General features: G+C 73.9%; 53 protein-coding genes and 1 riboswitch (2 of these 54 cut by a window edge). Of the genes, 23 read left to right on the forward strand and 30 right to left on the reverse strand.

Annotated elements, in window-relative coordinates; translation table 11 throughout:
• The 4 genes from CD790_RS20385 to CD790_RS20400 all read left to right on the forward strand — a co-directional run.
• Positions 1–257 carry the end of a carbonic anhydrase gene (locus CD790_RS20385; protein ID WP_144384714.1) on the forward strand. The gene continues 337 nt to the left of window position 1, outside the view, so 257 of the gene's 594 nt are visible here — the last part of the coding sequence; its start codon lies beyond the left edge, outside the window; it ends in the stop codon at positions 255–257.
• Between the two features lie 196 nt (positions 258–453).
• Positions 454–1,590 (forward strand): MoxR family ATPase, encoded by a 1,137-nt coding sequence (locus CD790_RS20390; RefSeq protein ID WP_144384715.1) that lies wholly within the window; start codon positions 454–456, stop codon positions 1,588–1,590.
• On the forward strand, positions 1,590–2,942 hold the full coding sequence (locus CD790_RS20395) for a DUF58 domain-containing protein (RefSeq protein WP_144384716.1): 1,353 nt from the start codon (positions 1,590–1,592) through the stop codon (positions 2,940–2,942). Before CD790_RS20390 ends, CD790_RS20395 begins: the two co-directional genes overlap by 1 nt.
• A 64-nt stretch (positions 2,943–3,006) precedes the next feature.
• Positions 3,007–5,439, forward strand: a complete 2,433-nt coding sequence (locus CD790_RS20400) for a DUF3488 and transglutaminase-like domain-containing protein (protein ID WP_144384717.1) — start codon at positions 3,007–3,009, stop codon at positions 5,437–5,439.
• A gap of 603 nt (positions 5,440–6,042) precedes the next feature.
• Here CD790_RS20400 and CD790_RS20405 read toward each other — a convergent pair.
• The 3 genes from CD790_RS20405 to CD790_RS20415 all read right to left on the reverse strand — a co-directional run bounded on the left by CD790_RS20405 (position 6,043) and on the right by CD790_RS20415 (position 8,159).
• On the reverse strand, positions 6,043–6,450 hold the full coding sequence (locus tag CD790_RS20405) for a DUF3040 domain-containing protein (protein ID WP_144384718.1): 408 nt from the start codon (positions 6,448–6,450) through the stop codon (positions 6,043–6,045).
• Positions 6,451–6,673: 223 nt separating this feature from the next.
• Positions 6,674–7,438, reverse strand: coding sequence for a methyltransferase (locus tag CD790_RS20410; RefSeq protein ID WP_144384719.1), 765 nt, complete (start codon positions 7,436–7,438; stop codon positions 6,674–6,676).
• A gap of 211 nt (positions 7,439–7,649) precedes the next feature.
• A complete protein-coding gene (locus tag CD790_RS20415; RefSeq protein WP_144384720.1) occupies positions 7,650–8,159 on the reverse strand; it encodes an SAV_6107 family HEPN domain-containing protein in 510 nt (169 codons plus the stop codon).
• A gap of 375 nt (positions 8,160–8,534) precedes the next feature.
• On the opposite strand from CD790_RS20415, the gene CD790_RS20420 reads away from it, so the two are divergent.
• From CD790_RS20420 to CD790_RS20435, 4 genes are all read left to right on the forward strand, one after another.
• Entirely contained in the window at positions 8,535–9,347 is an 813-nt protein-coding gene (locus tag CD790_RS20420; protein WP_144384824.1) for an ATP-binding cassette domain-containing protein, read from the forward strand.
• Positions 9,319–11,631, forward strand: coding sequence for a YhgE/Pip domain-containing protein (locus tag CD790_RS20425; protein ID WP_144384721.1), 2,313 nt, complete (start codon positions 9,319–9,321; stop codon positions 11,629–11,631). Before CD790_RS20420 ends, CD790_RS20425 begins: the two co-directional genes overlap by 29 nt.
• Positions 11,632–11,684: 53 nt before the next feature.
• Positions 11,685–12,311, forward strand: coding sequence for a TetR/AcrR family transcriptional regulator (locus CD790_RS20430; RefSeq protein WP_144384722.1), 627 nt, complete (start codon positions 11,685–11,687; stop codon positions 12,309–12,311).
• 539 nt (positions 12,312–12,850) lie between these two features.
• A complete protein-coding gene (locus CD790_RS20435; protein ID WP_144384723.1) occupies positions 12,851–14,434 on the forward strand; it encodes an NAD(P)/FAD-dependent oxidoreductase in 1,584 nt (527 codons plus the stop codon).
• Positions 14,435–14,526: 92 nt separating this feature from the next.
• On the opposite strand, the gene CD790_RS20440 is transcribed toward CD790_RS20435, so the two are convergent.
• The 5 genes from CD790_RS20440 to CD790_RS20460 all read right to left on the reverse strand — a co-directional run bounded on the left by CD790_RS20440 (position 14,527) and on the right by CD790_RS20460 (position 18,786).
• A complete protein-coding gene (locus CD790_RS20440) occupies positions 14,527–15,348 on the reverse strand; it encodes a hypothetical protein (protein ID WP_144384724.1) in 822 nt (273 codons plus the stop codon).
• A 37-nt stretch (positions 15,349–15,385) separates the two neighbouring features.
• Positions 15,386–16,306, reverse strand: coding sequence for a methylenetetrahydrofolate reductase [NAD(P)H] (gene metF, locus CD790_RS20445; protein WP_144384725.1), 921 nt, complete (start codon positions 16,304–16,306; stop codon positions 15,386–15,388).
• 129 nt (positions 16,307–16,435) lie between these two features.
• The gene (thiE, locus tag CD790_RS20450; protein WP_144384726.1) at positions 16,436–17,092 is read right to left on the reverse strand and encodes a thiamine phosphate synthase; all 657 of its coding nucleotides are present in this window, start codon (positions 17,090–17,092) and stop codon (positions 16,436–16,438) included.
• A 68-nt stretch (positions 17,093–17,160) separates the two neighbouring features.
• Positions 17,161–17,526: an Rv2175c family DNA-binding protein gene (locus tag CD790_RS20455; protein WP_144384727.1), complete on the reverse strand. Its 366-nt coding sequence runs from the start codon at positions 17,524–17,526 to the stop codon at positions 17,161–17,163.
• An 81-nt stretch (positions 17,527–17,607) separates the two neighbouring features.
• Complete coding sequence (locus tag CD790_RS20460; RefSeq protein WP_260867736.1) at positions 17,608–18,786, reverse strand: NAD(P)/FAD-dependent oxidoreductase; 1,179 nt, start codon at positions 18,784–18,786, stop codon at positions 17,608–17,610.
• A 304-nt stretch (positions 18,787–19,090) separates the two neighbouring features.
• A riboswitch (TPP riboswitch) is annotated at positions 19,091–19,204 on the forward strand.
• Between CD790_RS20460 and thiO the strand changes: the two genes are divergently transcribed.
• The 5 genes from thiO to CD790_RS20485 all read left to right on the forward strand — a co-directional run bounded on the left by thiO (position 19,202) and on the right by CD790_RS20485 (position 24,963).
• Positions 19,202–20,491, forward strand: a complete 1,290-nt coding sequence (thiO, locus tag CD790_RS20465; RefSeq protein ID WP_144384728.1) for a glycine oxidase ThiO — start codon at positions 19,202–19,204, stop codon at positions 20,489–20,491. (Overlaps the previous riboswitch by 3 nt.)
• Positions 20,492–20,514: 23 nt before the next feature.
• Positions 20,515–20,715 (forward strand): sulfur carrier protein ThiS, encoded by a 201-nt coding sequence (gene thiS / locus CD790_RS20470; RefSeq protein WP_144384826.1) that lies wholly within the window; start codon positions 20,515–20,517, stop codon positions 20,713–20,715.
• Between the two features lie 2 nt (positions 20,716–20,717).
• Positions 20,718–21,518, forward strand: coding sequence for a thiazole synthase (locus CD790_RS20475; protein WP_144384729.1), 801 nt, complete (start codon positions 20,718–20,720; stop codon positions 21,516–21,518).
• Positions 21,519–21,779: 261 nt separating this feature from the next.
• Positions 21,780–23,750 carry a Stk1 family PASTA domain-containing Ser/Thr kinase gene (gene pknB / locus CD790_RS20480; RefSeq protein ID WP_144384730.1) on the forward strand — a complete coding sequence of 657 codons (1,971 nt, stop codon included), beginning with the start codon at positions 21,780–21,782 and terminating at the stop codon, positions 23,748–23,750.
• Between the two features lie 331 nt (positions 23,751–24,081).
• Positions 24,082–24,963 carry a deoxyribonuclease IV gene (locus CD790_RS20485; protein WP_144384731.1) on the forward strand — a complete coding sequence of 294 codons (882 nt, stop codon included), beginning with the start codon at positions 24,082–24,084 and terminating at the stop codon, positions 24,961–24,963.
• Here CD790_RS20485 and CD790_RS20490 read toward each other — a convergent pair.
• Positions 24,960–25,583, reverse strand: a complete 624-nt coding sequence (locus CD790_RS20490) for a sulfite oxidase-like oxidoreductase (protein ID WP_144384732.1) — start codon at positions 25,581–25,583, stop codon at positions 24,960–24,962. The genes CD790_RS20485 and CD790_RS20490 overlap by 4 nt on opposite strands.
• Positions 25,584–25,738: 155 nt before the next feature.
• Between CD790_RS20490 and bfr the strand changes: the two genes are divergently transcribed.
• Positions 25,739–26,218, forward strand: coding sequence for a bacterioferritin (gene bfr, locus CD790_RS20495; RefSeq protein WP_144384733.1), 480 nt, complete (start codon positions 25,739–25,741; stop codon positions 26,216–26,218).
• A gap of 27 nt (positions 26,219–26,245) precedes the next feature.
• On the opposite strand, the gene CD790_RS20500 is transcribed toward bfr, so the two are convergent.
• Positions 26,246–26,476 (reverse strand): bacterioferritin-associated ferredoxin, encoded by a 231-nt coding sequence (locus CD790_RS20500; protein WP_186319141.1) that lies wholly within the window; start codon positions 26,474–26,476, stop codon positions 26,246–26,248.
• A gap of 182 nt (positions 26,477–26,658) precedes the next feature.
• Positions 26,659–28,008, reverse strand: coding sequence for a class II 3-deoxy-7-phosphoheptulonate synthase (locus tag CD790_RS20505; protein ID WP_144384735.1), 1,350 nt, complete (start codon positions 28,006–28,008; stop codon positions 26,659–26,661).
• Positions 28,009–28,148: 140 nt separating this feature from the next.
• Between CD790_RS20505 and CD790_RS35980 the strand changes: the two genes are divergently transcribed.
• The 3 genes from CD790_RS35980 to CD790_RS20515 all read left to right on the forward strand — a co-directional run bounded on the left by CD790_RS35980 (position 28,149) and on the right by CD790_RS20515 (position 30,559).
• Complete coding sequence (locus tag CD790_RS35980) at positions 28,149–28,316, forward strand: hypothetical protein (RefSeq protein ID WP_260867727.1); 168 nt, start codon at positions 28,149–28,151, stop codon at positions 28,314–28,316.
• Between the two features lie 37 nt (positions 28,317–28,353).
• Positions 28,354–28,416 carry a trp operon leader peptide gene (locus CD790_RS36915; protein WP_399217941.1) on the forward strand — a complete coding sequence of 21 codons (63 nt, stop codon included), beginning with the start codon at positions 28,354–28,356 and terminating at the stop codon, positions 28,414–28,416.
• A 103-nt stretch (positions 28,417–28,519) separates the two neighbouring features.
• Positions 28,520–30,559, forward strand: coding sequence for an anthranilate synthase family protein (locus CD790_RS20515; protein WP_144384737.1), 2,040 nt, complete (start codon positions 28,520–28,522; stop codon positions 30,557–30,559).
• Between the two features lie 258 nt (positions 30,560–30,817).
• On the opposite strand, the gene CD790_RS20520 is transcribed toward CD790_RS20515, so the two are convergent.
• From CD790_RS20520 to CD790_RS20535, 4 genes are all read right to left on the reverse strand, one after another.
• Positions 30,818–31,846, reverse strand: coding sequence for a 6-phosphofructokinase (locus CD790_RS20520; RefSeq protein ID WP_144384738.1), 1,029 nt, complete (start codon positions 31,844–31,846; stop codon positions 30,818–30,820).
• A 200-nt stretch (positions 31,847–32,046) separates the two neighbouring features.
• On the reverse strand, positions 32,047–32,760 hold the full coding sequence (locus CD790_RS20525) for a response regulator transcription factor (protein WP_144384827.1): 714 nt from the start codon (positions 32,758–32,760) through the stop codon (positions 32,047–32,049).
• Positions 32,761–32,762: 2 nt separating this feature from the next.
• Positions 32,763–34,064, reverse strand: a complete 1,302-nt coding sequence (gene macS, locus CD790_RS20530; RefSeq protein WP_399217908.1) for a MacS family sensor histidine kinase — start codon at positions 34,062–34,064, stop codon at positions 32,763–32,765.
• A gap of 24 nt (positions 34,065–34,088) precedes the next feature.
• Positions 34,089–34,832: a 1-acyl-sn-glycerol-3-phosphate acyltransferase gene (locus CD790_RS20535; protein ID WP_144384739.1), complete on the reverse strand. Its 744-nt coding sequence runs from the start codon at positions 34,830–34,832 to the stop codon at positions 34,089–34,091.
• Between the two features lie 127 nt (positions 34,833–34,959).
• On the opposite strand from CD790_RS20535, the gene CD790_RS20540 reads away from it, so the two are divergent.
• A complete protein-coding gene (locus CD790_RS20540; RefSeq protein WP_144384740.1) occupies positions 34,960–35,853 on the forward strand; it encodes a carboxylesterase in 894 nt (297 codons plus the stop codon).
• Positions 35,840–36,397, forward strand: a complete 558-nt coding sequence (locus CD790_RS20545; RefSeq protein WP_144384741.1) for a hypothetical protein — start codon at positions 35,840–35,842, stop codon at positions 36,395–36,397. The genes CD790_RS20540 and CD790_RS20545 overlap by 14 nt, the downstream gene beginning before the upstream one ends.
• A gap of 186 nt (positions 36,398–36,583) precedes the next feature.
• Here the strand turns inward: CD790_RS20545 and CD790_RS20550 are convergent, their stop codons facing one another.
• The 6 genes from CD790_RS20550 to CD790_RS20575 all read right to left on the reverse strand — a co-directional run bounded on the left by CD790_RS20550 (position 36,584) and on the right by CD790_RS20575 (position 42,089).
• On the reverse strand, positions 36,584–37,399 hold the full coding sequence (locus CD790_RS20550) for an endonuclease/exonuclease/phosphatase family protein (protein WP_144384742.1): 816 nt from the start codon (positions 37,397–37,399) through the stop codon (positions 36,584–36,586).
• Between the two features lie 101 nt (positions 37,400–37,500).
• A complete protein-coding gene (locus CD790_RS20555; RefSeq protein WP_144384743.1) occupies positions 37,501–38,442 on the reverse strand; it encodes an ROK family glucokinase in 942 nt (313 codons plus the stop codon).
• 56 nt (positions 38,443–38,498) lie between these two features.
• Positions 38,499–38,936: a DUF5304 family protein gene (locus CD790_RS20560; protein WP_399217944.1), complete on the reverse strand. Its 438-nt coding sequence runs from the start codon at positions 38,934–38,936 to the stop codon at positions 38,499–38,501.
• A gap of 232 nt (positions 38,937–39,168) precedes the next feature.
• Entirely contained in the window at positions 39,169–40,518 is a 1,350-nt protein-coding gene (locus CD790_RS20565; protein ID WP_144384744.1) for an ArsA family ATPase, read from the reverse strand.
• Between the two features lie 298 nt (positions 40,519–40,816).
• On the reverse strand, positions 40,817–41,257 hold the full coding sequence (locus CD790_RS20570; RefSeq protein WP_144384745.1) for an SRPBCC family protein: 441 nt from the start codon (positions 41,255–41,257) through the stop codon (positions 40,817–40,819).
• Positions 41,258–41,321: 64 nt separating this feature from the next.
• Positions 41,322–42,089 carry a metallophosphoesterase gene (locus CD790_RS20575; protein WP_186319150.1) on the reverse strand — a complete coding sequence of 256 codons (768 nt, stop codon included), beginning with the start codon at positions 42,087–42,089 and terminating at the stop codon, positions 41,322–41,324.
• Positions 42,090–42,363: 274 nt separating this feature from the next.
• On the opposite strand from CD790_RS20575, the gene CD790_RS20580 reads away from it, so the two are divergent.
• The gene (locus tag CD790_RS20580) at positions 42,364–44,160 is read left to right on the forward strand and encodes a long-chain fatty acid--CoA ligase (RefSeq protein ID WP_144384747.1); all 1,797 of its coding nucleotides are present in this window, start codon (positions 42,364–42,366) and stop codon (positions 44,158–44,160) included.
• A gap of 179 nt (positions 44,161–44,339) precedes the next feature.
• Here the strand turns inward: CD790_RS20580 and CD790_RS20585 are convergent, their stop codons facing one another.
• Positions 44,340–45,482 carry a glycosyltransferase family 4 protein gene (locus CD790_RS20585; RefSeq protein WP_144384748.1) on the reverse strand — a complete coding sequence of 381 codons (1,143 nt, stop codon included), beginning with the start codon at positions 45,480–45,482 and terminating at the stop codon, positions 44,340–44,342.
• A gap of 89 nt (positions 45,483–45,571) precedes the next feature.
• Complete coding sequence (locus tag CD790_RS20590) at positions 45,572–46,984, reverse strand: MATE family efflux transporter (RefSeq protein WP_144384749.1); 1,413 nt, start codon at positions 46,982–46,984, stop codon at positions 45,572–45,574.
• A 107-nt stretch (positions 46,985–47,091) separates the two neighbouring features.
• Between CD790_RS20590 and CD790_RS20595 the strand changes: the two genes are divergently transcribed.
• Complete coding sequence (locus CD790_RS20595; protein ID WP_144384750.1) at positions 47,092–47,640, forward strand: PadR family transcriptional regulator; 549 nt, start codon at positions 47,092–47,094, stop codon at positions 47,638–47,640.
• A gap of 206 nt (positions 47,641–47,846) precedes the next feature.
• Here CD790_RS20595 and CD790_RS20600 read toward each other — a convergent pair whose 3' ends face one another.
• From CD790_RS20600 to CD790_RS20625, 6 genes are all read right to left on the reverse strand, one after another.
• A complete protein-coding gene (locus CD790_RS20600; RefSeq protein ID WP_144384751.1) occupies positions 47,847–48,467 on the reverse strand; it encodes a GPP34 family phosphoprotein in 621 nt (206 codons plus the stop codon).
• 234 nt (positions 48,468–48,701) lie between these two features.
• Positions 48,702–49,988, reverse strand: coding sequence for a hypothetical protein (locus CD790_RS20605; protein ID WP_144384752.1), 1,287 nt, complete (start codon positions 49,986–49,988; stop codon positions 48,702–48,704).
• A gap of 92 nt (positions 49,989–50,080) precedes the next feature.
• Positions 50,081–51,121, reverse strand: a complete 1,041-nt coding sequence (locus CD790_RS20610) for a C40 family peptidase (protein WP_144384753.1) — start codon at positions 51,119–51,121, stop codon at positions 50,081–50,083.
• 395 nt (positions 51,122–51,516) lie between these two features.
• Entirely contained in the window at positions 51,517–52,569 is a 1,053-nt protein-coding gene (locus CD790_RS20615; RefSeq protein ID WP_144384754.1) for a C40 family peptidase, read from the reverse strand.
• Positions 52,570–52,858: 289 nt separating this feature from the next.
• Positions 52,859–54,220, reverse strand: a complete 1,362-nt coding sequence (locus CD790_RS20620; RefSeq protein ID WP_144384755.1) for an NYN domain-containing protein — start codon at positions 54,218–54,220, stop codon at positions 52,859–52,861.
• A 17-nt stretch (positions 54,221–54,237) separates the two neighbouring features.
• Positions 54,238–54,489 (reverse strand): hypothetical protein, encoded by a 252-nt coding sequence (locus tag CD790_RS20625; RefSeq protein WP_144384756.1) that lies wholly within the window; start codon positions 54,487–54,489, stop codon positions 54,238–54,240.
• A 215-nt stretch (positions 54,490–54,704) separates the two neighbouring features.
• Between CD790_RS20625 and CD790_RS20630 the strand changes: the two genes are divergently transcribed.
• Both CD790_RS20630 and CD790_RS20635 read left to right on the forward strand, forming a co-directional pair.
• Complete coding sequence (locus CD790_RS20630; protein ID WP_144384757.1) at positions 54,705–55,421, forward strand: rhomboid family intramembrane serine protease; 717 nt, start codon at positions 54,705–54,707, stop codon at positions 55,419–55,421.
• Between the two features lie 42 nt (positions 55,422–55,463).
• Positions 55,464–55,745 (forward strand): Lrp/AsnC family transcriptional regulator, encoded by a 282-nt coding sequence (locus CD790_RS20635; RefSeq protein WP_144384758.1) that lies wholly within the window; start codon positions 55,464–55,466, stop codon positions 55,743–55,745.
• Positions 55,746–55,829: 84 nt separating this feature from the next.
• Here CD790_RS20635 and CD790_RS20640 read toward each other — a convergent pair whose 3' ends face one another.
• Positions 55,830–56,853, reverse strand: partial view of an aminotransferase class V-fold PLP-dependent enzyme gene (locus tag CD790_RS20640; RefSeq protein ID WP_144384759.1) — the 3' portion only. It continues 419 nt past the right edge of the window; 1,024 of the gene's 1,443 nt are visible here — the last part of the coding sequence; its start codon lies beyond the right edge, outside the window — the gene reads right to left on this strand; it ends in the stop codon at positions 55,830–55,832.

The following is a 56,853-nucleotide window of genomic DNA, read 5'->3' on the forward strand; positions in this document are numbered from 1 at the left end:
TCCACCACACCGGATGCGGTCTGCTGAACCTGACCGAGGACTTCCGGCACGAGCTGGAGGCGGAGGTCGGCCAGCGTCCGTCCTGGGCGGTCGAGGCGTTCAAGGACCTCGACCGGGACGTCCGCCAGTCCATGCAGCGGGTGCGGACCTCCCCCTTCCTGCTGCACAAGGATGATGTGCGAGGCTTCGTCTTCGATGTGACGACGGGCCTGCTGCGCGAGATCGACCCCGCCGGGCCGACCGACGCGCAGGAGTGACGGAGTAGGAGCTGACCGGACCGCGGCGCTCTCGGCATTCCCTGGGTTATCCACAGGCGAGTGACGAGATGCCGCGGTGACGGCCAGAATGCGTAGAGACATCGCCCCCGCGACCGCGGGGGCGCGTGTCGGCGTTTCGGGGTGGGCCGGGTCGGTACAGGCAGACGGCCCTGATGAACGGGCCGAGGAGGGCCGGGTGACGACCTATGACGAGCGAGCGAGCCTCAGCGATCTGACCACCACAGCGGAGCGGGTCCGCCGGTCGGTGGAGGGTGTGATCGAGGGCAAGCCCGAGGTCGTGCGGCTCTCGCTGACGGTGCTGCTCGCGGAGGGGCATCTGCTGATCGAGGATGTCCCGGGCGTGGGGAAGACCATGCTCGCCAAGGCGCTCGCCCGGTCGATCGACTGCTCGGTGCGTCGCATCCAGTTCACGCCCGACCTGCTGCCCTCGGACATCACCGGCGTGAGCATCTACGACCAGCAGCGCAAGGAGTTCGAGTTCAAGCCGGGCGCGATCTTCGCCCAGGTCGTGATCGGCGACGAGATCAACCGCGCCTCGCCCAAGACCCAGTCGGCGCTGCTGGAGTCGATGGAGGAGCGCCAGGTCACCATCGACGGCCACACCTATGAGCTGCCGGACCCCTTCATGGTGGTCGCCACGCAGAACCCGGTGGAGATGGAGGGGACCTACCCGCTGCCCGAGGCACAGCGGGACCGCTTCATGGCGCGCGTGTCGATGGGCTACCCCAGCCCCGAGGCCGAGCTCCAGATGCTGGATGTGCACGGCGGCCTGTCGCCGCTGGACGACCTGAAGCCGGTCGCGCACGCCGATGACATCGTCAAGCTCGTGGACGCGGTGCGCCATGTCCATGTGGCCGACTCGGTCCGGCGGTATGTGGTGGACCTGGTCGCCGCCACCCGGAACCACCCCGAGCTGCGGCTGGGCGCCTCGCCGCGGGCGACGCTGCACCTGCTGCGCGCCGCGAAGGCCGCCGCCGCCCTCGCCGGGCGCGAGTACGCGCTGCCGGACGACGTGCAGGGGCTGGCCGTCCCGGTGCTGGCACACCGACTGCTGCCGACCGCCCAGGCCCAGCTGAACCGGCGCACCTCCGAGCAGGTCGTCGCGGAGATCCTGCACCGCACGCCGGTGCCCAGCTCCGCTTCCCGCGTGGCGCAGCACCAGCAGCCGCCGATGGCCGCGCCGCCGATGGCCGGTGCGCACCTGACCGCGCCGCCCCTCGGCGCCCCGGCGATGCCCGCCGCCCCGGCCGGTCCGCCGCCCGCCGGGCCGGTGGAGTACGGCACACAGCCGCCGGGCGCGCGGAGGCTGTGATGTCGGTGGGGGGGACGCCGCCGGAGGGCGGTGACGACAGGGGGGCGGTGCGAGCCGCCCTCTCGGGACTGACCACGCGCGGCCGCTCGTTTCTGGCCGCGGGCATCGCGGCCGCGATGTGCAGCTATGTGCTGGGCCAGGGGGACCTGCTGCGGGTCGGGCTGCTGCTGGCGGCGCTGCCGCTGGTGTGCGTGGCGGTGGTCTACCGCACCCGGTGCCGCGTGGCGGGCAGCCGGCGGCTCAGCCCCGCGCGGGTGCCGGCGGGCTCCGAGGCACGGGTGCAGTTGCGCGTCGACAACATCTCCCGGCTCCCCACCGGGCTGCTGATGCTCCAGGACCGGGTGCCCTATGTGCTCGGTCCGCGCCCCCGCTTCGTCCTGGACCGGGTGGAGCCCGGCGGCCGGCGCGAGGTGTCCTACCGGGTCCGCTCCGACCTGCGCGGCCGCTATCCGCTGGGCCCGCTGCAGCTGCGGCTGACCGACCCGTTCGGCATGTGCGAGCTGACCCGCGGCTTCAGCTCGTACGACCTGTTGACGGTGGTGCCGCGGGTGGAGCCGCTCCCCGCGGTGCGCCTCGCCGGCGAGGCCGCGGGCTACGGGGACGGGCGCAACCGCTCGCTGGCGCTGGCCGGCGAGGACGACGTGATCCCGCGCGGCTACCGCCACGGCGACGACCTGCGTCGAGTGCACTGGCGGTCCACCGCGCGCTACGGCGAGCTGATGGTCCGCCGGGAGGAGCAGCCACAGCGCGCCCGCTGCACGGTGCTGCTGGACACCCGGGAGACGGCGCACTTCGGCTCGGGGCCGGACTCGGGCTTCGAGTGGGCCGTCTCCGGGGCCGCCTCGGTCGCCGTCCACCTCCTCCAGCGCGGATACGCCGTGCGTCTGCTCACGGACACCGGGGCCTCGGTGCCCGGCACCGACGGCGGCAGCGGCTTCTCCGGCCCCGTCCTGGAGTCGGCGGACACCGCCGGCCTGCTGCTGGACGCCCTCGCGGTCATGGACCACTCGGCGGAGCCGGGGCTGTCGCCGGCCTATGACCTGCTGCGCGGAGGCGCTGAGGGGCTGCTGGTAGCGTTCCTCGGCGATCTTGATGAGGAGCAGGCCGCCGTGGTCGCCCGGATGCGTCAGCGCAGCGGTGGCGCGGTGGCCTTCCTTCTGGACAACGCCGCCTGGGCGGGTGGCGCCGGGACGGCCTCCGACCCCCTTCAGCGGCGTCTTCAGCTGCTGCGCGAGGCGGGTTGGACGGCGCTGCGGGTCGGCCCCGGCACCCCGCTGGCGGCGCTGTGGCGGCAGGCCGAGGCCGGGGCCGGAGCGCCCACGGTGAGCGGCATGACGGGGGGCTGGCAGTGAGCGACGCGGGTGCGGACGGCGATGCGATGACCATGGCACAGAGGCCGGTGGAACGGGGCGCGGCATGAGCGGAAGCGTGCGGCTGACGATCTGCGCAGCCCTGGCGACGCTGGCGGCGTCGTCCGCGATGCTGCCGCTGGTCGACGCGCGCGGCTGGATGGTGCAGGCGGTGATCCTGCTCGCGATCCAGAGCGCGGTGGGCGCCGTGGCGCGCCGCGTGCCGCTGGCACGGCCGCTGACCGTGGCGGCGCAGGCGCTGGTGGCGCTGTTGATGCTGACCGCCGTCTTCGCGCGCCGGGAGGCGTTCCTCGGCGTGCTCCCCGGTCCGGGGGTGTTCCGCGAGTTCGGCCAGCTGCTGGCCGACGGCGGCGACGACGTCGGGCTGTACGCCATCCCGGCGCCGCTGACCGAGGGCATCCGGTTGATGCTCGTCGGCGGGGTGCTGCTGATCGGCCTGGTGGTGGACGCGCTCGCGGTGACCTACCGCAGCGCGGCGCCCGCCGGACTTCCGCTGCTCGCCCTGTACTCGGTCGCGGCCGGGCTGGCCGACGGCGGCAGGGACTGGCTGTGGTTCCTGTTCGCCGCGGCCGGCTATCTGCTCCTGCTGCTGGCCGAGGGCCGGGACCGGCTCGCGCAGTGGGGCCGGGTCTTCGGCGGCGGCCAGGCGCCGGCCCGGTCGTACGGCGGTCTGGCGCCGGCAGCCGACGGCCCGGCCCTCGCCCCGGTGCGCACCGGTCGAAGGATCGGCGCGCTGGCGCTGGGCATCGCGCTCGCGGTGCCCGCGATGCTGCCCTCGCTGGGCGGCGGGCTGCTGGACCGCCAGGGTTCAGGCGGCGGGCAGGGCGACGGGGGCGGCACCATCTCCGCGGTGAACCCGCTGGTCTCGCTGCAGAACAGCCTCAACCAGCCGGAGAACCGCGAGGTGCTGCGCTACAACACCTCCTCGCTGGCTCCGCAGGACATGTATCTGCGGATAGTGGCGCTGGACAAGTTCGACGGCGCCTCCTGGAAGCCCTCGGAGCGGCGGGTCACGGAGGTGCCCCCGACGCTGCCGCAGCCGCCGGGGCTCGCCAGGGACGTGCTCGCGCCCGAGGTGACCACCTCCCTGTCCGCCGCCAAGAACTACGCGCAGACCTGGCTTCCGCTGCCGTATCCCGCCTCGCGGGTCGACATCCGGGGGCGCTGGCGGTTCGAACCCGAGGGCCGGACGCTGGTCGGTGACCGCGGCCAGACCACCAAGGGCGTGAGCTACCGCGTCACCAGCCTCCAGGTGCAGCCCACGGCCACGCAGCTGGCCAAGGCTCCGGCGCCGCCCGCCCAGCTGCTGCGGGAGTACACCGAGGTCCCGGACTCGCTGCCGCCCGTCGTCGCGGAGCGGGCGCGGGAGGTGACCGCCGGCGGCCGCACCGCCTACGAGAAGGCGGTCAAGCTCCAGGACTGGTTCGCCGTCAACGGCGGCTTCCGTTACGACACCGAGGTGGAGACGGGTAGCGGCCGCCAGGCGATCGCCACGTTCCTGGAGCAGAAGGAGGGCTTCTGCGTCCACTACTCGTTCTCGATGGCGGCGATGGCCCGCACGCTGGGCATCCCGGCCCGGGTCGCGGTCGGCTTCACCCCGGGAGTCCGGCAGGCGGACGGCTCGTACTCGGTCGGCGTCAGGGACGCGCACGCCTGGCCCGAGCTGTACTTCGAAGGGGCGGGCTGGACGCGCTTCGAGCCCACGCCGACCCGCGGCAACCAGCCGGACTACACCACCCGGCCGGTCCCCTCCGAGGATGACGAGCGACGGAAGGAGACGGCGAAGCCGACCTCTCCCGCGCAGGGCCCGGCGACGCCGACCCCCAAGGACAGTTGCTCGCCGCAGGCGAAGAAGCTGGGCGACTGCGGGGCCCCGGCGACGAAGGAGCCCGAGGAGGAGGCCGCCGGCGGCGGCTGGGAGGCCCACACCGTCATCGGGCTCGGCGCGCTGGTCCTCCTGGTCGTCGTGGTGCCCCTGTCGCCCATGGCCTGGCGGCTGCGGACGCGGTCCCGTCGGCTGGGGGGCTCCGGCGGGCGCACCCCCGAGGACGCCGCCGAGCGGACCCTCGCCGCCTGGCGTGAGCTCATCGACACGGCGTGGGACTACGGCATCGCGCCCGACGAGGCAGAGACCTCGCGGATGACCGTCATACGCGTCGTCCAGGTCGGGAGGCTCGACACGGCGGCGGCGGAGGCCGCACACCGGGTCGCCGAGGCGGTCGAGCAGGTGCTGTACGCGCCGCGACCGCGCCCGGTGACCGGGCTCGCCGACGATGTGCGACGGGTGGCGGCCGGCCTGCGGGCCACGGCGGGCCGGGGTGCCCGGCTGGGCGCCCTTCTGGCCCCGCGTTCGACCGTGCGAGTGGTCTGGGCGTGCTCGCTGCGCTGGCACGCGTTCCTGGCGCGCTGGGGCTGGGGCGCGCCGCGCTGGTCCCGACTGACCGCCCTCCTGCGGCGGCCGAGTCGTCAGCGAGGCTGAGAACGGGGCGCGTGTCCGGGCGAAATGCCTGGTCGCGCGCCCCCTCCTGGGTGGTCGAGGCTCGTGCGCGGCCGCCCGAGACCCCCGTTCGCACCCCTCAGATCACGGCTCGCAGGAGCGGCCAGGTCGGGCCGGACGGCCGCCCTGGCGGATCCGACGACCTCCCGACGCGCAACCCGGGGTGTCCCCCGCCGCCCGGTGTCCGCCCGTCGGTGACCGGAGGTGCACGCGTCTGGACGGGCGCGCGCTCGGTCGCGGGGCGTTCCCTGGGCGGCGCTCAGGCGGCGGCGCGGGCGGCCCGGGGCGGGGTGTGCCCGGGGCGGCAGGCGCGCGGGCGCGCACCGACACCGACTAGGGCACGGGCGCCGACGCGGGCGCGGACGTCGACGCAGGCGTAGGAGCCCGACCCGGGCGTAGGAGCCCGACCCGGGCACGGAAGCCCTGGAAGCGGAGCGCAACGTGGGACAGCGGAGCGCGAGATGCCCGCCGCGCGACCGACCGCGCGATCACCACATGCACGCGACGGGCAGGGACGCGGAGGCCGCGTATGCGTGTGGGGCGGGCGCCGGTCGGCGCCCGCCCCACAGGAAACGTCGTGTCGGGTCAGTGACCCTGTTCATCGCGGCGGCGCTGCCACCGCTCCTCGATCCGGTTCATCATCGAACGTCGCTGACGGCCCTGACGACGCCCCGGAACCGCACCGCCCCGCCCGCCGGCGGCGTGCTGCTGCTCACCGGGCTTGGGCGCCTTGCGCCAGCCGGTCACCGCGAGCACGGCACATCCGAGCATGACGAGGAAGCCCACCACGCTGACCCAGATCTGCTGGACAGCGACGCCGACCATGAGGAGCGCGATGCCCACCAGAAAACCCGCGACCGCCTGGTAGACCCGTCGCCGGGTGTACGTGCGCAGGCCGCTGCCCTCAAGCGCTGTGGCGAATTTGGGATCTTCGGCGTACAGCGCTCGCTCCATCTGCTCGAGCATGCGCTGCTCGTGCTCCGAGAGCGGCACGGAGTCCTCCTACTCGTCGGTCGCGGGGGGCGACCGGGGTGCGACCCTTTCAGGATAGGCAGGGAATCGCCCCCATGAAACCCGCCCCTCTGCGCCAATTCACCCACCGCTACCGCCATGGTGGATTCGGCGCTGAGACGTGCATTCCCCACCCGCCGATCCGCCATGCCGGACGGTGTCCCCCGATCATACGGGGCGAAGCCCCTGATCGGGTCGGTCGTCGTCAGTCGCGCTCGGCCAGAACGTGCAGCTGGGTCGCCACGGCGTGGAAGGCGGGGAGCTCGGCGGCGGCCGCCTCCAGCTGAAGCAGGGCCTCCACGGCGCCGGGCTCGGTGTCCACCAGGACACCGGGCACCAGATCGGCGAAGACGCGCACGCCGTGCACCGCGCCGACCTCGAGGCCGGCCTGGGTGACCAGTTCGGTCAGCTGGTCGGCGGTGAAGCGGCGGGGGACGGGGTCGCCGGCGCCCCAGCGCCCGGCCGGGTCGGTCAGGGCGTGCCGGGCCTCGGTGAAGTGCCCGGCGAGCGCGCGGGCGAGCACGGCGCCGCCGAGCCCGGCGGCCAGCAGGCTGAGGGTCCCCTGGGGGCGCAGCGCGGCGACGGCGTTGCCCAGACCCTCGGCCGCGTCGTCGACGTACTCCAGCACGCCGTGGCACAGCACGACGTCGTAGCCCGCGCGGTCGACCACGTCGAAGAGACCGTGGGCGTCGCCCTGAACGCCGCGCACCCGGTCGGCGACGCCGGCCTCGGCGGCGCGGCGCTCCAGCGCGAAGAGCGCGTTGGGGCTCGGGTCGACCACGGTGACCCGGTGTCCCAGGCGGGCGACCGGGACGGCGAAGTTGCCCGTGCCGCCGCCGGTGTCCAGCACGTCGAGGACTCCCCCGGCCGCCGGGTCGGCGGCCTTGACCCGGCGGTCCAGGGCGTCTTTGAGGACCTCCCACACCACGGCGGTACGGAGGGACGCGCGGGGGCGCAGCGGGTCTGACACGGCGGATGGCTCCTCGGCGGTGCCGCCACCGCATGCGGCGGTCGCGGCGATGACTGACGTGACGCCCCCAGCCTATTGCCTTGTCGGAGGGGCGCCGCCGCGCGGGGCGGCGTGCCTCGGCGCGGGCGGCCGCGCGGAGGACGCCCGCCCCGCCGGGGCACGGGCGCCTCACGGCCGATCAGGCGTCCGACGCCGCGCGGTGGGCGGCTGGTTACCGCGGCAGCGTGTGCTGCGGGACCGCGGGCTGCGGCAGCAGCATGCGCTCCACGATCCGCAGGAACAGGGCGACGTCGCGGGCCAGGTCGTCGGCGTCGCGGCAGCTCGCGGCCCCTGGGATGCCCGCTTCCGCGCGGGCGCGGCGCTCGGCTCCGGAGGCGAAGAGGGCACTCCACTCGGTCAGTTCGGGGGCGACTTCGGGCAGCACCTCCCAGGCGCTGCGGATGCGGGCGCGGCGCCGCGCGCTGGGCTCGGGACGGCCGCGCACGGCGAGCACGGCGGCGGCGGTGCGCAGCGCGGCCAGGTGGGCGGCGGCGAAGCGCTCGTTGGCGGTTTCCAGGGTGACGGCCTCCGCCAGCCCCTGATGGGCCTGGGTGAGCAGATCGAGCGCGGCGGTCGGGGCGGTGGCCCGGCGCAGCACGGGGTGGACATCGCTCGCGGGACCGGTCAACGAAGGGGTGGGGCCGGCGGCCCGGTGCCGGCGCGCAGCGGCGGTACCAGCCATGACGAACCTCCTGTCGTCGTGGGGCGGACCCACCGGCTGAGGGCGTGCCCGCCGTCTGCACCCATCGTCGGGCACCCCACTGACAATCCCCTCCGACCTGCACGGATACCGGATCGCACGGGCAACGCGAAGGTCGTCTTCCGAGGCGTGGAGGGGTGCTGCATAATCCTTTTGGACTGACCGGTCAGTGCAAAAACTTGACGCTTCAGCTTCTTCGGCTTCAAGGGAGGTTCTCGCCTCGTGGACAGCACCTCATCAGGCCCGCGGAACGACGCCGCCGAGCGGCGGACCGACAGAGCGCGTGCCGCGACCGCGGCCACCGCCACGGCCGAGCCCACGCCCCACACCCCGGCCGCCGCCCCACCCGCCGTCACCGTGGCCGACGCCGGCGGATCTCCCGGTCGCGCGGCGGGCGGCGCGGCGGTCCTCGCCGAGGGAGTCGGCGTCCGGGGCCCACGCGGGTGGGCCTTCCGCGACGTCCGGGTCGCCGCCGAGCCCGGCTCGTTGATCGCCGTCGCCGGGCCCTCCGGCTCCGGCCGCACCTGCCTGCTGCTCGCCCTCACCGGCCGCATGCGCATCACCGCCGGGCACGCCGAGGTGGCCGGAACGCGGCTGCCGAAGGGCATGTCGGCCGTGCGACGCCTCAGCGCCCTCGCCCACGTCCCCGGGGTCAGCGAGCTGGAACCGGCGTTGACGGTGGCCGAACACCTGCGTGAGCGCGCGCTGCTGGAGCGGCGGTTCACCGGCTCGCCGCTCGCCCTGCTGCGTCCCCGCGCGGAGCGCGCCGCCGAGACCCGGTCCCGGATCGACGCGGCCGTGGCCGCCGCCGGCCTCGACCCGGCCGCACTGCCCAAGGGGCCCCGCACGGCCGTACGGGACCTGGAGCGCTTAGAGGCGCTGCGGCTGTCGGTGGCCCTCGCCCTGATCGGACGCCCCCGGCTGCTGGCCGTCGACGACGTCGACCTCAAGCTCTCGGACGCCGAACGCGACGAGGCTTGGGCCCTGCTGCGCGGCCTCGCCGCCGACGGCACCACCGTGCTCGCCGTGTGCAGCGAGCCGCCCGGCGGGGCACTGGTCGTCCCCACCGGAACGCGCCAGGAGCCCGATCCGGCGCGCGAGTCCGAGTCCGACGGGGAAACGGACGGGGAAGGGGCGGGGGATGCGTTCTCCGAGGCTGGCCGCGCTTGAGCTGAAGCGCTTCGGCAGGGGACGGCTGCCCCGCGCGGCGCTCGTCGCGCTGCTCCTGCTCCCGCTGCTGTACGGCGCGCTCTACCTGTGGTCGTTCTGGGATCCGTACGGCCGGCTGGACAGGTTGCCGGTCGCCCTCGTCAACGCCGACCAGGGCGCCACGGTCAAGGGCGAGCGACTCAGGGCCGGCGACGACATCGCGAGGAAGCTGCTCGACAGCGACACCTTCGAGTGGCACGAGACGAGCGCCGCCGACGCCCGCGCGGGGGTCGAGAACGGCACGTACTACCTGTCGCTGACCATGCCCGCGGACTTCAGCGAGCGAATCGCCTCCAGTTCGGGCGACGACCCGCGGGCGGGCGCGCTCCAGGTGCGGACGAACGACGCCAACAACTACATCGTCGGATCGATCTCCCGGACGGTCTTCTCCGAGGTGCGCGCCGCCGCCTCCGCCAGGACCTCCCGCGGCTTCTACGACAAGATCTTCATCTCCTTCTCCGACATCCACGGCCAGACGGAGAAGGCCGCCAGAAGCGCGGACCGGCTCGGCGAGGGCATCGGCAAGGCCAAGGAGGGCGCGGAGGACCTCACTTCGGGGCTGGCCAAGGCCAAGGAGGGCAGCAGCTCCCTCACATCCGGCCTGACCAGGCTCGACAAGGGCGCCGACACCCTGCACACCGGCGCCAGCGGCGTCGCCCAGGGCACCCAGGCGCTGGCCGACAAGGTCAACGGGATGGCCGAGAAGGCCGGTCCGTTCCTGAAGGAGAACGGCAAGGAGATCGGCGAGATGTCCCGGCTCGTCGCCGACGCGTCCTCGACCGCGTCCCGGAACCTGGACAAGCTCCCGGAGGCCGCGGCGACGGCCGCGACCAAGGCCCGCGAGGCGTCCGACGCGCTGGCCGCCGACTACCGGGAGCGCTGCCCGGTGCGGCCGGCCCCACGGCACCCCGCTCCCACGGACTCGCCCACCCCCACGCCGTCCGAGGAGCCCGGTGCGCCCGAGGACCCTGGGAAGTCCGGTGCGCCCGAGGACCCTGGGAAGTCCGGTGCGCCCGAGGACCCTGGGAAGTCCGGTGCGCCCGAGGGGTCCGGTGAGCCCGGACAGGATGGGCCCGCCCCGTCCGCACCGACCACCGGAGCCCCGACGGGCGGAGCGGAACCGGGGGCCGGGCCCGACTGCGGCGCGCTGAGGAGGTCGGCCGAGGCCGCGGCCACCGCCGCCGACGTGGCCGAGGACCTCGACCGGTTCGTGGAGAACAACGCCGACGGCCTCAGCGCTCTCGGCGGGCACCTGGACGACCTGCACGACAAGGCGCTGCTGCTCGCGCGCAGCGCGCCCCGGCTGAGCTCCGACCTGGACACCGCGGTCGACAACGTCAACGCCCTCAACACCGCGGCCCACAAGGTCGCCCGGGGCGCCGACGGCGTCCACACCGGGGTGAGCACCGCCAAGGAGGGCGCCACCTCCGTCGACAGCGGCGTCGGCACACTGCACGACGGGGCCGACACGCTCGACGGCGGCATCTTCAAGCTCGTCGACGGCTCGGGAAAGCTCTCCGGAAAGCTGCACCAGGGCGCCGCGCGGATCCCCGACCACGACAAGCGGGACCGTCAGGCGCGCAGCGAGGTGATGGCCGATCCGGTGCGGCTCGCCGCCCAGTCGCTGCACAAGGCGCCCAACTACGGCACCGGTTTCGCGCCGTACTTCATCCCGCTCTCGCTGTGGGTCGGCGCGATGGTCGCCTACATGGTGGTCCAGCCGCTGAACCGGCGTGCGCTCGCCACCGGCGCCCCGGCCTGGCGGATCGCGCTCGCCGGCTGGCTGCCGGTCGCCGCGATCGGGGTGGCGCAGGCGGCCGCGCTGATGGCCGTGCTGCACTGGGGCCTGGGTCTACGGCTCGCCCGCGCGGCGGGCACGATCGGTTTCCTGGTGCTGGTCACCGCATGCTTCGCGGCGATCGTGCAGCTGCTCAACGCGCGCTTCGGGCCGGCCGGGCGGATCCTCGTCCTGGCGCTGCTGATGCTCCAGCTGACCTCGGCGGGCGGCACCTACCCGGTGCAAACCAGCCCCGGGTTCTTCACCGCCGTCCACCCCTTCCTACCGATGAGCCACGTGGTGACCGGGCTGCGGCGGCTGATCACGGGTGGCGGGCTCGGACCGGTCTGGCAGGGGTGCGCGGTGCTCCTCGCCTTCACCGTCGGGGCGTTGGTGCTCACGACGCTGTCGGCGCGGCGCGGGCAGGTGTGGTCGGTGGACCGGCTGCACCCCGAGCTGAGCCTGTGACGGGAGACGGGGGCCCGCGCGGGAGAGATCGTTCACCGGGCAGAATCAGCGCCATGGACAGCAGCAGCACGCGCCGTCAGGCCACTCGTCGGAAACTCTTCGACGCGGCGGTCACCCTCATCGCCGAGCAGGGCTTCTCCCGCACCACCGTGGACGAGATCGCCGAGCGGGCCGGGGTGGCCAAGGGCACGGTGTACTACAACTTCGCCAGCAAGACCGTGCTCTTCGAGGAGTTGCTGCGCCATGGGATAGAACTGCTCACGGACTCGCTCCAGCGCGCCGCCGACGAGACCGCCGAGCGAGGCGGCAGCAGGGTGGACGCTCTCGACGCGATGATCCGTGCCGGGCTGTACTTCGTCTCCCGCTACCACGCGCTCACCCAGCTCTACGCGGCCGAGTTGTGGCGCACCAACCGGGCCTGGCAGTCCACGCTGATGGTGGGGCGGCGCAACGCGCTCGCCGTGGTGGAGTCGGTGCTGCGGGAGGCGGTGGCCGAGGGCGAGCTGAGCGACGAGATCGACATCCCGCTGACCGCCTCCGCGCTCTTCGGGATGGTGCTGGTGGCCGCGCTGGACTGGCAGTCGTACCAGCCGCAGCGTTCCATCGACGATGTGCACGCCGCCCTCTCCCGGCTGTTGCAGGGCCGGGTGAGCGGACGTCCGCACCCGGAAGGGGTGTAGGCGCCCCTGTCGAGACATCGACATGGGCACAGGCGTCGACCCGCGCGGACGCGTCGATACGTGTAGCGCGTCGATACGCACAGAGGCGTCGAGGCGTACAGAGGCGTCGACGCACCGACCGCCTCGACGCGGCCGGGTGTCGTCGGGAGAGCGCGCTGTCCCGGTGCGGCTCGGTCCCCCGACCGGCCCGCGCCGGAACAGCGCTCCCCGTACCCCGTTTCCCCCTGTTCCCCCTGTTCCCCCGATATCCCCCGTGCCGTTCGTGAGAGCGTCCTTCGCTCCCGCGGGCGGCGGTCTTCCCCCGGTCGTCCGGGCACCGCGTCGCTCCGCCGCCCCGTGTCGGCGGTGCGGGCGCCGCGCCCTTCCGTGACCACCACTCTTCCGTTCACACGGGTCCCGGCCCATCCGTGCGGCTACTCATCTCGGGACCTAGGTACGGGTACTCAGGCCGCCGTACGCGTCCCCAGCCGCACCCCTCCCGGTCGACGCCGCGCCCCTGCCGGCCGGTGCTGTCGGGGGCGGCGGATAAAGTCGCGGACATGGCACGGATTGCGGTGATCGGCGCTGGGATGGGCGCCATGGCGGCGGCCGCCCGGTTGGCCGTCGCGGGCCACCAGGTGGCGGTGTACGAGCGTGGGAGCGGCCACGGCGGCGGTGTCGGGCGCTTCGCGCGGGACGGCTTCACCTTCGACACCGGGCCGGGGCTGCTGCACCTCCCAGCCGTCTATCGCGACCTGTTCCTCAAAACCGGCAAGGAGTCGCTGGAGAGCCGCGTGGAGCTCCGCCAGGTCGACCCGGCCGGCCGGCACCTGTTCGCCGACGGCACCGATCTGCGGCTGCCCAACGCGTCCCGCGCGGGCGTGGTGCGCGCTCTGGACGAGGCCGTCGGCGCGGGGGCGGGCGAGCGCTGGAGCGACCTGATCAACCGGGCCCGCGAGGCGTGGGACGCCACCCGCCGACCGCTGCTGGAGGAGCCGCTGGCCGCCGACTGGTCCGCGCTCGGCCGGGACCCGTATCCGGCGCCGCCGCGGCGCGGCTGGTTCCGGCGCGGCCGCCAGCGGCCCGGCACGCTCGCCGAGGTCGCCTCGCGCGAGCTGCGGGACGCGCGACTGACCGCGCTGCTGGAGAGCCACGCGCTGGCGTACAGCCTCGATCCGCGCACCGCGCCCGCCGGCGCCACGGTGCTGCCCTACCTGGAGCAGACCTTCGGCAGCTGGTACGTGGGCGGCGGGCTGCGGGCGCTGGCGGACGCGCTCTACGAGCGCTGCCGGGCACGGCGGGTCGAGTTCCACTTCGACGCCGACGTCACCTCGATCCTGGAGAAGGACGGGCGAGCGGCGGGCCTGACCCTGGCCGACGGCACGACCGTGGCGGCCGACTCGGTGGTCGCGGGAGTCTCCCCCATGGCGCTGCGGGCGCTGCTGGGCGACTCGTCGCCCTGGCGGGACGGCGACGTCCTGCCGCCCGCCGCCGGGACGGGCCGGGGCGCGGGCACGTCGTCCGCCGGCCGGCTCACCGTCTTCCTGGCACTGCGCGGCGGTCGGGACGCCGACGCCGCCCACCGGACCGTGGTGCACGCCGCCGACCGCGCGGCCGAACTGGCGTCGATCTTCGGCACCGGAGCGGGCGGGGACGGCACCGGGCGGCGGCCCGAGCCGTGCGTCGCACGGCCCACGGTGACGGTGCTGCGCCCCGACGACCCCGCCACTCGCCCCGACGACGACCACGAGGCCGTCACCCTCACCGCCACGGTGGCCCCGCACGGCGCGCGGGGGCCGGTCGACTGGTCGCGGCCCGGCGTGGCCTCGGCCGCCGCGGACCGGCTGGTCGCGGCCGCCGAGGCGGCGATCCCCGGGCTGCGGGAGCGGGTGCTGTGGCGCGAGGAGCGCACGCCGCGCGACACCGCGGCGGACACCGGGGTCCCGGACGGCTCGGTCCCGAGTCCCGCGCTGGCGGGCGGGGACGGCCGCTTCCTCCGGCCCGGCAACCTCACCCGGCTGCCGGGGCTCTACCTGGCCGGCGGCTGGGCCCACCCCGGGGGCGGGCTGGCACACGCCGGGATGTCCGGGGCGCTGGTCGCCGGGCTGCTGGTGGAAGGGGCGGACTGGCGGGGCTCCCAGTAGCGGTACCGGGCGCCGAGCACGTCACCGGGGCCTGGTCGTCGGGGTGCGCCGACGACCAGGCCCCGGTGTCTCGGTGACGCGGCCGCGCGCTCTCAGTAGCGGTACTGCTCGCCGTAGCCCGTGCCCTGTTCCGGCTGGTACGGGTAGGGCGGCTGGTTTCCGTCGCGCTGCTGGGGGACCCAGACGTCGTCCGGGTCGTAGCTCGCCTCGGCGGCGTAGTGGTCGTCGACGCCCGCGCCGTACTGCTGCTGGCCGTAGCCGGCGTAGGGCTGCTGCCCGTACGGCTCGTACGCCTGCTGGGCGGGCTGCTGCACGGGCTGCTGGGCGTTGCCGTACGGGTCGGGGTAGGCGTCCGCGTACCCCTCGGCGCCGTAGCCGTACTGGCCGGCGTCGTAGCCCTCCTGCTGCTGGTAGCCGCCGCCGTAGGGCTGGTACCCGCCGTAGGCGGCCCCCTCGTCCCCGTACGGGGCCTGGGCGGGCTCCTGCTGCTTGTACGCCGCGTAGCCGCCGGTGTCCTCGTCGGGCAGCGGCTCCGGGTGGTACATGGGAGGCGTCGGCTGCTCGGCCAGCGGCCCCGCCTGGAGGTCGGAGACCTCCAGGGTGGGCTCCGCGACCGGGGTCGCCTGGCGCCGCTTGCTGCCGCCACCGCCGGTGGAGCGTCGGCCGGCGACCGCCCAACCGGAGGCGAAGCCGCTCCGGAAGGAGAGCGTGACGTAGGTCTGGCCCACGGCGAAGGCGGCGGCGCCCACGCCGATCACCGGCACGGACGGGATGAGCACCCCGGCCACCACGCCCAGGAAGCCGAAGAAGGCGAGCAGCCGCCAGCGCAGCCGCGCCTTGTACTGCAGCAGCACCTCACCGAGCAGCCACAGCGCCACGACGCCGAACGCGATGTAGAGGACCGTCCAGCCCATCCACGCCCCTCTCGTACGGCCGCTCGTGTCGACCGCGTCACCCGGACCGCTGGTGCAGTCCGAGATTCTCGTAGATTTCCAGAGTCGCCGTGGAGTGGTTCAGGGTGATGAAGTGCAGCCCGGGGACCTCCTCGGCCATCAACCGCGCGCACAGCTTCGTGGCGTAGTCGATTCCGATTGAGCGTACAGCCGCGGGATCGTCCTGCACCGCGAGGATCCGCTCTGCCAGGTCCGGAGGGAAGGCGGCGTTGCTGAGCTGGGCGAATCGCTCGATCTGCCGGACGTTGGTGACGGGCATGATCTCGGGGATGATCGGGGTGTCGCAGCCGGCCGCCGCGACCCGGTCGCGCAGCCGCAGATAGTCCTCCGCGTAGAAGAACATCTGCGTGATCGCGAAGTCGGCGCCCGCGCGGCACTTGTCGACGAAGTGCCGGACGTCGGTCTCCCAGTCCGTGGAGCGCGGGTGCATCTCGGGGAAGGCCGCGACCCCGACGCAGAAGTCGCCCGACTCCTTGATCAGCTGAACGAGCTCCGCGGCGTAGCGCACCCCTTCCGGGTGGCGCACCCACTCGCCCATCGGGTCGCCGGGCGGGTCGCCCCGCACGGCCAGCATGTTCCTGATCCCCGCGTCGGCGTACTGGCCGATGATGTTGCGCAGTTCGGCGACGGAGTGGTTGACGGCCGTGAGGTGGGCGACCGGGGTGAGCGTGGTGTCGGTCGCGATGCGCTCGGTGGCGCGCACCGTGCCGTCGCGAGAGGAGCCGCCCGCTCCGTAGGTCACGGAGACGAAGGTGGGTGAGACCGCCTCGATCCGGCGAATGGCGTTCCAGAGGGTCCGCTCGCCCTTCTCGGTCTTCGGCGCGGCGAACTCGAACGAATAAGACTGCTCACCGGAGGCGAGCAGGTCGCGCACCGTCCGGGCGCGATCTGTCCTGGTCGAAGCTGTCCCAAGAGCCATACCGGCAGGTTAGCCAGCGGTATGGTGCAGGCCCAGCAGACGTGGGTGATATGTACCTTTTATCGGGCTCGTGTCCACACTTCGGACACACTGCCGTTACGAAGCCGATCAGAGCGCCGCGCGGGGCGGTCAGGCCGCGCGGATCCGCTTGGCCAGTTCGGCCGCGGCCGCTCCGGGGTCCTCCGCCTCGGTGACGGCCCGCACCACGACGACCCGGCGGGCACCCGCGGCGAGCACCTCGTCCAGGTTCGAGGCGTCGATGCCGCCGATGGCGAACCAGGGACGCTCGGGCGCCAGCGCGGCCGTGTGGCGCACCAGGGAGAGCCCGGGGGCCGGGCGGCCCGGCTTGGTGGGGGTGGGCCAGCAGGGGCCGGTGCAGAAGTAGTCCACGCCGGGCTCGGCGATGGCGGCGGCCACCTCGGCCTCGGCATGCGTGGAGCGCCCGACGAGGACGGATTCGCCGAGGATCGCGCGGGCCGCGGGGACCGGCAGATCGCCCTGGCCCAGGTGCAGCACGTCGGAGCCGATGGCGTGCGCCACGTCCGCGCGGTCGTTGACCGCGAGCAGCTTGCCGTGCCGGCGGCAGGCGTCCGCGAAGGCCGCGAGGTGGTCGAGCTCCTCGCCCGCCTCCATGCCCTTGTCGCGCAGCTGGATGATGTCGACCCCGCCGGCGAGCACCGCGTCCAGGAACTCCGGCAGGTCGCCCTGGCGGGTGCGGGCGTCGGTGCACAGGTACAGCCGGGCGTCCGCGAGCTGCCGGCGTGCGGTGGCGGCATCGATGGCCATGGGTGCTTCCCCCGAGGTCGGCGGCGTACGGGCCGTCCGCGGCCCGTACGCCGTTGCGGTTCACTGGATCAGACGGCGAGCGCCTGGGCGCGGCGCTTCACCTCCGTGCCGCGATTCTCGCGCAGCGCCTGCGCGGGGGTGCCGGGCAGGGTGTCATCGGCCGTGAACAGCCACTCGAGCATCTCCTCGTCGGTGAAGCCGTCGTCCCGCAGCAGCGTCAGGGTGCCCACCAGCCCCTTGACGACCTTCCCGTCGCCGATGAAGTCGGCGGGGACCATCAGCACTCGGTTCTCGCCGCGGCGCACGGCGATCAGCTGGCCCTCCTTGATCAGCTGGCGGACGCGGGTCACCTCGACCCCGAGCCGCTCCGCGATCTCGGGAACGTTGAGCCAGGCGGGCACGAGAGCATCGATCTTGGTGTCAATCTCGGTCACGGGAACAAGCCTGCCATCCGGGACTGGCACTCGGCGAACGCTCCGCCTCCCGGGGAGTCACGGCGCGGCGCGGCGCGGGGGTCACAGGACCGCCGACTTCAGCGCCACGGACGGGTCCACCGCGGCGGTGCGGTCGATCGCCGCGCCGCTCTCGATGAGCTTGCGGCCCTGGGCCAGATCGCGCGGGCGCCCCACCGCCAGCAGAGCCACCAGCACGCCCTCCCGGAGCCAGAGCACCGTCCACGCGGCGCCGGAGGGGTCGCCGCGCCACAGCATCTCGTCGGCGCCGCCGTGGTCGCCCGCGTACTGCACGAAGCGGCCGAACTGCTCGGACCAGAAGTACGGCACGGGGTCGTAGGCCAGACCGGCGAAGCGCGGCTGCTGGAAGCCGACCAGGTTGGCGGCGACCGTGCGCGGTCCCTGGAGGGCGTTGTCCCAGTGGTGCACCAGCAGCCGTCGCCCGTAGCGGGCCGAGGGGAACGAGGCGCAGTCGCCGACCGCGTAGACGTCCGGGGCGGAGGCCCGCAGCCGCTCGTCCGCCTTGACCGAGCCGTCCGCCGCCAGCTCCACGCCCGAGCCCTTCAGCCAGCCGGTGGCGGGACGGGCGCCGATGCCGACGACCACCGCGTCGGCCGGCAGCCGCCGCCCGTCGGTCAGCCGCACCCCGCCCTCCTCGACCGCCGCCACGTGCGCGCCGGTGACCAGCTCGGCCCCGCTGTCCAGGTACCAGCCCGCCATGAAGACCGCGACCTCCGGCGGCAGCGCCCCGGCCAGCGGCAGCTCGGCGGCCTCGACGACGGTGACCGTGCACCCCGCCTCCCGCGCGGCGGTGGCGAACTCAGCGCCGATCCAGCCCGCCCCGACCACCACGATGTCGTGCCGGTTGGCCAGCACCGGGCGCAGCCGCTCGGCGTCGTCCAGGGTGCGCAGCAGGTGCACCCCGGGCAGGTCGGCGCTGCCCGGCAGGGCGATCGGCTCGGCGCCGGTGGCGATCACCAGGTGGTCGTAGTGGAGCGGACCGGTCGCGGTGTCGACCCGGTGTTCCTCCGGGTGCACGCCGGTGACCTCGCGCCCCAGCTGGAGCTCGACGCCGAGCCCGGCGAAGTCCACGTCGTAGGCGGAGCCCTCGGCGGTGCCCAGCAGCACCGCCTTGGACAGCGGCGGCCGGTCGTACGGCGGGTGCGGCTCGGCGCCGATCAGCGTGATGGCGCCCGGCCAGCCCTCCTCGCGCAGCGCCACGGCGGTCTGCACGCCGGCCATCCCGGCGCCCACGATCACCACCCGCTGCCCGCTCAGGGAGCCGGCCGCTCCGCTTCCGCTCCGCGCGCCGGCCTCGGGTCCGGTCTCCGGCGGGGTGACCGGAGGGGTCTTGTCGTCCGTCCGCGCGCCAGGCCGGGCGCGCTCGCTCAGCTGCTCACTCACCTGATCACTGTAGGTCGCTTCGCGCGGGGCGCCGAGGCATTGCGCGCGGGGACCGCGCCGGGACCGACGGCGCGCCGTCGGCTCCCCGCCGTCCGGGCTCGCCCTTCCGGCCCATTCGGACGGCGTACTAGGGTGGCGGACCAAGAGCACTCGCGGGAGCCCGGACGCACCGGGCTGAGAGGGAGGCTGAGGCGGCCTCCGACCGTACGAACCTGATCCGGGTCATGCCGGCGAAGGGAGGGGCTGACAGCCCATGCACGCTACGGGCGAACCGTACGACGTCCTGGTCGTCGGGGGCGGAGTCATCGGTCTGGGAGTGGCCTGGCGGGCCGCCCAGCGGGGACTGCGCACCGCGGTGGCCGACCCGACCCCCGGCGGCGGCGCCGCCCAGGTGGCGGCCGGGATGCTCGCCGCCGTGTCGGAACTGCACTACGGCGAGGAGACGCTGCTCGACCTGAACCTCGACTCCGCGCGGCGCTACCCGGCCTTCGCCGCCGAGCTGGCGGAGGTCTCCGGCCAGGACATCGGCTACCGCGCGTGCGGCACGCTCGCCGTCGCGCTCGACTCCGACGACCGCGCGCACCTGCGCGAACTGCACGCGCTCCAGCAGCGCTGCGGGCTGGACTCGCAGTGGCTGTCGGGGCGCGAGTGCCGCCGGCTGGAGCCGATGCTGGCGCCGGGCGTCCGCGGCGGACTGCGCGTGGACGGCGACCACCAGGTCGACCCGCGGCGCCTGACCGCGGCCCTGTCGACCGTCTGCGAGCGGGCCGGGGTGGTCTTCCACCGCTCCCGCGCGGAGCACGTCACACTGCGCGGCGACCGCGCGGGAGGGGCCGAGCTGGCCGACGGCTCCCGGGTCGACGCCGACCAGACGGTGCTGGCGGCCGGCAGCCACAGCGGCCGACTCGGCGGCCTGCCCGCGGGCGTGCTGCCCCCGGTGCGCCCGGTGAAGGGGCAGATCCTGCGGCTGCGGGTGCCGGAGCCGTACGCCCCGTTCCTGTCCCGGACGGTGCGGGCGGTGGTGCGTGGCGGACAGGTCTATCTCGTCCCGCGCGAGAACGGCGAACTGGTCCTCGGCGCGACCACGGAGGAGCTGGGCTGGGACACCACCGTCACCGCGGGCGGCGTCTACGAACTGCTCCGCGACGCCCACGAGCTCATCCCCGGCATCACCGAACTCCCGCTCGTCGAGACGCGCGCGGGGCTGCGCCCCGGCTCCCCCGACAACGCGCCACTCCTGGGCCCCACCGCGCTGCCGGGCCTGCTCCTGGCCACCGGCCACCACCGCAACGGGGTGCTGCTCACCCCGGTCACCGGCGACATCCTGGCCGAGGTGCTGACCGGCGGAGAGCTCCCCGCGCGGGCCCGCCCCTTCTCCCCCGAGCGCTTCACGGGCTCCGCGCGGGCCGCGGTCCCCGAAGCCCCGGGGTCTTCGGGCAAGCCGGCGCCCGCCGTGCCGCCCGCACCCCACGCCGCGCACCCCGCGCGGTCCACGACCACTCCCCCGCCCTCCCCCTCGGCACTCCAGGAGCAGCCCGCATGACCGCGTCCGCGAACGGCGACGCCATGTCCGTGTCCGTCAACGGCGAGCCGCGCGAACTTCCCGCCGGCCTCACCCTCGACCGGCTCGTCGCGACCCTCACCACCGCCGTCAGCGGCGTCGCCGCCGCCGTCAACGAGTCCGTGGTGCCCCGCAGCCAGTGGCCGCGGACGACGCTCGGCCACGGCGACCGCGTCGAGGTCCTCACCGCCGTCCAGGGAGGCTGACCATGGCCGACGACCCGCTACTCATCGCGGGCACCGCCTTCGCCTCCCGGCTGATCATGGGCACCGGCGGGGCGCCCAGCCTGGAGGTGTTGGAGCGCGCGCTGCTCGCCTCCGGGACCGAGCTCACCACCGTGGCGATGCGCCGCCTGGACCCGACCGTGCAGGGCTCGGTGCTGTCCGTGCTGACCAAGCACGGCATCCGGGTGCTGCCGAACACCGCGGGCTGCTTCACCGCGGGCGAGGCGGTGCTCACCGCCCGGCTGGCCCGGGAGGCGCTCGGCACCGACTGGATCAAGCTGGAGGTGGTGGCCGACGAGCGCACCCTGCTCCCGGACCCGGTCGAGCTGCTGGACGCCGCCGAGGTCCTCGTCGACGACGGCTTCACCGTGCTGCCGTACACCAACGACGACCCGGTCCTGGCCCGCAAGCTGGAGGACGTCGGCTGCGCCGCGATCATGCCGCTCGGCTCCCCCATCGGCTCCGGGCTCGGCATCCGCAACCCGCACAACTTCCAGCTGATCACCGAGCGCGCCGGCGTCCCGGTGATCCTGGACGCGGGCGCGGGCACCGCCTCGGACGCGGCGCTGGCCATGGAACTGGGCTGTGCCGCGGTGATGCTCGCCTCGGCGGTCACCCGTGCCCAGGACCCGGAGCTGATGGCCGGCGCCATGCGGCACGCCGTGGAGGCGGGCCGACTGGCCCACCGCGCGGGCCGCATCCCACGCCGCCACTTCGCGCGGGCCTCCTCGCCCACCGAGGGTGTCGCCGACTTCGACCCGGAACGGCCGGCCTTCACGTCCTGACGAACGCGGCCCCGCGCGGCAGGCGACACGAACGCGGCTCCGCGCGGCACGCGACACGGGCACGACCCGCGCGGGACACGACCGCGCGGGACACGACCCGCGCGGGCGGCTCGCACCGTCCGCGCATACGGCATGAATCGGGCCGGGTCGACACAGGCCGCCCCGGCGACTCGGCCGCGCCTGTCACCGTTCGGCTTCAGTCTCCGGGGTGGCGCCGCAGGTGACACGGCGTGTCGGGTAGGGCTCGTACACTCCTCTCTCGTGGATACGACCCTGCAGGACCCCCTCGTCGGGCAGGTGCTCGACGGCCGGTACCGCGTCGAGGCGCGGATCGCCGTGGGCGGCATGGCCACGGTCTACCGGGCCGTGGACACCCGACTCGACCGGGTGCTCGCCCTCAAGGTGATGCACCCGACGCTCGCCGCCGACGCCGCCTTCGTCGACCGCTTCATCCGCGAGGCGAAGTCCGTGGCGCGACTCGCCCACCCCAACGTCGTGGGCGTCTTCGACCAGGGCACCGACGGGACGTACGTCTACCTCGCGATGGAGTACGTGCCCGGGTGCACCCTGCGCGACGTGCTGCGCGAGCGCGGCGCGCTGCAGCCCCGCGCGGCGCTGGACATCCTGGAGCCGATGCTGGCCGCCCTGGGCGCCGCGCACCTGGCCGGGTTCGTCCACCGCGACATGAAGCCCGAGAACGTCCTGATCGGCGACGACGGCAGGGTCAAGGTCGCCGACTTCGGGCTCGCGCGGGCCGTGGACACCGCCACCAGCTCCTCCACCGGGACGGTCCTGGGCACCGTCTCCTACCTGGCGCCCGAGCAGATCGAGCACGGCACCGCGGACACCCGCGCGGATGTCTACGCCTGCGGCGTGGTCGTCTACGAGATGCTGACCGGCAGCAAGCCGCACACCGGCGACACCCCGGCGCAGGTCCTCTACCAGCACCTGAACGGGGACATCGTCCCGCCGTCCGAGCTGGTGCCGGGGCTCGCCCCCGAGCTGGACGCCCTGGTGGCGAGCGCCACCGCCCGCGACCCCGAGCAGCGCCCCGCCGACGCCGTCGCGCTGCTGGCGCAGGCGCGGGCCGCCCGCGCGGGCCTCGGCGACGCACAGCTGGACCTGGTCCCGCCGGCGAGCCGCGCCCAGGAGCACGACAACGCCGAGGACCGCACGAGCGTCATAGCCCGGCCCATATCGGGCGGCGGCGCGCCGCTCCCGGCCGGCACCGGCGGCGCCGACGCCCCGCTGGGCGCCACCACCCGGCTGGAGCTCCCGCCACGGCCCGCGGCCGGGGACGGCGGGCCGCGCCCACCCCGCACCTCCCGGCTGGGCGCCCTGTCGCCGCGCCGCCGGATGCTGACGCTGGTCGCCGCCGTACTCCTCGCGCTGGGCATCGGCGCGGGCGTCTGGTACGTCAGCTACGGGCAGTTCACCGAGGTGCCGTCGGTGCTCAGCCTGACCCGGGCCCAGGCGGAGCGGAAGCTGCACGACAAGGGCTTGGACGTGGTGGTGAAGGAGGAGTTCAGCGACGCCGTGCCCAAGGGCGAGGTCATCGCCAGCAAGCCCGGCGTCGGCGACCGGATCCGCAACACGGGGACCGTGACCATCACCGTCTCCAAGGGCCGGCCGCGGACCGAGATGCCCAACGTGGTGGGCATCCCGCTCGCCGAGGCCAAGAAGAAGATCACCGAGGCCGGGCTGACCGTGGGCAAGGTGACCCGCAGCTACAGCGGCGAGACCCCGCAGGGCACCGTGATGGCCACCGACCCCCGCTCCGGCACCCAGCGCCGCCCGGACACCGCCGTCGCGATCACCGTCAGCAAGGGCGCGCCGATCGACGTCCCGGACGTCGTGGGCGAGGACGTCGCGGCCGCCGAGGTGGACCTGCGCGGGGCGGGCTTCAAGGTCGAGATCGCCGAGGACAAGGTGTTCTCGCAGGAGGACGCGGGCACCGTGGCCCGCCAGACGCCCTCCGGGGACGACGAGGCGGCCAAGGGCGACACCGTCACGCTGACCGTCTCCAAGGGGCCGCGGATGGTCGAGGTGCCGGACGTCGAGGGCGAGAACGTCGACGACGCCAAGGAGCGCCTGGAGGGCCTCGGCTTCACGGTCAGCGTGGACGAGCCGCTGCTGTTCGCCGGTGACGAGGTGACCGACCAGTCGGTGGACGGGGGCGAGAAGGCGCCCGAGGGCAGCACGATCACCCTCTCGGTGGACGGCCTCCTCTAGCCGCACGGCCCGCCCCGGACCGTGCCACGGATCCGGAGCGCCCACACCGCACGAGTCGCGAGGCGTCGACGCTCCCGCCCCGGCCAACCCGTCAGCCCGGCCAACCCGTCAGCCCGGCCGACCCGCCGGTCGGCCGAGCGGCTCCGCCGGGCAGGGGCGCCCGCCTCGGCGTCCCACCGCGCGGGCACGGGTTCCGGGCGCGGAGCATGCGCTGCCCCGCGCGGACACGCCTTCCGCGCATGCGCCGCCCCGCGCGGGCGGAGCGGGGCGCGGTGGCCGGCAGCCGGTGGCCGGTGTCCGGCGGTCGGGCGGCGCCTGGCACCCTGGGGAGGTGAGTACGTCGCCTTCCCGCACCCGCAATCCGATCGGCAGCCACGTCCCGGTGGCCGGCGGCCTCGCCCGGACCGGGCTGCCGTTCGCGCGTGACATCGGCGCGGAGACCGTGCAGGTCTTCGTCGCCAACCCGCGCGGGTGGGCCACCCCCGTCGGCAGCCCGGCCCAGGACGAGGCGTTCCGCGCCGCCTGCGCCGAGGAGTCGTTGCCGGCGTACGTCCACGCCCCGTACCTGATCAACTTCGGCTCGCACACCCCGGCGACGGTGGAGAGGTCCTGCGCGTCACTGCGGCACTCGCTGCTCCGCGGCCGGGCGATCGGCGCGCTGGGAGTGGTCGTCCATACCGGCTCGGCGACCGGTGGGCGGACCCGCGAGGTGGCGTTGGCGCAGGTCAGGGAGTGTGTGCTGCCGCTGCTGGATGAGCTGGACCGGGACGACGACCCCTGGCTGCTGCTGGAGCCCACGGCCGGGCAGGGCGCGTCGCTGTGCTCACTGCTGGAGGACCTCGGGCCGTACTTCGAGGCGCTGGACCGCCATCCCCGACTGGGCGTCTGCCTGGACACCTGTCATGTCTTCGCGGCCGGGCACGACCTGGCCGCCCCGGGCGGGGTGAAGCAGAGCCTGGACGAGCTGGTGTCGGTGGTCGGCGAGGGGCGGCTGAAGCTGATCCACGCCAACGACTCCAAGGACGTGGTGGGAGCCCACCGGGACCGGCACGCCAACATCGGCGTCGGTCACATCGGCGCCGAGGCGTTCGCCGAGCTGTTCCGGCACCCGGCCACGGAGGGCGTGCCGCTGGTGACGGAGACGCCCGGTGCCAAGGAGGGCGCGACCCGGGACGTGGCCCTGCTCAAGGAGTTGCGCGAGCGCTGGAGCTAGAGCTCCGGTCCGTCGCCCGGTTCCTCCTGGTACGAGTAGCGCTGCTCGCGCCAGGGGTCGCCGATGTTGTGGTAGCCGCGCTCCTCCCAGAAGCCGCGGCGGTCGGCGGTCATGTACTCCACGCCGCGGACCCACTTGGGGCCCTTCCAGGCGTACAGGTGCGGCACGATGAGGCGGACCGGGAAGCCGTGCTCGGCGGTGAGCGGCTCGCCGTCCTTGTGGGTGGCGAAGATCGCCCGCTCGGAGGCGAAGTCCGCCAACCGGAGGTTCGAGCTGAAGCCGTACTCGGCCCACACCATCACATGGGTGGCCTGCGGCGCGGGCGGGGCGAGTTCGAGGATCGTACGGGCGGCGACACCGCCCCACTCCGCGCCCAGCATGCTGAACTTGGTGACGCAGTGCAGATCGGCGACGACGGTCGTGTACGGCAGCGCCGAGAACTCGTCGTGCGTCCAGGCCCGCTTGTCGCCGTCGGCGGTCGCGCCGAAGACCCGGAACTCCCAGCGGTCCGGCTTGAACTTCGGGACCGGCCCGTAGTGCGTCACCGGCCAACCGCGCTGTAGCCGCTGCCCCGGAGGCAACTGCGCGAGCTCCCCTTCGCGGCTGTCCGACTGACCCATGGCTCCATGGTGTCAGACCTTCGGGGGTGGTCGTGACCAGCATCGGACGATACGGACAAGCAGCACTAAGCGTGAACTTACTAGACGATTTCGATCAGGCGGTGCGAGGATGCGCGCAAGCCGCCGATCTCCGCGTGGATGGAAGGAGCCCCTCGATGCAGGGCGACCCCGAGGTCATCGAGTACCTCAACGAGCAGCTCACCGCCGAGCTGACCGCGATCAACCAGTACTTCCTGCACTCGAAGATGCAGGAGAACATGGGCTGGACCAAGCTCGCGAAGTACACCCGGCACGAGTCCTTCGACGAGATGAAGCACGCCGAGGTGCTGACCGACCGGATCCTCTTCCTGGACGGCCTGCCCAACTACCAGCGGCTCTTCCACGTCCGCATCGGGCAGACCATCACCGAGATGTTCCAGGCGGACCGGGAGGTGGAGGTCGAGGCGATCGACCGGCTGCGGCGCGGGATCGAGATCATGCGGGCCAAGGGCGACATCACCTCGGCCAACATCTTCGAGTCCATCCTGGCGGACGAGGAGCACCACATCGACTACCTCGACACCCAGCTGGACCTGATCGAGAAGCTGGGCGAACCGCTCTACATCGCGCAGGTCATCGAGCAGCCGGAGGGCTGAGGCGGGACGCGGATCGAGGCCCGAGCGTCATGCGGCGCCGGAGGCCAGCGCGGCCACCGGGGACGACGTGCCCTGGTTCACCAGCTCGCGGCGGGGGCAGGAGCCACGCCCGAGCAGCTCCTGGATGCGCCGGACACACGAGCCGCAGTCCGTGCCCGCCTTGCAGGCGCCGGCTATCTGGCGAGGGGTGCAGGCGCCGGATGCCGCATGCTCGCGCACCTGCTTCTCGGTGATGCCGAAGCATGAGCAGACGTACACGCGGTTCTCCAGAGCGAGGAACGACCAGCCGACCGGCTGATCAGTGAGGTAATGCTTACCTTACCCGCCCCTGGAGCAACCCGACAGAGCAGTGGGGCGCGGATCGCTGTGATCCGCGCCCCACCTGGAGTCCTCAGCTCAGCGGCATCCCGGACCCCACGGGTCCGGGACCGACCGGCTCGTCACTGGTCCCGGTACATCTCCGCGACCAGGAACGCCAGGTCCAGCGACTGGCTGCGGTTGAGCCGCGGGTCGCAGGCCGTCTCGTAACGCTGGTGCAGGTCGTCGACGAAGATCTCGTCGCCGCCGCCCACGCACTCGGTGACGTCGTCGCCGGTCAGCTCCACATGGATGCCGCCCGGGTGGGTGCCGAGGCCCTTGTGGACCTCGAAGAAGCCCTTGACCTCGTCCAGCACGTCGTCGAAGCGCCGGGTCTTGTGCCCGGAGGCCGCCTCGAAGGTGTTGCCGTGCATCGGGTCGCACACCCAGACCACCTGGGCACCGGACGCGGTGACCTTCTCCACCAGGTTGGGCAGCTTCTCGCGGATCTTGTCCGCGCCCATCCGGGTGATGAAGGTGAGCCGGCCCGGCTCGCGGTCCGGGTCCAGCCGCTCGATCAGCGTGAGCGCGTCCTCCGGCGTGCTGGTCGGACCGAGCTTCACGCCGATCGGGTTGCGGATCCGGGAGGCGAACTCGAGGTGCGCCCCGTCGAGCTGCCGGGTGCGCTCACCGATCCACACCATGTGGCCGGAGACGTCGTACAGCTGCCCGGTGCGTGAGTCGGTGCGGGTCAGCGCCGACTCGTAGTCGAGGATCAGCGCCTCGTGCGAGGAGTAGAACTCGACGGTCTTGAACTCCTCCGGGTCCACCCCGCAGGCGTTCATGAAGTTCAGCGCCCGGTCGATCTCGCGCGCCAGCGCCTCGTAGCGCTGGCCGGACGGGGAGGACTTCACGAAGTCCTGGTTCCAGGCGTGCACCTGGCGCAGGTCCGCGTAGCCACCCGTGGTGAAGGCGCGCACGAGGTTCAGCGTCGAGGCGGAGGCGTGGTACATCCGCTTCAGCCGCTGCGGGTCCGGGATCCGGGCCTCGGCGGTGAACTCGAAGCCGTTGACGGAGTCGCCGCGGTACGTGGGCAGCGTCACCCCGTCCCGGGTCTCGGTCGGCTTCGAGCGCGGCTTGCTGTACTGGCCGGCGATCCGGCCGACCTTGACCACCGGGACGGAGCCGGCGTACGTCAGGACCGCGCCCATCTGGAGCAGGGTCTTGAGCTTGTTGCGGATCTGGTCGGCACCGACGGCGTCGAACGCCTCGGCGCAGTCGCCACCCTGGAGCAGGAACGCCTCGCCACGGGCGACGGCCCCCAGCCGGGCGCGCAGCTGGTCGCACTCGCCGGCGAAGACGAGCGGCGGATAGGACTCGAGCTCGGCGATGACATCGCGCAGAGCCTCTTGGTCCGGCCAGTCGGGCTGCTGCGCCGCGGGAAGGGAGCGCCAGGTGTTGCCCCCGGCGTGGGTTTCAGCGTTCACGGTCACCTTTCCACCCTACGGGGTCGCGTCCGGCATTCGGCCCACTGCCCACAGGATGAGACAACTCGCCTCGATGGGCGGGCACCCTCGACACCGGCGGCGCTCTTCGGCACACCTGCGGCGGGTTACGGCCACCGGGTACGGAAGTGTCCGCCTTCGGGGCGGGCTGGCGGATGGCCGAGTTCCACGACGGGCACTACGGCCCGAACCTCGAGTACACCGGCGGCTGGTCCTTCTGGGCCTACGGCGACCTGCCCGAGAACACCCGCTTCTGGACGGCGATCGACGACCAACCGGCCAATCCGTGGAACTGACCGGGCTCCCGGCCCGGCGTCGGGTAGGGTGCCGGACATGTTCGCGCCATCGACCCCGACCATGAACTGGTGGTGGACCGCTCATCCGGCGGCCCACTGATCGCGCGTACTCCAGATCACCACGCGAAGGCCGCCCGAGGGGCGGCCTTCGGCGTATCCGCGGCCTCCCCTCCGGCTCCCCAGACCGGAAGGAACCACCCGACATGCACCGCGATACCCCCGCTGTCCTGCGGCGGCTGCTTTCCGCCGTCCCGGCCGTCACCGCCGACGACGACCGGCCGCGGCCGGCACCGCCCGCGGACGGCACCTCCTTCGCCCTGCTGCACCGCCGCACCCCCGGTCGCTCCGGCGACACCGTGGAGGTGCTGATCGGCCCGGTCACCGAGGCGGAGCGGCTGACCGACATCCCGCTGCCGACCGGCAGGCCCGCGGGGGGCGCGGCGGTCCATGACGCGCTCGCCCTGGTCCCGTTCCGACAGATCCGCGAGCGCGGCTTCGACGTCCGTGACGACGGCACCCCGCTGGCGGTGCTGCACCCGCGGGAGAGCCACGAGCTGCCGCTGGAGGAGGTGCTGGCGGCGCTGCCCGCGCACGAGGTGCGCGTCGAGGGCGGGGCCTTCGACGTGAGCGACGAGGAGTACGCCGCGATCGTCGAACGCGTCATCGCGGACGAGATCGGCACCGGCGAGGGCGCCAACTTCGTCATCCGCCGGACCTTCGAGGGCCGGATCGAGGGGTACTCCGCGCGCGACGCGCTGGCCCTGTTCCGGCGGCTGCTGGCGGGCGAGCGCGGCGCGTACTGGACATACGCGGTGTGCCTGGCGGACGGCCGCACGCTGGTCGGGGCCAGCCCCGAGGTGCATGTGCGGATGTCCGGGGGCACGGTCGTGATGAACCCGATCAGCGGGACCTACCGCTATCCGCGCGAGGGCGCGAGCACGGCCGGGCTGCTGGAGTTCCTCGGCGACCGCAAGGAGGTGGAGGAGCTGTCCATGGTCGTGGACGAGGAGCTGAAGATGATGTGCACCGTCGGCGACATGGGTGGGGTGGTCGTCGGGCCCCGGCTGCGGGAGATGGCGCACCTGGCGCACACCGAGTACGAGCTGCGCGGCCGCTCCTCGCTGGACGTGCGGGACGTGCTGCGGGAGACCATGTTCGCGGCCACGGTCACCGGCTCCCCGGTGCAGAACGCCTGCCGGGTGATCGAGCGGCACGAGCCGGGCGGGCGGGGCTACTACGCGGGTGCCCTGGCGCTCATCGGGCGGGACGCGGGCGGGGCGCAGACCCTGGACTCGCCGATCCTCATCCGCACCGCCGACATCGACGCCACCGGCTTCCTCCGGGTGCCGGTCGGCGCCACACTGGTCCGCCACTCCGACCCGCGCGGGGAGGTCGCCGAGACCCACGCCAAGGCTGCGGGGGTGCTCACCGCCCTCGGGGTGCGGTCGGCGCCCGTCCGCCCCGGGTCGGAGGGGGCGCCGGTGCCCCGGCTCGCGGACGACCCGCGGGTGCGCGCCGCGCTGGACGCCCGACGCGCGGACCTGGCGCCGTTCTGGCTGCGCATGCAGACCCCGGCCGAGGTCGGCGGGCCCGCCGGGCCGGCGGGGCACGCGCTGGTGATCGACGGCGAGGACACCTTCACCGCGATGCTCGCCCATCTGCTGCGCACCTCCGGCCTGGAGGTGACCGTGCGGCGCTACGACGAACCGGGGCTGCGGGAGGCCGCGCTGGCGCACCGGGGGCCGGTGGTGCTGGGGCCGGGGCCGGGCGACCCGATGGACCGGACGGACCCGAAGATGGCGTCGCTGCGGGGGCTGGCCGGGGAGCTGTTGCGCGATCACCGGCACGGTCCCAGCCGTCACCCGGCCGCCACCCCTCATCGAGGCCCTTCGGACCACGCCTTCGTATTCGGGGTGTGCCTGGGCCATGAGCTGATCGCGGCCGAGCTGGGGCTGGAGATCGTGCGGAAGGACGTGCCGTTCCAGGGCGCCCAGGAGCGGATCGACTTCTTCGGGCGGCCGGAGACCGTCGGCTTCTACAACACCTTCACCGCGCGGTGCGACGACGCGGTCGCCGCGGAGCTGGCCGCGCACCGGATCGAGCTGAGCCGGGACCCGGTGAGCGGGGATGTCCACGCGCTGCGCGGACCGGGGTTCGCGGGCGTGCAGTTCCACCCCGAGTCGGTGCTGACGCTGGACGGCGCCTCGATCACCGCGGAGCTGCTGGCGGCCGTGCGCGTGTGAACGGCGCCCCGCGCGGGGCCGCGGAACGGTAGACGCGCCCTGGCCCGCGCGGAACCGCGCCCGGCGCGGAACGGCGGACCGCGCGGAACGGCCGCGCGGAACCGGGGGCCCGCCCGGAACCGGGGGCCCGCCCGGAACCGCCGACCGCACGGAACCGCGCCCCGCGCGGGCGCCGTACGCGCGCCCCGCGCGGAGAGCGGTGCCGCCCGTGGCGCCCGGCCGGGTGGCGGTCGGGCGCCACGGCGGGTCGGCCGAGGGTCAGCCGAAGAAGACCCCGGCCTCCACGTACAGCGACGGGTCGACCGTCTTCAGGGAGGCGGTGGCGTCGGCGAGCGGGACGCGGACGACCTCGGTGCCACGCAGGGCGACCATCGTGCCGAAGTCCTCGTCGCGCACGGCGTCGATGGCGTGCAGCCCGAAGCGGGTGGCGAGCCAGCGGTCGAAGGCGCTGGGAGTGCCGCCGCGCTGGACGTGCCCGAGGACGGTGGTCCTGGCCTCCTTGCCGGTGCGCCTCTCGATCTCCTTGGCGAGCCACTCGCCGATGCCGGAGAGCCGCACATGGCCGAAGGAGTCGAGGGACTCGTCCTTGAGGACCGCGTCGCCGTCCTTGGGCATGGCGCCCTCGGCGACCACCACGATCGGGGCATAGCGGATCTTGAATCGGGACTCCACCCAGGCGCAGACCTGGTCGAGGTCGAAGCGCTGTTCGGGGATGAGGATGACGTTGGCGCCGCCGGCGAGCCCGGAGTGCAGCGCGATCCAGCCCGCGTGCCGGCCCATCACCTCCACCACCAGGACCCGCATATGCGACTCGGCGGTGGTGTGGAGGCGGTCGATGGCCTCGGTGGCGATGTTGACGGCGGTGTCGAAGCCGAAGGTGTAGTCCGTGGCGGACAGGTCGTTGTCGATGGTCTTGGGGACGCCCACGCACCGGACGCCGAACTCGCCGCTGAGCCGGGCCGCGACACCCAGGGTGTCCTCGCCGCCGATCGCGATCAGCGCGTCCACCTCGTGCTTGACGAGGTTCTCCTTGATCCGGCGGACGCCGTTCTCACAGGAGAAGGGGTTGGTGCGCGAGGACCCCAGGATGGTCCCGCCGCGCGGCAGGATGCCGCGCACCGCGCGGATGTCGAGTTCGACGGTGTCGCCCTCCAACGGCCCGCGCCAGCCGTCCCGGAAGCCGGTGAAGTCGTAGCCGTACTCCTGCACGCCCTTGCGGACGACGGCGCGGATGACCGCGTTGAGACCGGGGCAGTCGCCGCCGCCGGTCAGCACTCCGACCCGCATGGTTTCTTCCCTTCTCCGTGATGGACCCGGTACCGAGAGCCACGCTAACGGTGATCCAGGTCACAAAGAGGAAGGGAAGAGTGAATTCCGCACCGCTCCAGGGGCGTTGGCCCCGGCGGTTCACCCGGACGAGGGTCCACCACCGGGGTCGCGCCCCGCGGGTCAGTCCCGGGGGCGGCCCGCCGGGAGAACGGGAGCGGTCACGCGTCGTCGTCCAGGCCGCGCTCGATCGCGTACCGCACCAGCTCCACGCGGTTGTGCAGCTGCAGCTTGCCGAGGGTGTTCTGCACATGGTTCTGCACGGTGCGGTGCGAGATGACCAGGCGCTCCGCGATCTGCTTGTACGAGAGCCCCTTGGCCACCAGGCGCAGCACCTCCGTCTCGCGCTCGGTGAGCCGCGGGGCGGCCGGCTCGCCGGCTGCCGCCGGGGCGGGCTCGCCGGCCAGCCGCCGGTACTCGCCGAGCACCAGGCCCGCCAGGCCCGGGGTGAACACAGCGTCGCCGGCGGCGGTCCGCCGCACCGCGTCCAACAGCTCCTCGGTGCTGGCCGACTTGAGCAGATAGCCGGCGGCGCCGGACTTCACCGCCTCCAGCACGTCCGCGTGCTCGCCGCTGGCCGAGAGCACCAGCACCCGCAGCCCGGGCATGACGGCGACGAGCTCCTTGCAGACCTGCACTCCGGGCAGGCCGGGGAGGTTGAGGTCGAGCACCAGCACCTCGGGCTCGGCGGCCTTGGCGCGCCGCACCGCCTGCGGTCCGTCGCCGGCCGTGGCGACCACCTCGAACCCGGCCTCGGCCAGGTCCCGGGCGACCGCGTCGCGCCACATGGGGTGGTCGTCGACCACCATCACCCTGGTGCCGCCCAGCGGCTCGCGCTCCTCCCGCCGCTCGCTCGACTCGCTCAGCCCGCCCATGGTCATGCCTTCCCGCCCTTCACGTCCCGCGGAATCCTCGGGACTCTCAACTCCACCTCGGTGCCCTGCCCCGGGGCGGAGAACCACTCCGCGGTGCCGCCGAGGTCGCGCAGCCGGCCGCGGATGGACAGGGCCACTCCCATCCGGCCCTCCGCCTCGGCGGCCGCCAACCTGCCCTCGGGGAAGCCCGGGCCGTCGTCCCTGACCGACACCGTCACCGCGTCCGGCTCGTCCTCCACGAGGATCCAGGTCCTGGCCTCCTCGCCCGCGTGCACCCGCACATTGTCCAGGGCCGCGCCGACCGCGGCCGCGAGCTCCGCCGCCGAGGCGCGCGCGAGCAGCACCGGGGCGCCGGGCTCGGAGAAGGTGACCCGGGAGCCCGCGTGCGGCGCGAGCAGCGTCCGCAGATCGCACGGCGCGGCGTCGTCGGCGGCCGCCTCGGCGTCATACGCGGTGCGCGCCCCGGGCACCTCGTGGGCCTCATGTACATCCCCGGCATCGGGCGCAGCAACCGCCCCGTACCGCTGGTACGGCGCCGCCGTCTCGGCGTCCGCGGCGGGCGGGCGCGACAGCCCGCTGGAGACCAGCCCACGCAGGGCGATCTCCTGCTCGCCCGCCATGCGACCGAGCTCCGCCGCCTCGCCGCCGATCGCGGCGCCGCGGCGCTGCACCATGGCCAGCACCTGGAGCACGCTGTCGTGGATGTCGCGGGCCAGCCGCTCCCGTTCCCGGGTCGCCGCCTCGATGCTCAGCGCGCGGGCGAGGGTGCGCTCACTCGCGCGGGCCACCTCGACCACATAGCCGATGGCGACGCCGGCCACCCACAGCAGCACCACGGCGTGCACGGTGTCGTAGACGAACCCGCCGCGCTGGACGATGTTGGCGACGCCGACGATCGCGGAGGTCCACGCCGCCCACTTCCAACCGCCCTTGATCGCGAAGCCGAGCACGGACCCGGCCGTCCAGATCGACGGCAGGGTCGGCGCGCCGCCGGCGATCCGGTCGTGCGAGTCCACCAGGGGGGTCAGCAGGATGCCGAAGACGGCGATGGTGAGGTCGGCCGTGAGGAAGCGCAGGGTGCAGCGCTCGGCGCTGGAGACGCGGCGGAAGGTGCAGGCGGTCCACACGGCCACCGCGAGCAGATACGCCCCGGCGCCCAGCGGGTGGGAGTACTCGCCGAAGGCGACGGCGTAGAGCCCGACCGCGTACAGCAGGCTCAGCACCCGGTAGCCGGTCAGCGCCTGCCACAGCGGCTGCTCCACGGACATGCGCATGACGCGATCAGGCTTCGGCTCGCGGCCCATTTCCCCCACCCCCGCGGGGCGCGGCTACGCCCCGGACTGCTGCTTCTTCTTCTCCGCCACCGCTGCCGCGTGCTCGGCCTTGGCCTGCTCGGCGATCTGCCGCTTGGCCGCCGTGGCGTAGATGTCGACGTATTCCTGGCCCGACAGCTTCATGATCTCGTACATCACCTCGTCGGTGACCGAGCGCAGGATGAAGCGGTCGTTGTCCATGCCGTGGTAGCGGCTGAAGTCCAGCGGCTTGCCGATCCGGATCCCCGGCCGCATCAGCTTCGGCATCACCTTGCCGGGCGGCTGGATCTTCTCGGTGTCGATCATCGCGACCGGGATCACCGGGGCGCCGGTGGCCAGCGCCACCCGCGCCAGGCCGCCGGGCTTGCCGCGGTAGAGACGCCCGTCCGGGGAGCGGGTGCCCTCGGGGTAGATCCCGAACAGCTCGCCGCGCTCCAGCACCTCGATGCCGCTCTTGATCGCCGCCTCACCGGCGCCGCGCGCGCCGGAGCGGTCCACCGGGAGCTGCCCGACACCCTTGAAGAAGGCCGCGGTCAACTTGCCCTTGACTCCGGGCGTGGTGAAGTACTCGGCCTTCGCGATGAAGGTGACCTTGCGGTCGAGCATCGCGGGCAGGAAGAAGGAGTCAGAGAAGGACAGATGGTTGCTGGCCAGGATGGCCGGCCCCTCGGACGGAATGTTCTCCAGGCCCTCCACCCATGGGCGGAAGGAGAGCTTCAGCATCCCGCCGACGGACAGCTTCATTGCGCGGTAGAACAACCGAGGACCTCCTGATGGTGACGAGGAGACCTTAACCTGCCTACCCGCCGCGCGGCGCGCCGCGTACGCTGAGGCACAGCCTTGCCACCCACGCTGACTCACCGAACTCACCGAACGGAGATCCGCGGTGCCGCTGCTCCCCGGGGCCGAGCCGTTCCGCCACGACGGCGGAGACGTCGGCGTCCTCGTCTGTCACGGCTTCACCGGCTCCCCGCAGTCGGTACGGCCCTGGGCCGACCACCTCGCGGAGCGCGGCCTGACCGTCTCCCTGCCGCTGCTGCCCGGCCACGGCACCCGCTGGCAGGACCTGGCCGTCACCGGCTGGCAGGACTGGTACGCCGAGGTGGACCGCGAGCTGCGGGCGCTCACCGAGCGCTGCGCCAAGGTCTTCGTCTGCGGGCTGTCGATGGGCGGCGCGCTGGCGCTGCGGCTGGCCGCCCGCCACGGCGCCGCCATCAGCGGCCTGGCCCTGGTCAACCCGGCCAACAGGATGCACGACAAGGCGGCCGTGGCGCTGCCGGTGCTGCGCCATCTGATCCCCTCCACCAAGGGCATCGTCAGCGACATCGCCAAGCCCGGCGCGGTGGAGTCCGGCTATGACCGGGTGCCGCTGCACGCCGCCGCCTCGCTGCGCGCGTTCTTCCGGCTCGTCGACGCCGAACTGCCGCGGGTCACCCAGCCGCTGCTGGTGATGCACAGCCCGCAGGACCATGTGGTGCCGCCGGTCGACTCCGCGCGCATCCTGGGTCGGGTCTCCTCGCTCGACGTCGCCGAGCGGCTGCTGGAGCGCAGCTACCACGTGGCGACGCTGGACCACGACGCCGACTTCGTCTTCGAGGAGACCTACGCGTTCCTCCGCCGGATCGCGCCGGAGGTCGGCGCCCCGGTGCGGGCCACCCAGCGGGCATCCGCTCCGAAGAAGTCGGTCGGGGAAGCACCGGAGTCGGTGGCGGAGGTCCCGGAGCCGGTCGCGGAAGCCCCGGAGCCGGGCGAGGAGGCGACGGCACGTGGCGGAGCGTGACGGACGCGAGGCCGACGCCCGGGACGACGACGCCGCGTTCGCCGAGATCGTCGCGGCGTACGGGGAGGAGCCCGAGGACCCGCCGGGCGCGCAGCCGTGGCCGGAGGCGGAGAACCTCCCCGCCGAGGCGTCCGACGCGGAGCCGAACACGGCCGAGAAGTCCGACAAGTTCGTCAAGGGCGACCGCGCCTCCGACGCCCCCGCGGGCAGCTTCGTCGTGTTCGCGCCGGGGGTGGGCCCCCGCGACTGGGAGCCCGGCGAGCCCTCCGAGGACGACTTCGACGCGAGCGACGAGGGGCACTTCGTCCCGCCCGAGCCGCCGCCGCTGCCGCACGCCGACACCACGGCCCGTTTCGCCTGGCTGGCCGTCCTCGGCGGCCCGCTGCTGCTCCTGCTGGTCGTGCTGCTGGGCATCGAGATGACCTGGTGGCTGACGACCCTCGGGGTCGGCGGCTTCCTGGGCGGCTTCGCCACCCTCGTCATGCGGATGAAGGACGGCGACGAGGACGAGGACGACGACCCGGGTCGCGGCGCGGTGGTCTAGGGCGACTCGCCGGCGCGTCCGGAGGACGACGGCCCGGTGATCCAGGGCGACTCTTCCGCGCGTCCGAGGGACGACGGCCCAGTGGTCCAGGGCGACTCTCCGGAGCGTCCGAGGGACGACGGCCCGGTGCCGCCCGGCCGCGCCCCGCCTGGGCGCGGCTGTCCCCCTACCCCCGGCGCAGGCGCACTACCCCCGGCGCAGGCGCAGCGCGGCCAGCACCGGCAGGTGGTCGGAGGCCGCCCGCAGGTCCGCCTCGTGGACACCGCGCAGCCCCAGCGGCACCCCGCAGCCCAACACCTCCACGCCCGCGGTGGCGAAGACGGCGTCGATACGGCGGCGGGGTTCGACGGCGGAGTAGGTGAGTTCGCCACCCCACGGCCTGGCGGCCCGGCCGTCGGACAGCGCCGCCGCCAGTCGGCGGAAGGAGCGCCCCTCGGGCAGGTCGTTGAGGTCGCCGGCCACGACGCCGTGCGGAACGTCCAGCGCGGCGAGCCGGTCCAGCACCATCCCCGCCTGCGCGTAGCGCTCGGCGGCGGACAGGCTCAGATGGCAGCTGATCACGCCCAGTCGGGCCGCGGGCACCTCCGGACCGGCGTCGAAGCGCAGCTCGGCGATGGCCAGGCCGCGCCGGTGCAGGCCCGGTGTGCGGGGCAGCAGAACCTCCTCGGTGCGCACCACATGGGCGCGCAGCGAGGTGAGGATCATGGGCCCCGTGGTGGTGGCGCCGCCCGTCGCGTAGACCAGGCCGGTGGCGCGGGCGAGCCAGGCCGCGGCCTTCCGCCAGCGGAAGAAGCGGGGCGCCTCCTGGACGCAGAGGACGTCGGGGGCGCAAGCCCGGATCACCCGGGCGAGCGCCGCCCGGTCGTCCCGCAGCGAACGGATGTTGTAGCTGAGCACCCGGACGACGGCCGTGCCGTCCTCCGGTGCCGTGCCGTCCTCCGGCTCCCCACGGGATGCCGGCAGGTCGGGCGCGCCGGCGGGGTCTGACAGCTTCGCGGGCATCGTCGTGCCGTCCCTCTCGGTTCGGTTCCGGTTCCGCTCCCCCGCCGGCACCCTACGGGGCACCCCGCCGGCGTGTCCGCCCCGTTCGGGCGTCCGGGGTGTCAGCCCTGGCGGGCCAGGTCCGCCGCGCCGACCAGCCCCGCCTTGCCGCCGAGCTGGGCGGCGAGCACCTGGGCGTGCGGCCGCCACTGGGCGCCGACCAGCCAGCGCCGGAAGGACGTGCGGATCGGGTCCAGCACGAGGTCGCCCTCGTCGGAGACGCCGCCGCCGACGATGAACGCGGAGGGGTCGAAGAGCGAGGCGAGGTCGGCCAGCCCGGCGCCGGCCCAGCGGGCCAGCTCACGGAACGAGTCGATGGCGACCTTGTCCCCCTGGCGGGCGGCGTCGCTGATGTGCTTGCCCTCGATGCCCTCGGGGGTGCCGTCGCCGAGGGCGAGCAGGGCGGTGGCGTTCTCGGGGGTGGCGCTGGCGCGCTGCCGCGCGTAGCGGACCAGGGCCCGGCCGGAGGCGTACTGCTCCCAGCAGCCCTGGCTGCCGCAGCCGCACAGCAGGCCGTCGGGGACCACCCGGATGTGGCCGAACTCGGCGGCGACGCCGAAGCGCCCGCGGTGCAGCTTCCCGCCGATGATGATGCCGCCGCCCAGGCCGGTGCCGAGCGTGATGCAGACGACGTCGTCGTGGCCCTGGCCGGCGCCGAAGCGGTACTCGCCCCAGGCCGCGGCGTTGGCGTCGTTCTCCACCACCACGGGCAGCTCGACGCGCTTCTCGACCTTGTCCTTGAGCGCCTCGTGGCGCCATCTGATGTTGGGCGCGAAGAGCACGGTCGCCCGCTTGTCGTCCACGTAGCCGGCCGCGCCGATGCCCACCGCCTCGACGTCGTAACCGGCGCTGACGGTGCGCACCGCGTCCGCGATGGCGTCCACGACGCCTTCGGGAGTCGGCGGGGTCGGCACCCTGCTGGTGTCGAGGATCGCGCCTTCCTCGTCGACCACGCCAGCCGCGATCTTGGTGCCACCGATGTCGACGCCGATGGTGAGTCCCATGTGTCCCTCAGTTTTTAGGTCGAACCCCGCCGGGCACAACCGTACCGGAGCACGGGTCAGTCGAGGTCGATGTGTTCACTACTCGAACGCTGGCCTCCCTGGGTCCAGCGCTGTTCCTGTCCGGCGACCGCGGCGCGGTACGCGGCCAGGAGCTCGGAACCTGCCGCGGCGAGGTGGTCGAATACTTCAGGGTTGCGCTCAATGACCGGTTCGACCGCCGCCTTCGCCTGTGCGATCAACTGTTGTACGGCGCCCTGGACCGCGGGGCCCGCGATCGGCGCCTGAAACGCGGCCACCTTCTCGGCCACCGCCTCGGCGAGCCTGCGCAGTTCCTCCGCCGCGCTGGCCGGCTGCTCGTCCGCCGCCTTCTCGCGCGCCCGCCGGGCCCGCTCCGCGGCGAGGTCCTCCTCGCAGGCGTACCGCCAGGCGTCGGGGTCGAGGTCGTCCTCGAAGGCGATGTCCTCCTCGACGGCGGCGTCCTTCTTGAAGGCCACCCGCTCCTCGGCGACGCGGTCTTCCCGGAAGCCGGCGTCGGTCTCCGCGGCGGCGGTCTCCGCGGCGGCGTCTTCCAGGCGGGCGTCCCGGGGGTGGGCGTCGTGTGCGCGGGCGTCTCCCGCGGAGGCGTCGGACTCGGCGGGACGCTCGGTGGCGTCGCTCATGGCGGGCTCCTGCGACGGAGGGACTGGCTGTTCGACCCGTTCTGTTCGACGGGGCTTGTTCTCGACGTTACCGCTTCGGCCAGAGCGCGGGGTCGGGGGCGAACCTCACGCGCAGCGCGCCGTCCCGCAGCCCGGCGCCGGAGACCGTGCACCGACGCAGCGCGGACGGCAGCGGCAGCACCCGGTGGAAGGCGCCGACGGTGAGAATGAGTTCGTCTCCCCGCCGGACCAGGCCCAGTCCCTCGCGGTCGGCGCCGGGCAGCGGCAGCGTCCAGACCAGCACGCCCTCCTCGGCCAGCCGGTCCTCCACCGTCCACGGGTCCTCCGCCGGGAGATCGACCCCTTCGCGGCCGGCGGACGGCGCGGAGGCCGACCCGGCGTCCGTCCCGCCGGGCTCGGCCAGGGCCCGCGCCAGCGTGCCCAGCGCCTCCAGGGCCGCCACCGGGCCGGTGTCGAACGGGGCCGCACCGAGATGCGGCAGCTCGCGTACCGGAGCGTCAACCGGGGTACCGGACGTCCACTCCTCGGACATCTCCTTCAGCGCGTCCTGCTGTCGCCCCGAGAGGGCGGCCAGCCACGGATCGGCGGAGCCGGTCGGCAACAGCCGGTTGGCGATCACCGCGTCGACCCGGCAGCCGTGCAGCGCCAGCCCGGCGCGCGCGGCCCGCAGCGAGCGCAGGGCCAGCGGCCCCGGCTCCACGACCAGCCGTACGGTGGTGGCCGCCGACTCGATCACGCGCTGCACGGCGGCGAGTTCCTGCTCCCAGCGCCCCGCGAGCTCGTAGAGCCGCTGGGTGGGCGCCGGCACCCCGGCCAGCTGCGCCAGCAGCGGCCGCAGCGCCCGTGCGGCCTGCCGCTCGGCGGGCAGCAGCCGGCGCAGGTAGCGGCGCAGCCGCTCGGGGAGCGCCAGCACGCCGAGCGCCTCGGGCACCGGCGGCAGATCGACGACGAGCAGGTCCCACAGGGCGGCGGCCGTGCCCCCCTGGGCCGGCGCCTCGGGCTCCCGCGGCGCCGGCAGCCGGGCCTCGTGCGCCATGCGCAGCGCGCGCAGCAGGGCGAAGGCGTCGGCACCGGGGAGCTCGGTCAGCTCCTCGCTCTCCAGCGGGGTGGCGCCGAGCATGTCCAGCGCCTCACGGCCGCGTTCCTGGAGCGCGGCCAGCTCGGCCCGGAAGTGTTCACCGGCGGCGATCCGCGCCGCCCACAGCCCCGGTGCCACCTCCGTCGGCGGCGCCCACGGCAGCCCCTCGGCCGCCTCGCGCGTCCCGTCCGGCAGTCCCAGCAGCGCCTCCGGCGCGGCGCCGCGGTCCGCGGTCAGGAGCAGCACGCGGCGCCCCTCCCGCGCCGCGACCAGCGCCGTCGCGGCCGCGACGGTGGTGCGGCCCGCGCCGCCGAGTCCGGTGACGAGGACCGTACGCATGGCACTCCGTTGGGTGGGACGTGAAACGTGCTCCGTGAACATGATCTTGCCAGGCGTGGCCGGACGAACGGCCACCGCCATCCCGCCGGGGAGACGCCGGCGGAGCCGCGGGCCGTTCCGCCGGGGAGACCCGGGGGCCGTCCCGCCGAGCGGACGGGGAGCCGTGCCCCGCCCCGCGGCGACGGCGCGAACCCCGAGGGCGCGGCCCGGCGGCGCCGGAGCCACCGCGGCCGTCATCGACCCACGGGGGCGAAGGCGACGGAGACGGCCGGCTCCGGTCCTCGGAGAGGAACCGCCGCTACACGGCCTCCACGCGCTTCTTCAGGCCGGCCAGCGCGCGGTCGATGATGACCTTCTCCGCCTTGCGCTTGATCATGCCCAGCATGGGGATCTTGACGTCGACGGTGAGCTGGTAGGTCACCTCGGTCCGCCGGCCGCCCTCCAGGGGGGTCAGTCGGTAGGAGCCGTCGAGCGTGCGCAGCATCTGGGACTTCACCAGCGACCAGTTGACCTGGTTGTCGCCGGTCCAGGTGTAGGCGAGGGTGTAGTCGTCCTTGATCGCGCCCGCGTCGAGGACCATCTGCACCTGGGCGGCGCGCCCCTCGTCGTCCTTGGTGAGCACGTTGGCGACCTTGACCTCGCCGGACCACTCCGGGTAGCGGTCGAAGTCGGCGATCACTCCCATCACGTCGGCGGGTGCCGCATCGATCGTGATGCTTGAGCTGGTGTGTTCGGCCATCGCCGTGGCTCCTCCGTACCGGTCAGCCGCCTGGTGCCTGCCGCTGAAGGCTACCGTGCGCGGGTCACCACTCCAGGGCCCAGGGGGTGCCGGTCGACGCGAAGTGACCCACGTTGACGCACTCGGTCGCGCCGATTCGCATCCGGCGGGCGAGGGGCTGGTGGACATGGCCGAAGAGGTGGTACTTGGGGCGTATCGCGTGGATGGCCTCCAGCAGGGCGGAACTGCCCCGCTCGAAGCGGCGGGCGACGGTGTCGTAGCAGAGCTCGGGTACGTCCGGCGGGATGTGGCTGCACAGCACGTCGACCTCGCCGAGGGCGGCGACCTTCGCCGCGTAGGTCTCGTCGTCGATCTCGTACGGGGTGCGCATGGGCGTGCGCAGGCCACCTCCGACGAAGCCGAAGACGCGCCCGCCGATCTCGATCCGTTCGCCGTCGAGCACGGTGGTACCAGGCCCGGCGTACTCCGGCCACAGACGCGGAATGTCCACATTGCCGTAGGTGGCGTACGTAGGAGCAGGGAAGGCGGCAAAGAGTTCGGCGTACTGACGGCGTACGGCCCCCTCGATCGCCCGCTGCTTGTCGCCCCCGCCCGCGGCCTCCAGCTCCGCCCACAGCCGCCGGCCGAGCTCCCGGGCCTCGGTGAAGCGCCGGGCGGTGCGCAGCGTGACGATGAGGTCGGCGTTCTCGACCCCGAAGAGCTCGGGGAAGATGCCGCGCGAGTGATCGGCGTAGTCGAGGAAGAGGACGAGGTCGCCGAGGCAGACGAGGGCGTCCGCGCCGTCCCCCGCCTTGGCCAGGTCCTGGCTGTTGCCGTGCACATCGCTGACCACGTGGACTCGCATCCGATCACCATAAGCCGCCCGATGCGCCGCCGGAAGGTCCTCTACCTGCGGTTACTTCCGGGTTGGCACGCCTCTGGACTAGTCTGCGCGAAGCACGTGTGCGGTGTGTGACGCATCAAACATCTGGGCGGCAACCCCTATGCCGGAAGCCATACCGATGGGTAACGTCCGGCCAGTCCACCCCCCTTCGCCTGATCATGGACCGCAGCCGACGCAAGCACCCACAGTGTCGTGGCGCCGGCCCCGACGAGGAGCAGCAGTCTTGCGCGAGTTCAGCCTTCCGGCTCTGTACGAGGTTCCAGTCGACGGCAACCTGACGGACCTCCTCCGCCGCAACGCCGCCCAGCACCCCGATGTCGCTGTCGTCGGTCGGAAGGTGGGCGGCCGCTGGCAGGACGTCACCGCGGTCCGGTTCCTGGCCGAGGTGCGGGCCGCCGCCAAGGGTCTGATCGCCGCCGGGGTGAAGCCGGGCGACCGGGTCGGTCTGATGTCGCGCACCCGCTACGAGTGGACGCTGCTGGACTTCGCGATCTGGAGCGCGGGCGGGGTGACCGTGCCCGTCTACGAGACCAGCTCCCCCGAGCAGGTCCAGTGGATCCTCAGCGACTCCGGCGCCGTCGCCGTGCTGGTGGAGACCGCCGAGCACGCGGCCGCGGTGGAATCCGTGCGGGACCGCCTGCCGGCGCTGGAGCACACCTGGCAGATCGAGGACGACGCGGTCGGGAGGCTGACCGAGGCCGGCGCCGAGGTCTCGGACGAGCAGGTCGACGAGCGCAGCTCGATCGCCACCGCCGACTCCCCGGCCACCATCGTCTACACCTCGGGCACCACCGGCCGCCCGAAGGGCTGTGTCCTCTCGCACCGCAGCTTCTTCGCCGAGTGCGGCAACGCCGTGGCCCGGCTCAAGCCGATCTTCAACACCGGCGAGTCGTCGATCCTGCTCTTCCTCCCGGAGGCGCACGTCTTCGGTCGCCTGGTGGAGATCGCCGCGGTGCTGGCCCCGATCAAGCTGGGGCACGTCGGGGACATCAAGACGCTCACCGACGAACTCGCCGGCTTCCGGCCGACGCTGATCCTGGGCGTGCCGCGCGTCTTCGAGAAGGTCTACAACTCGGCGCGCGCCAAGGCGCAGTCCGAGGGCAAGGGCAAGATCTTCGACAAGGCCGCCGACGTCGCGATCGCCTACAGCCAGGCGCTGGACACCGCCTCCGGACCGGGCCTGGGCCTCAGGATCAAGCACAAGATCTTCGACAAGCTCGTCTACAGCAAGCTGCGCGCGGTCCTCGGCGGCCGCGCCACGCACGCCATCTCCGGCGGCGGTCCGCTGGGCGCGCGGCTGGGCCACTTCTACCGGGGCATCGGCTTCACGGTGCTGGAGGGCTACGGCCTCACCGAGTCCTGCGCGGCGACCACCTTCAACCCCTGGGACCGACAGAAGATCGGGACGGTCGGCCAGCCGATGCCGGGCACGGTGGTGCGCATCGCGGACGACGGCGAGGTGCTGCTCCACGGCGACCACCTGTTCACCGAGTACTGGAACAACCCGGCGGCCACCGCCGAGGCGCTGTCCGACGGCTGGTTCCACACCGGTGACGTCGGCACCCTCGACGAGGACGGCTACCTGACGATCACCGGCCGGAAGAAGGAGATCATCATCACCTCGGGCGGCAAGAACGTCGCCCCGGCGGTGATCGAGGACCGCATCCGGGCGCACGCGCTGGTCGCGGAGTGCATGGTGGTCGGCGACGGGCGGCCGTTCGTCGGCGCGCTGGTCACCATCGACGAGGAGTTCCTGCCGCGCTGGCTGGCGGACAAGGGCAAGCCGGCCGGCTCGACCGTGGCCGACCTGCGCGAGGACCCGGATCTGCTGGCCGCCGTCCAGCAGGCGGTGGACGACGGCAACGCCGCGGTCTCGCGGGCCGAGTCGGTGCGCAAGTTCCGCATCCTGCCCACGCAGTTCACCGAGGACTCCGGGCATGTGACGCCGTCGCTCAAGCTGAAGCGGAACGTCGTGGCGAAGGACTTCGCGGACGAGATCGAGGCGATCTACGAGCGCTGAGCCCGGCGGCACCCCCGAGCGGCGCGGGGCTGTGACAATCGAGGCGATCTACGAGCGCTGAGTCCGGCGCCGCCCCGAAGGGGCGCGGGGCTGTGACACGCGCGGCTCCGCCGCGTGGGCGCGACCAGCCGTCAGGGGCCCGCAGCCGGGCGACGGCCCGTCACGGCACACCCCGCGGCTCAGAGCAGCTCCTTGAGCCGCTCCGCCAGCAGGTCCCAGCGCCACCGCTGCTCCACCCAGGCCCGCCCGCGCTCGCCCATGCGCCGGCGGAGTTCGGGGTCGTCGAGCAGGGCGACGACGCGGTCCGCGCAGTCCGCCACGGACCCGCCGCGCACCACCCACCCGGTCTCACCGTCGAGCACCGCGTCCGGGGCGCCCCCGGAGTCCCCGGCCACGACCGGCAGTCCGGTGGCCGACGCCTCCAGGTACACGATGCCGAGCCCCTCGACGTCCAGGCCGCCGCGGCGGGTGCGGCAGGGCATCGCGAAGACGTCGCCCGCGCCGTAGTGGGCGGGTAGCTCCTCCCAGGGGACGGCCCCGGTGAAGCGCACCGAGTCCGCCACCCCGCACTCGGCGGCCAGTCGCCTCAGATCGCTCGCATACGGGCCGCCGCCGACGACGAGCAGCACCGCGTCCGGCACCCGGCGCAGGATCCGCGGCATCGCGCGGATCAGGGTGTCCTGGCCCTTGCGCGGCACCAGTCGGGACACGCAGACCACGACCGGCCGGTCCGCCAGCCCCAGCCGGGCCCGGACCTCGTCTCCGCCGGAACCGGGATGGAAGGTCTTCTCGTCCACGCCGGGCGGCAGTTGGACCATCCGGGCGGCGGCACGCGGGCTGAGCGCGCTCGCTATCCGGGAGCGGGTGTACTCGCCGAGGTAGGTGAGGGTGTCGGTGCCCTCGCCGATGCGCCGCAGCAGGCTCCGCGCGGCCGGCAGCTGGGCCCAGCCCGCCTCGTGCCCGTGGGTGGTGCCCACCAGCCGCCGCGCCCCGGCCCCGCGCAGCGCCGGAGCCATCAGCCCGAGCGGCGCCGCCGCCCCGAACCACACCGACTCGCAGCCGTGCTCCCGCAGCAGTTCCACGGCCCGCGCGGTCACCCGCGGGGTGGGCAGCAACATCGTGGTCCGGTCCCGCACCACGGGGAACGGCTGCTCGGCGTCGAACGCCGCGGTGGCCTCGGCACCCTCCTGGCCGCGCTTCCAGGTGGAGGCGTAGACGACGACCCGGTCGGGGTCCAGACGCAGCGCCATGTTGTGCAGGAACGCCTGGATGCCGCCCGGCCGCGGCGGGAAGTCGTTGGTGACGATCAGGGTCTTGTGCATCGCAGACGACAGTACCGGGTGGCGGCGGACGGCCACGGTGCGGCGTCGTACGGGGAGCCGGGTACGGCCGGGTGCGGCCCGGATCGGGCTCACGCCCCGCGGTCCGGGTCCGCCGCGACGGCGGCCTCCGGGGCGACGGCCCGCCCGGCGGCGGTTCCGGCCCCCGCTCCGGTCCCGTGGGCCAGCCGGCGGAACAGCAGCGCGACGGCGAGGCACTGGAGGGCGGTGCTCGCCGCCATGGCGACGGGTACGCCGGGCAGGCCCGTGACCGTGGAGAGGGCGTAGGCGAGGGGAAGCTGGAGGGCGACGCCCGCGGCGGTCACCCGCAGCAGCGTCGGGCTGCCGCCGCCGGCCTCGAAGACCCCGCCGAGGGCGATGAAGCAGGCGAGGAGGGTCAGGTACGGGCCGAGGCAGCGCAGGTAGAGGCTGCCGGCCGCCGCGACCTCCGGCGTGGCGCCGAAGGCCCGCATCACCCCGTCCGCGGCGATCGCCAGCAGCAGCGCGGAGCCGGCGCCGAGCACGGCGCCCAGCCGCACCGTCTGGCGGCCGATGGCGACGCGCTGGTCGAGGCCCGCGCCCAGGGTGTGCGCGGTGTGGATCGCGGCGGCCTGCCGCACCGCGTAGAAGGCCATGGTCGCCACGTACATCGCCTTGGTGGCGATGCCGTACGCGGCGACGGCTGTGACCCCGAGTCGGGCGACCACCGCGACCAGGGCCAGCGATCCGGCCATCCGCACCACGAAGTCGCCGGACATCGGCAGGCCGGTGGCGACGGTCCGGCGCAGCGCGGCGGCCGTGGACCCGGCGCCGGGCGCCCGCCGGGCGTCCCGGACCAGGCGGTTGCGGCGCAGCGCCGCGAGGCCGACGCCGAGCGCGACCGACCGGCCGAGCAGGGTGGCGACGGCGGCGCCGGGGACGCCCAGCGCGGGCAGGCCGAACGGGCCGAGGATGAGCAGCGGGTCCAGGACCAGGATGAGCGCGTTGGCGAGGAGGGCGAGCCGCATGGGGGTGCGGGTGTCGCCGGCACCCTTGAGCGTGCCGTCCAGGACGTTCTGCGCGTAGAAGACCACGATGCCGGGGAGCGAGACGGCGAGGTACCGCACGGCCAGCCCGTGCGCCGTCCCCCCGCCGCCGAGCAGCAGGCCGGCGAGCGGGTCGCGCAACGCCCAGCCGCCGATCGCCACGGCGGGGGCGAGGAGCGCGTACAGCGCCCAGCCACCACGCATCGCCGCCCGGACCGCGGCCGGGTCGCGGGCGCCCGCGGCCCGCGCGACCAGCACGGTGGTGCCGGTGCCCGCCATGAGGATGACGCCGAGCAGCAGGTTCTCCAGATGGCTGGCGACGGCCACGGCCGCCACCGCGTCGCCGCCGAGCCGGGCCACCCACACCATGCCGACGATGCCGGACACGACCCCGGCGAGCAGCTCGCAGTAGACCGGGCCGGCCAGCACCAGCAGCCGACGGCGGTGGGCGGAGTCGGGCGTTGCCGGACGGCCGAGCATGGCGTGACCTCGTTTCGCATTACCTCGATTCGATGTACAGCGATGAGAGGTACCATGCTCGGGACGCGCCCGACAAGAGGCGCCGCGCGAAGGGACGGTGCGCCGACGTGCTGGAGCTGGCGATCCTCGGATTCCTCCACGACGAGCCGCTGCACGGCTATGAGCTCAAGGAGCGCATCAGGGGGCTCAGCGGCCACGTCCGCCCGGTCAGCGACGGCGCGCTGTACCCGGCGATCAACCGGCTGGCCGGGAAGGGGCTGCTGGAGCAGCAGACCGAGCCCGGCGCCGGCGCCACCCCGCGCCGTGTCCTCTCCCTCACCGAGGCCGGCCGCGCGGAGCTGCTGGCCCGGCTGCGGGCCCCCAAGGAGGTCGAGATCACCGACGGCCAGCGGTTCTTCACCCTGCTGGCGTTCCTGCACCACCTCGCGGACCCGGCCGCGCAGGCCGCCGTGCTCCGCCGCCGCAAGGCGTTCCTGGACGCGCCCGCCAGCTTCTTCTACCGCGACGGCGAGCCGGTCCGGGCCGAGGACGCCGACAACCCGTTCCACCGGGGCATGCTGCGCATCGCCCGCGCGACCGGCGCGGCGGAACGGGCCTGGCTCGCCGAGACCCTGACGGAGCTGGACGCGGCGGGCGAGGGCGGCGCCGCCGACTAGGGCGACCGACTCATGTCGCCGTCGGTCGGCTCCGCTCGACCGCCTGAGTCGCCTCGTCGGCTCAGACGTCTCGCCGCCTCGGTCATCTTGTCGCTCGGTCGTCTCGTCGGCTCAGGCGCCTCGTCGCCTCGGTCGCCTCGGTCGCCTCAGGTCCGCGGTCGCACGCTCGCCTCGGTCGCCTCAGGTCCGCGGTCGCATCGGTCGCCTCAGTCGCCCCGCCAGACGTTGTCGAAGGCCGCCTGCTCGATGGCGCGCCGTTGCCGTTCGGCCTCCAGTTCCGTCACCGCGTCATGGACCGCGGCGAGCACGGCGGCCACGGTGTCGTCGACCACGTCCGGGGCCTCCACCCCCTCCAGGGTGTCTCCGGTCTCCTCGTCGCGGATCCCGGCGGCCGTCGCGAGGAGGACGAGGACGGGCTCCTTCCACGCCCAGCGGTCGCCGGCGGCCCGGCGGTCCCCGGACTCCACGAGCACCGGCTCACCGCTCCGGAGAGGCATCCAGCGGCGGCGCCGCGTGAGCACCCCCTCCGCCTCGAGGACGGCCAGATAGGCCGAGGCCAGGTCGCGGCCTCTGCGCCACAGCCAGTCGTCGACCGACTCGTACGGCGCCTCCCGGTCGAGCGACGCCGCGGCCTGGTCCAACAGGTGATCGGCGATGGTCGTGCGGTGGCCGGGGACGATCCGGTCGCCGTCCAGCGAGACCGCCCCGGCGGCCAGGAGGTCGATCAACTCGGCTCCCGCCAGCGCGAGCGAGAGCTCGCCCCGGCCCGTGGGGCGACCGGGCGCCACGTCCATGGCGATGATCATCAGATCCCGGGGTGTGGTCATCGACTCTCCCGCCTCCCAGCCCAGGGAGCCCCGCGTCCTAGCCAGGGAGCCCCGTGTCCCAGGGAGCCCCGCGCCCCGGAGAGCCCCGGCTCCCAGCCTAGGGAGCGAGGACGACGGCCGCACCCGTGCCGCACCCGGTTACCGGCGCCGGGCCGCCTTCGGCGCCGCCCCCGGCCGCCGTGAGAACCGTCGACCCGCCCCCGGCTCCCGTCCGCGCGGCGGCCGCCGGCGGTGCTAGCGCAGTTCGCCCCTCACATAGGCCCGCCACTTGGCGGTGAAGGCGTCGAGGCCGACGCCCAGGACCTCGCGCAGCGCCGCCTCCACGGCGCGCTGTTGGGCCTTGGGCCCCTGGGCGGTGCCGGCGCCGACCGCGCGGTAGAAGGCGACCAGCTTCGACTCGCCCCAGCTCTCGGCGATCATCCGGCAGGCCAGCCAGCCCTCCTCATAGGACCGGGCGAGGTGCACCGCCTCCGTGCCGAAGCGGAAGTCGTCGCTCTGCGGCAACGCGCGGGGGGCGTGCCCGGCGTCGACCGCGCGGGCGAGTTCGGGCGCGATGGCGCGGGGGGAGCGTCCGGTGGCGCGGTAGCCGACCCAGTCGGCATAGCCCTCGGAGAGCCACATCGGGGTGCTGGAGGTGGTCGCGGGACGGGTGGCGACGTGCGCGGTCTCATGAGTGAGCACGACCTGGCGGCCGAACTCGCCGAGCACGCCGTACGCCTCGGGGTTGACCACCACCCGGTCGGCGGGCGCGGCGCCGGCGCCGCCGATCTCGCCGGTGGTGACCGCGGCGATGCCCCGGTAGCCGTCGGCCGGCGCGCCCAGCAGCCCGGCCATCCGCTCCAGCGAGGCGGGCACCTGGATCACCACCCGGCGCGCCCACTTGCCGTTCCAGGCGTCGGTCACGGCGGGCACCGCGCGGTCGGCGGTGGCCGCGATGGAGCGCAGCCGCTCCCGGTCCTGGCCGACGCCCAGGACGAGGCTGTGGGCGCCCCGTACGACCTCCACGTCTCCCTGGTCCCACAGTTGCTCGGCGGGCCGCTGGGTGCCGCCCGAGGCGTCGGCGCGGGCGGCGCTGACGGTGGCGCCGGCCCCCGCGGCACCGGCCACGAACCACTGCCGCTCCCGCCGCACCAGGGTCAGTCGCTGCTCCGTGGTGACGGGCGCCGTGTCGTAGCCGGTCAGCCGGTAGCGGAGCTCGACGGTGGCGGCTATCCGGTGGCCGTCGCCGGCGACCGGTCGGAAGCCGCCGGTCCCGGTGAGCCGGTACTCCCAGGAACGCAGCGGCACGTCCCCGAGATTGGCGAAGACCCGCCGCTGGCCGGAGCGGTAGTGCACGGCGTCCCGGTCCACGGTCGCCAGGAACGCCGCCGCGTCCCGGTCCCGCACGGCCGCGGCCCGCCGATCCAGCATCCGCTGGATCCCGGTGCGGTCGGCGTCCGGCGCGGCGGGCCCACCGCACCCGGTCAGTCCGCCGGCCAGCAGCACGCACACCGCGGCGAGGCCCGACGCGGTTCGCCGCACCGGTCCCGCTCTACCCTTCCACCCCACCTGGCCTGCCACGCGTTAGATCGTACGAGTCCAGCCGAGCGGCGCCAGAGCGCGTGGTCGGCCGCTCACGGGCGGGTGACCGAGGAGATCGGCATCATGCCGACCGGGTCGTAGCGCACCCGGGCGCCGGGGTACGGCGCGTGGATCACCTGGCCGTTGCCGGCGTAGATGGCGACATGGCTGCCGTCCGCGCGGTAGACCACCAGGTCTCCCGGCCGGGCCTGGGAGAGCGGCACCTGCGTCCCGGCCCCGCGCTGCCCCTGCGAGGTGCGCGGGATCGCCACGCCCGCGCGTTGGTACGCCCACTGGGTCAGCCCCGAGCAGTCGAAGGCGCCGGGGCCGGCCTGGCCCCACGCGTACGGCGCGCCGACCGCCTGCCGCGCGGCCATGAGCGCCGCGGAGGCCCGGCCCGAGGAGGCGCCGGGGGCCTGCCCCATGCCGGGCAGCCCCCCGGGACGGCCGACGTCGCGCGAGCTGCGCGCGTACGCATCCCGCTGGTCCGGCGACAGGGCGTTCAGCAGCCTCCGCGCGGTGGCGAGCTTCCGCTGCACGGTCTTCTTGTGGCGCGCGGCGGCCGCGCGGCTCTTGGCCAGCTCGGTGAGCTTCCCGGACGCCTGCTCGCGCTGCTGGCGCAGCGTGCGCAGGGCGCTCTGCAGGCTGCGCAGCTGACCGGCCTGCTGGTAGCCGATCCGCTCCAGCGTGGCGGCCTTGTCCAGATAGCCGTCGGGGTCCTCGGAGAGGATCAGGGTCACGCCCGGGGTGACGCCGCCGGAGCGGTACTGGGCGCCGGCGAGCGCGCCCAGGGCCCCGCGCATCCGGTTGACGCCTTCCTGACCGCGGGCCACCCGGTCCTGCAGCCGGTCCAGCTGCTCCCGCAGCCTGCGGGTGCGCTCCCCCGCCGCGTTGAACTTCTCGGTGGCCCGCTCCGCCTCCCGGTAGAGCCGGTCGACGGTGGTCCTCGCGCTCGCCGGGTCGGCGGGCCGCGGCTCGGCGCCGGCCGGGAAGGCCGACAGCGCGGCCGCCGCCGAGGCCGCGGCGGCGGACAGCACGGTCGCGCGCACCGTCCGGTCGAGACCGTTCGGCGAGGTACGGCGATGGGACGCCACAGAAAGCCGCCCTTCGGGACGGCCCCCGCGAGCACGGGGACGCCGTCCGCTGAGTTGGGGAACAACTGCGGGCAGACAGTAGCCACGTGAGAAAGCCCGGTCCACGAACCGCGGCACGTGCGACAACCGGACGCCCCGCCGGATACGCAGGTCACCGACGGGGCGAGGGGGCGGCGGGGGTCAGGGCGCGGTGCCGGGATTTCCCCCGGACGGGCGGTTCCGGGTGGGTGTATCGCGGAAAGGCGTGACCTCGCGCGGACGGGCCATGTGGCCGGCGCCCGGAAGCCGTTCCCGGGTGTCGACCGAAAACCGACGTCCCGCGCGAACGCGGCCGTTCGGGGCGGAACGGGTCGTCCGGCGCGGAACGCGGGTGCGGCTTCCGCGCCGGAGCGGCGTCAGACCCGGACGCCGAACTGGAATGGCATGTTGTTGATCGACTCGTAGCGCACATTGGCCCCCGGCTTCGGGGCGTGCAGCACCTGGCCGTTGCCGGCGTACAGGCCCACGTGGTGCAGATCGCCGTAGAAGATCACCAGGTCGCCCGGCTTGAGCTCGCTCATCCCCAGCCGGGTGCCGGCGTTGGCCTGGTCCTGGGACATCCGCGGCAGTTGGACGCCGGCCTGGGCGTACGCCCAGGAGGTCAGGCCAGAGCAGTCGAAGGAGCTGGGGCCGGTGGCGCCCCAGACGTAAGGGGCGCCGATCTTGGTCTTGGCGGCGGCCAGCGCGGCCGAGGCACGACCGGACTGCGGGGCGTCGTCGCCCAGGTCGGTCGGCCGGTCCTCGGAACTGCGCTCCGCGCGCTTCTGGGCCTCCTTGGCGCGCGCCTCCTCCTTGGCGGCGAGCTCCGCGCGCTCCTGCTCGGTCAGGGAGTTGAGCAGCTGCTGCGCCTTGGCCAGCTTGCCCTGGATCTCGGTCTTCTTCTCGCCCAACGACTTACGGGTGGCGGAGAGGTCCGTCAGCTTGGTGGACGCCTCTTCGCGCTGCTGCTTGAGCGTGCGCTGCTTGTCGCCGATCTGCTTGATCGCGGCGGCCTGCTTGCTGCTGACCTGGTCCAGGGTGGACGCCTTCTCCAGGTAGCTGTCCGGGTCGGAGGAGAGCAGCAGCTGCACGGAGGGGTCGATGCCACCGGAGCGGTACTGCGCGGCGGCCATCGAACCCAGGCCGTCCCGCAGCTCGTTGAGCTCCTCCTGGCCGCGCGCGACCTTGTCCTGGAGGGTGCTGACCTGCTCCTCCAGCGTCTCCTGCTTGGACTTGGCGCCGTTGTACTGCTCCGTGGCCTTCTCGGCCTCTTCGTAGAGCTTGTCGACCTGGGCCTTGACGTCCTTCTTGGACGGCTTCGGATCGGCGTGGGCGGCCTGGGCCCCGAGGGCCACGGCGGCGGCAGCGGTCGCGGTGAGGACGGTTACCCGAGTACGGCTCGGCTGCTTGGGTCGACGGTGGGACGCCACGGAGACGAGCTCCTTCTTCCTCCAGCCGCCTGCCGGGTGGTGGGGGCGAGCCCCGGCTCCGCGCGACGCACCCGCGGACTCGGCGGTTCCCCCGCTGCCACTCCGGATGAGTGATCAAACGCGCGGAGGTTCGAGGGGAGACATTAGTAATGTCATCGTGATCCCTTCAAATCCCACTGGGCAAAATCTCGCCCACCACCCTCAGTTTTTACCAACATCACACGGGCCGTGACGGCGAGTTGACGTTCCGCCTCCGCGGTCAACCAGGGATCTAGCGGGACATCCAGGATCAGATCCGGGCAAGTCGCTTGAGCAGCAGTGCCGATGCCACCGGACGAGCGCCGGCCTTCGCCACTCCGTCGGCCACCTCCCGGTCGGTGGAGACCACCACCACCGGACGCCCCGGCGGTTCGGCCCGCACCAGCTGCCGGATCAGCTCATCCGCCGTCACCCCGGGCTTGCTGAACAGCACCCGCACCCCGCGCGGCGGCGCCAACAGCACCGGGGCGGCCAGCTCGGCCCCGTCGAAGACACAGGTCATCTCGGCGCCGGTCTGCGCGGCCAGCACCGCGAGCCCGCCCAGCAGCCGCAGCCGCTGCTTCTCCAACGGCATCGTCGGATAACCGGTCTTGGTGACGTTGTAGCCGTCCACCACCAGATGGGCCTGCGGCAGCGCCAGCAGTTGGTCGAGCAGCGCCGGGTCGGTCTCGGAGAGCGCGCGGCGCGCGATGTCCTTGGGCGTCATCCGGCCCGGCTCCACCGCGTCCACCGTGTCCGCCGGGCGCGTCGAGGCCGGGGGCAGCGCCAGCTCACGGCGCAGCCCCTGCGCCGCGTCCAGCACGGTGTCCAGCAGCAGCCGCACCCGCATGTCCTCGAAGGTGCGGCCCTCACGCGCCGCCCGCCGGCTCGCCTCCAGCCCCGACTCGGCCTCCGCGACCCGGGCCCGCAGCCGCCGCGCCTCGCCCTCCGCCATGGCCTGCTGCGCGGCCGCCGCGGCGCGCTGCGCCTCCAACTCCGCCTCGACCTTGCGCAGCGCCGCCTCGCCCCGCTTCACGTCGCTCAGCGCGCTGCGCAGCTTGCGGTGCAGTCCGTCGACCTCCTTGCGGACCGCCTCCAGCTCCGCGCGGGCCCGCTCGGCGTCACCGCGCGCGATCGAGCGCGCCTCGGACAGCTCCTCGCGCAGCTGCCGCAGTTCGCGCTCGGCCTCCTCGCCCGCGCGCTCGGCGTTGGCGCGCTGCGCCTCCTCGCCCGCGGCGTCCACCAGCTTGACCCAGCCGGTCGGTCGCAGCACATACGCCAGCGCCGCCACGTCCACCGGATCGGCGGCGGCCGGCGGCGAGCCGCCCTCGATGGCCTCCGCGAGCTCGGCCTGGGTCTCGCGCAGTCGCCCCGCGATGCGCTGCCGGAAGACCGGATCGCTCTCCACCGCGGCCGCCATGGCGTTGCCCGCGAACTTGGCCCGGCGGGTCGGGGTGAAACGGGCGTACTGCCGCAACTGGGGTGGGAGTTCGGTGACCGTCAGGCCGCCGAAGGCGTCCGCGACGAGCGCCACGACGCGCCGTCGCACCCCTTCCGGCAGGGGGCGGTCCAGCGCCTCGATGCCGCCGTCGGCGTCACCGGCCGCCTCGGGGCCGCCCGTCCGCTCCACCACCTGTCACTTCTCCGTTCTCACGCGCTCGCGCTCGCGCCCGTCCCCGGGCGGTCCACCAGCTCGATCCGGTCGACCGCGTCGCACCAGCGGCAGCGCACCGACTCGATGGTCTCACTGAGCACCTCGCGCTCCTCGACCCTCGACTCTCCCGCCAGATCCAGGTGGACATAGTCGGTGGCCCTTATCGAGCGGGTCACGTCGAACCTGGTCAGATTTCCGCACAGGGTGCAGCGCCAGCGGGTCTCCGCGGTCGGCTGGGGAACGGCCATCGTCGTCCTCTCTCCGGTTTCGGTTCTCCACAGGGCTCCGCGCCGGGCGGCTCATCCCTGGGGGTGGGGCGTCGCGCGTGCTCAGCGCCGCATGCTGTCCATGCCGCGTGCTGTAACCCTACGGCCTGAAGCCCGGGGAGGGCGGGGGCCGGGCCAGCGGGTGGTCGCGGCGAGGCGCTCTGTGCAGGTAGCTCCCGGTACGCCATGATCTGCCCATGATCGAGTCATCAGCGGGTTACGCCCGGCCCACGGTGACCTACGCCCTCATCGGCACCTGTTGCCTGGTCTTCGCCATCGGACCGGCCTCCGGCCTGAACCCCGGTTACGGCGTGGGCGGCGACCTGCTCCAGGCCCAGTCGGCGTACTTCGAGCGCTGGGGGGTGATCCCCAGCAAGCTCTGGAGCGGTCCCCCCACCGAACCACTGACGCCCCTCACCGCGCTCTTCGTGCACGGAAACTGGCTGCATCTGCTCGGCAACATGCTGTTTCTGTATGTCTTCGGGGCGATGGCGGAAGAACGGATGGGGCGCCTCCAGTTCGCCCTCTTCTACCTCGCCACCGGATATCTGGCGCTCCTCGGCTACGCCGCGGCCCACGCCGACTCCTCGCAGACCCTGGTGGGCGCCTCCGGGGCCATCTCCGGGGTGCTCGGCGCCTTTCTGTGGCTCTTCCCCAAGGCGCGGGTGACCAGCCTCTTCCCGTTCCTGCTCTTCCTGCCGCTGCGTTTCCCGGCCTGGCTGGTGCTGCTGTTCTGGTTCGCCCTGCAGTGGCTGGCCGTGCGTGAGACCGGCTCCCGACCGGGCGTGGCCTACCTCGCCCATCTGATCGGCTTCGTGCTGGGCTTCCTCTTCGCCTGGGCACGGTTCGGGCGGCAGCCCGAAGGGCGCGGGGCCACCTCGATCGAAGGGGGCGGCGGGAGCCCGGCGGGATAGAGTGAAGAGCGCAGCCGGCCCCAGTGAGGGAGACAGCCCACCGTGATCACCGCGATCGTGCTCATCAAGACCAGCGTCGACCAGATCCCCGAGATCGCCGAGAAGATCGCCGCTCTCGACGGGGTCAGCGAGGTGTACTCGGTCACCGGCGCGCACGACCTCATCGCGATGGTGCGGGTGGCCCGGCACGACGACCTCGCGGACGCCATCCCGGGCCAGATCAACAAGGTGCCCGGCGTCGCCTCGACCGAGACGCACGTCGCCTTCCGCACCTACTCGCAGCACGACCTGGAGGCGGCGTTCGCCATCGGCCTCGAAGGCTGAGCCCGACCCCGCCGTGCCCGCGGGGGCGTCCGCCGCCCCCGCCCGGCACCCCGCGGGATCAGCCCCGGTCCGACACCTTCGGCATCAGCCCCGGTCCGGGACGCAGCGCCCGCCCTCCGTCCGGTAGCGCCACTTGGCGCCGTCGCGGACCAGCTCCTTCACCGCCGCCACGAAGCGCTCCACGTGCTCGTCGGGTGTTCCCGCGCCGAAGCTCACCCGGATGGCGTTGAGCGACCGCTCGCCGGGTACCGCCTCCGGGGCGCCGCACTCCCCCTGCTCCTGGGGCTCGCCGCCGAGCAGGGTGCGCACCAGCGGATGGGCGCAGAAGAGCCCGTCCCGCACCCCGATGCCGTACTCCGCGGAGAGCGCGGCGGCGAAGTGCGAGCTGTTCCAGCCGTCGACGACGAAGGAGATGACGCCCACGCGCGGGGCGTCGTCGCCGAACAACGACAGCACCCGCACCTCGGGCACCTCCGCCAACCCCGCGCGCACCGCCGCGACCAGCCGCCGCTCGCGGTCGACCAACCGGTCGAAGCCGGCCTCGGTCAGCGCCCTGCACGCGGAGGCGACGGCGTAGGCGCCGATGACGTTGGGCGAACCGGCCTCGTGCCGCGCGGCGGTGGTGTGCCACTCCACGTCCACCCCGCCGTCGCCGCGGCGCGCGACCGCGCGGCTGGCGCCGCCGCCCGCCAGATAGGGCTCGGCGTCCCGCAGCCAGTCGGCCCGCCCGGCCAGCACCCCGGAGCCGAAGGGCGCGTACAGCTTGTGCCCCGAGAAGGCCACCCAGTCGAGGTCGTCCCCGGCGAGGTCCACCGGGTGGTGCGGCGCGAGCTGCGCGGCGTCGACCACGATGCGCGCCCCGTGCGCATGGGCGGCGGCGGCCAGTTCCCGCACCGGCCACAACTCCCCGGTCACATTGGACGCACCCGTCACGCAGACCAGGGCCGGCCCGTACGGCTCGCGGTCGACCAGCGCGCGCTCCAGCGTCCGCACCGCCTCCCGCGGCGACCGCGGCGCGCTCAGATACGTCACCTCGACGTCCTCCCGACGCCCCCACGGCAACAGCGAGGCGTGGTGCTCGGTCTCGAAGACGAACACCCGCGTGGCG

This window comes from Streptomyces sp. SAJ15 (assembly GCF_007595705.1).
In the GTDB taxonomy this organism is placed as follows: domain Bacteria; phylum Actinomycetota; class Actinomycetes; order Streptomycetales; family Streptomycetaceae; genus Streptomyces.

Bases quoted from the DNA above. Each gene is read 5' to 3' on its own strand.
- CD790_RS20395 (WP_144384716.1), top strand. From the start codon at position 1,590: ATGTCGGTGGGGGGGACGCCGCCGGAGGGCGGTGACGACAGGGGGGCG.
- CD790_RS20400 (WP_144384717.1), top strand. From the start codon at position 3,007: ATGAGCGGAAGCGTGCGGCTGACGATCTGCGCAGCCCTGGCGACGCTG.
- CD790_RS20415 (WP_144384720.1), bottom strand. From the start codon at position 8,159: ATGGCTGGTACCGCCGCTGCGCGCCGGCACCGGGCCGCCGGCCCCACC.
- CD790_RS20425 (WP_144384721.1), top strand. From the start codon at position 9,319: ATGCGTTCTCCGAGGCTGGCCGCGCTTGAGCTGAAGCGCTTCGGCAGG.
- CD790_RS20430 (WP_144384722.1), top strand. From the start codon at position 11,685: ATGGACAGCAGCAGCACGCGCCGTCAGGCCACTCGTCGGAAACTCTTC.
- CD790_RS20435 (WP_144384723.1), top strand. From the start codon at position 12,851: ATGGCACGGATTGCGGTGATCGGCGCTGGGATGGGCGCCATGGCGGCG.
- CD790_RS20440 (WP_144384724.1), bottom strand. From the start codon at position 15,348: ATGGGCTGGACGGTCCTCTACATCGCGTTCGGCGTCGTGGCGCTGTGG.
- metF (WP_144384725.1), bottom strand. From the start codon at position 16,306: ATGGCTCTTGGGACAGCTTCGACCAGGACAGATCGCGCCCGGACGGTG.
- thiE (WP_144384726.1), bottom strand. From the start codon at position 17,092: ATGGCCATCGATGCCGCCACCGCACGCCGGCAGCTCGCGGACGCCCGG.
- CD790_RS20460 (WP_260867736.1), bottom strand. From the start codon at position 18,786: ATGGCCGGCGTGCAGACCGCCGTGGCGCTGCGCGAGGAGGGCTGGCCG.
- thiO (WP_144384728.1), top strand. From the start codon at position 19,202: ATGCACGCTACGGGCGAACCGTACGACGTCCTGGTCGTCGGGGGCGGA.
- thiS (WP_144384826.1), top strand. From the start codon at position 20,515: ATGTCCGTGTCCGTCAACGGCGAGCCGCGCGAACTTCCCGCCGGCCTC.
- CD790_RS20475 (WP_144384729.1), top strand. From the start codon at position 20,718: ATGGCCGACGACCCGCTACTCATCGCGGGCACCGCCTTCGCCTCCCGG.
- CD790_RS20490 (WP_144384732.1), bottom strand. From the start codon at position 25,583: ATGGGTCAGTCGGACAGCCGCGAAGGGGAGCTCGCGCAGTTGCCTCCG.
- bfr (WP_144384733.1), top strand. From the start codon at position 25,739: ATGCAGGGCGACCCCGAGGTCATCGAGTACCTCAACGAGCAGCTCACC.
- CD790_RS20515 (WP_144384737.1), top strand. From the start codon at position 28,520: ATGCACCGCGATACCCCCGCTGTCCTGCGGCGGCTGCTTTCCGCCGTC.
- CD790_RS20520 (WP_144384738.1), bottom strand. From the start codon at position 31,846: ATGCGGGTCGGAGTGCTGACCGGCGGCGGCGACTGCCCCGGTCTCAAC.
- CD790_RS20525 (WP_144384827.1), bottom strand. From the start codon at position 32,760: ATGGGCGGGCTGAGCGAGTCGAGCGAGCGGCGGGAGGAGCGCGAGCCG.
- macS (WP_399217908.1), bottom strand. From the start codon at position 34,064: ATGGGCCGCGAGCCGAAGCCTGATCGCGTCATGCGCATGTCCGTGGAG.
- CD790_RS20550 (WP_144384742.1), bottom strand. From the start codon at position 37,399: ATGCCCGCGAAGCTGTCAGACCCCGCCGGCGCGCCCGACCTGCCGGCA.
- CD790_RS20555 (WP_144384743.1), bottom strand. From the start codon at position 38,442: ATGGGACTCACCATCGGCGTCGACATCGGTGGCACCAAGATCGCGGCT.
- CD790_RS20565 (WP_144384744.1), bottom strand. From the start codon at position 40,518: ATGCGTACGGTCCTCGTCACCGGACTCGGCGGCGCGGGCCGCACCACC.
- CD790_RS20570 (WP_144384745.1), bottom strand. From the start codon at position 41,257: ATGGCCGAACACACCAGCTCAAGCATCACGATCGATGCGGCACCCGCC.
- CD790_RS20585 (WP_144384748.1), bottom strand. From the start codon at position 45,482: ATGCACAAGACCCTGATCGTCACCAACGACTTCCCGCCGCGGCCGGGC.
- CD790_RS20590 (WP_144384749.1), bottom strand. From the start codon at position 46,984: ATGCTCGGCCGTCCGGCAACGCCCGACTCCGCCCACCGCCGTCGGCTG.
- CD790_RS20600 (WP_144384751.1), bottom strand. From the start codon at position 48,467: ATGACCACACCCCGGGATCTGATGATCATCGCCATGGACGTGGCGCCC.
- CD790_RS20625 (WP_144384756.1), bottom strand. From the start codon at position 54,489: ATGGCCGTTCCCCAGCCGACCGCGGAGACCCGCTGGCGCTGCACCCTG.
- CD790_RS20630 (WP_144384757.1), top strand. From the start codon at position 54,705: ATGATCGAGTCATCAGCGGGTTACGCCCGGCCCACGGTGACCTACGCC.